The sequence below is a fragment of the Salinicoccus sp. RF5 genome (assembly GCF_020786625.1).
GTDB lineage: Bacteria > Bacillota > Bacilli > Staphylococcales > Salinicoccaceae > Salinicoccus.
Map to the genome: position 1 here is coordinate 1 of NZ_JAJGRC010000002.1, position 55,665 is coordinate 55,665.

Here is a 55,665-nt window from a genome sequence, read left to right on the forward strand (position 1 = left end):
GAATATTGTCCGGTGGCAATGGCGGAGAGGCCCCACCTGTTCCCATGCCGAACACAGCAGTTAAGCTCTCCAGCGCCGATGGTAGTTGGACTGACGTCCCGTGAGAGTAGGACGCCGCCGGGCAATTACATAAAAGGATTCCTTTATAGGAATCCTTTTTTTGTGTTTCTGGACACCTTTTGCTTATAATTGAAGGAAAACATATGGACCAGTGGTGAATATATGGAACTTTATGAAAGAATAACTGAAAAAATTGATGCCGAAAGCATATCAATGCATGTACCTGGACATAAAAATAACACCATCGGTCAGTTGTCGAAACTGGACTGGAGTTATGATATGACAGAAATAGAAGGACTTGATGATCTTCATGATCCTGTGGAGGTGCTTTCTCGACTGAATGTAAATATTGCAGAGAAATATAAAGGCTACAAAGCGCAACTGATGGTGAATGGAACTACAAATGGCATCATATCTGCCATCTATGCACTTTCCCGAACTCATCACCATTTCATTGTTGTGAGGGGCGCTCATAAATCCGTCTACCATGCTTTGGATCTTGCAGGAAGCACTTTTCAAGAGATTGATCGCAGTGTGGTCTGCATGACTGAATTTCATCCAGGAGAGGTAGTGATAATCACTTATCCTACATACAATGGAGAATGCTTTGACATCGAAGGTATGATTGATCATATTCATTCCTATGGCAGTCTGGTATTGACCGATGAAGCCCACGGAGCGCACCTCGATATAGCAGAAAGCTTTCCCTCATCCTCGATGAAATTCGCTTCAGACATTGCGATCCAGTCATATCATAAAATGCTGCCTGCTCTGACAATGTCTTCAGTCATCTTTGTAAGGGATGAAACCCTGTATGAAAGGATCATGAAATACATCAATTATTTCGAGACATCGAGCCCTTCCTACCTGCTCCTGCTTTCGATGGAGCAGGCGCATGAATTCTATCTGAACTATACATCAGGGGAATTCTTCCGAAAAAGAAAGATACTCATTGAAGCAATGGAAAGTAAGGGGATCGAAGTTAAGGAACAGGATGACCCGGCGAAGCTTCTATTGAATTACAATGGCATGAGTCCTTTCATGCTGCATGCGAGCTTCATTGACCTTCATATCTATCCGGAGATGGTGACTGATGAAGGAGTCCTGTTCTGCCTTCCTCTCTTCCACCAAGGGGACAGCTATCCATTTTCATTGCTCATCGAACGTATCCAAAAGATGGAGTTCAAGGGAAGGGAACTCGAGCCGGTTGATGGGCAGGTGGATATATTGAAGGGTCGAATATGTGTAAAAAGCATCGTACCCTACCCTCCGGGTGTTCCTCTTGTCCATGAAAATGAAGTGATCACAGGAAGCCACCTCAAATCGATTAAGCACTATCTTCATAATCATGTTAGAATAGAAGGTATAAAATATAATTTACAATACTATAATAATGAGGGTGACCAATGAGCCATTTCATAACATTTGAAGGGCCGGAAGGGTCGGGAAAGACGACGCTCATCGCCCGGATTTTCGAACATCTTTCCAAATCGCATGAAGTGATCATGACGCGTGAACCTGGTGGCATAGGGATCAGCGAAATGATCAGGGAAATCCTTTTGGCCAAAGGGAATGATATGGATGAAAGGACTGAGGCATTGCTTTTTGCTGCGTCCAGACGCCAACATCTGATGGAGAAGGTCCTTCCTGCACTGGAAGCAGGCAAGATCGTCCTGTGTGACCGCTTTATAGACAGCTCCATTGCCTATCAAGGTTATGCACGGCATATTGGCGCCGAGGCAGTAATGTCCATCAATCGTTTTGCGATAGAAGACCATATGCCGGATTTGACCATTTATCTGAAGCTGGATCCTGAAATCGGTCTTGAGCGCATCAGCAGCAATAACCGGGAGCATAACCGGCTGGATGCCGAAGAAATAGACTTTCATAAAAATGTTGTTATGGGTTATAATGAATTATCAGAAAACTTCCCGGAACGCATTAAGACAGTAGATGCAAGCCAATCACCGGATAAGGTGATGGAAGATGCAATAGAAGTAATCAACCAATACTTGAATCAAGAGGTGAATCAGTCATGAAAATGATAATTGCTATTGTACAGGATCATGACAGTCAGAGGCTGGCTGATCGGTTGGCTAAAAAAGACTTCAGGAGTACAAAGCTTGCTACAACAGGTGGATTTCTGAGGGCGGGAAACACAACCTTCCTTTGTGGTGTCAGAGATGAGCGTGTGGACGAATTGCTCACACTGATTGATGATACATGTGGCAACAGGGAGCAGACAGTGGCTCCAGTCACACCAATGGGAGGAAACGCTGACTCCTATATCCCTTATCCTGTAGAGGTTGAAGTGGGCGGCGCAACAGTATTTGTACTGCCTATAGAACAATTTGAAAGATTTTAAGAGTGAAGTGCTATGAAGGCAGAAAACAGCGTCGTCGAAAATCAATTGAATCGAATTATAGAAAACGGCAGATTGAGTCATACGTATATGTTCGAAGGGGATGCAATAGAGACCTTAAAACGTTATGGTGAATACTTTGCACTGAACATCCTTGGAGATACTCCAAGGCATGCACGGCTTATATCAGAAGGCAACCATCCGGACTATTTCTATCTTGAAACCTCGGAAACGACAATCAAGAAAGAAGCGATAGAGGATCTTGTACGGAGGATGAACCGCAAGCCCACAGAATCCGACTATAAGGTTTATGTGATCGAAGCCTTCGAAAAGCTCACACCTCAGGCAGAAAACAGCGTTTTGAAGTTTCTTGAAGATCCCCCGGACAAGACGATTGCAATACTGCTTACCATAGATAAAAGCAGCATACTTCCGACCATCCACTCGAGGGCACAGCACATCCATATAAAAGGTGAACGCAATGATCGGATCAAGATGCTGGATTCATTGAGTCAGGCAGAACTTACCACCGTAGATGTACTGGCTCTGAACGCCCAGCATGTGAAAGATCTCGAGGCATCATTTTCGGATCTGAGGCAGGCTGCTATGGCGTTCTCAGCAAAGTGGCTCGGGAACCACCCCCTCGTACTGATAGAAATCAAGCCAATGATCGATCTATGCCAGAACAGGAGGGATTACGGCCTCCTCCTGCAGATGATCGACGGCTACGTCAGGCAGTGTCTGCATGAACTCCTGGATCTTGAGGATTTCAGACCCTTTGGGGATGAAGTGAAGAATATGAAGTCAGGACAGCGTATAGAAAAGCTGTCGCACATGCTGGAGGAAATTCAGACCGCAAACCGCCTGCTGCAGTCCAATGTGCATCCAATGCTCGTATTTGAAAGTATGGTTATCTGCTCGAAAGGTTGAATGATTATGATAGAACTCATCACTGCTACCCAATTGGACTATTTCGATAATATTTATATAGAAGCTAAAGAAGACAAGGTGGAACGCGATGATTTCATCATCACGGAGACAAAACGCGGTATTGAAATGCTGCGCGTTGTAAAGCCGAACTACCATGTCCCAAAAGATAACATTGTAGAACCGGACGGCCGGTTCGTCCGCAGGGCGACAGAAGAAGATGTGGAGACTTTCCATAACAACCAGTCATTGGCCCAGGAAGCACTCGGCTTCTGCAAAGAGGCGGTTGTAAAGGAAGGGCTCGACATGCAGCTTGTCAATGCCAAGTACACATTGGATCGCAAGAAGCTCATCTTCAACTTCACGGCTGATGAAAGGGTGGACTTCAGAAATCTGGTGCGTGTATTGGCGACGCGCTTCAAGACGCGCATCGAGCTGCGTCAGATCGGGGTACGGGACGAAGCAAAATATCTCGGCGGCATCGGACCATGTGGACGCGCACACTGCTGCTCGACATTCCTTGGGGATTTCGTTCCGGTGAGTATCCAGATGGCCAAAAACCAGGATCTTTCGTTGAGTCCCACAAAGATATCAGGGGCCTGCGGTCGTCTCATGTGCTGTCTGAATTATGAAGATGAGTATTATGAAGATGCACGCGAGCAGATGCCTGATGTCGGTCAGACGATCGAGACGCCTGATGGTCGTGCTGTTGTGATCGGCATGAACATATTGGATCTGGTCGTCAAAGTGAAGTACAAGGATGACTATATCCGCGAATATCACTGTGACGAACTGAACGCAGCCGGCGGGGTGCAGTAATGGATCGCGAACGACTGTTTACACACATCAGCAAGCTTGAAGCGGATATGAACCATATGTATGAGGAACTTCAGACGCTGAAGGAGCTCTCGGTGCGCCTCGTCGAGGAGAATGTAAGCCTGCAGATGGAGAAGGACAACTACGAACAGCTTCTGGCAAAAGAAGAATCCGAGAAGGCGAAGTCATTCAAGCAGAATACTTTAAATAACCTTTATGATGAAGGGTTCCATGTGTGCAGTATCCATTTCGGCACACACCGGCATGGCGAAGATTGTCTCTTCTGCCAGGGCTTCCTTCAGCATAGGAACAACTAGGCGGCTTCGGCCGCTTTATTTATTGAGGGTGAAGACATGTTAAAAGATGGAGAACGTGTGGATGAACTGTTCAGGGAGTCGATGAAGATCATCCAGAGCAAGGCGGTGTTTTCATTTTCAGTGGATGCGCTGCTGCTGGCAAACTTCACACGATTTTTGAAGAGGGACCGCAGCATTATAGACCTGTGTTCTGGAAATGGCATCATCCCCCTGCTGCTGTCACACCGGACTGCGCTTCCCATTGAAGGGGTGGAACTCCAGCCTGAACTCGTCGATATGGCAGAGCGCAGTATCGTAATGAATGGCAAGGAATCACAGGTACGGGTGAGCCAGGGAGACATCAGAAACGTCAGGGAAATGTATGAGCATTCCAGCTTTGATGTCATTACAGTGAATCCACCCTACTTCACAAACAATCAGCCGCTGAAGAACAAAGGACCGCACAGTATAGCGCGCCATGAAATCCACATCGACCTCAAAGGGGTCATCGGTGCGGCACGTTTTCTGGTGAAGAACAAGGGCAGGTTGTATATGGTCCATCGTGCTGAACGGAGCATGGAAGTGGTGAATGAACTCTTCAATGCAGGATTCCGCGTCAGGCGCCTGCAGTACGTCTATAACGACATGACATCCGGGACAGCGCTGTTCGTGCTGATAGAGGCCATATTCAACAGTCAGGCCTATGCAGACGTTCTGCCTCCACTCTATATTTATGACTTACAGGGAAACTATACGGAAGAGATGCTGGCGGTCTATTATGGGTGAGCATTTTGTATATATCGTGAAATGTGCTGATGATACCCTCTATACAGGTTATGCAAAAGATGTATCGAAGCGGCTGGAGAAGCATAACAGTGGAAGGGGCGCCAAGTATACACGCAGCCGGGGGCCGGTGGAACTCCTTTATCATGAGGGCCATGATACGAAAGGTGAAGCATTGAAGCGGGAGCATGCAATAAAAAAATTGACCAGGCAGGAAAAGCTGGCATTGATCAGGAGGGATGGATGTGCAACTCTATATCACGGGGACGCCGCTCGGCAACCTGGAAGACATGACGTACAGGGCGGTTGAAACACTCAAGACTGTAGATGTGATACTGTGTGAGGACACACGTACAACAAGAAAGTTGGCCAATCATTTTGGAATCGACACGCCCCTCAGGGCCTATCATGACTTCAATAAGGAGGAATCCGAAGGCCGCATCATCAAAGAGATGCAGGAAGGACGGACATTTGCACTGGTGAGCGATGCAGGAATGCCGGTCGTCTCCGATCCCGGTTTTGAACTGGTCGCCCGGATGCAGGAGGAAGGGCTTGAATACGTGGTCATCCCATCCGGCTCGGCTTTTACATTGGCACTTGTCGCAAGCGGCATCCCGTCATATGAATTCACATACTTCGGTTTTCTGCCGAAAACGGGGTCAAAGCGGAAGAAGAAGCTGAAGGAGATCATGACACATGAGCTGACATCTGTACTGTATGAATCGCCGCATAAGGTAAAGGATACCGTGGGGGTGATTGCAGATATTGATGGAGAAAGGATGATCAGCATATCGAGGGAGATCACGAAAAAATTCGAACAGCATGTAAGAAGACCGGCCTCTGAAATGCTGGGTCTGCTGGACGGAGAAATCCCATTGAAAGGGGAATTCGTCATCGTCATCGAAGGAGCAGAACCAGAATCGGTGCACTTCGACATTCCAGCAGCCGAGCATGTGGAGGCACTCATAAAAGAGGGGCTGACACCAAAACGGGCAATCAAGAAAGTGGCGGAAGTCCGCGGGCTGAAGAAGCAGGATGTCTATGACGAGTTTCATGAAACAAAAAAATAAGCGGTGGTCGCCGCTTATTTTTTATGCATTACTTATTCATTTTTGACTGAATCTCTTCGATGAGCTTCTCTGCGCCTTCCTGGCTCAGAATGATTCGGCCGTCCGCAAGACGCATGTTCTGTTCCGAAACATCTCCAGTGACGGCGCAGGTCATCTGCGGCTTATATTTCTTGAGAATGATCGTATCGTCATCCGTATATATTTCAAGCGCATCCTTGACTTCGATATCAAGGACACGTCTCAGTTCTATAGGAATGACCACCCGTCCAAGTTCATCCACTTTACGTACTATCCCGGTTGATTTCATAAGAATCCCTCCATAATTTCATTCATCCACTTGACCTATTCCACCTTCCTGTCCATGTCCAGAAGACATCATGAAAAGGGAGGATCAGTATCTAGATTGAATACCCAAGAATTATTTAATGAAACGTGATTTATCATATTTAAGGATGAATGTCAATAAACACATTGCATCCGATTGTTGAGTTCTTGCTGATTATAGCATATTGCTTCCTCGAGTGCCAATATAAACCACTGATAAACCTGATAATATTGAAAAAAATATTAAATTGGTTATATTTAATAGATGAACAAATAGGAGGAAGAGCATGGAGAAACCAACTTACTATATCACCACACCGATATATTACCCAAGTGGAAAGTTGCATATCGGCAACGCCTATACAACGATTGCATGTGATGTCATGGCAAGATATAAACGCATGCGCGGATATGATGTCTATTATCTGACCGGTGCAGACGAACACGGCCAGAAAATAGAGAAAAAAGCAGAAAAAATGGGCATCTCGCCCCAAAAGTATGTGGATGATATGGCTGCATATATGCAGGAACTATGGTCACTTCTCGAAATCACCAACGACCAGTTCATCCGTACCACGAGTCCAGGCCATAAGGTTGCTATCCAGAAGATATTCGAAAAGCTCTATGAGCAGGGCGATATTTATCTTGGTGAGTATGAAGGCTGGTATTCCGTGGAGGATGAAGAGTTCTTTACAGAAACCCAGCTCGAGGAAGTCTACCGGGATGATGCCGGCAACATGATCGGCGGCATGGCACCAAGCGGACATGAAGTGGAACTCGTCAAAGAGGAGAGCTACTTCTTCAAAATGAGTAAATATGCAGAGCGCCTCGAGAAGTTCTATGAGGAGAATCCGGGCTTCATCCAGCCGGAATCCCGCAGGAATGAAATGCTGAACAACTTCATCCGGCCGGGCCTCGAAGATCTCGCGGTTTCCCGTACGACATTCGACTGGGGCGTGCCCGTCAAATCGAATCCGGAACACGTGGTGTATGTATGGATAGATGCCCTGTGCAACTACATTACGGCACTCGGCTACGAGTCGGATGATGACGGCCTCTTCCAGAAGTACTGGCCTGCTGATGTCCATATGATCGGGAAGGAAATCGTCCGTTTCCATGCCATCTACTGGCCGATCATGCTTATGGCGCTCGATCTGCCGCTGCCGAAGAAGATACTCGGCCACGGCTGGCTGGTGATGAAAGATGGCAAGATGTCGAAATCCAAAGGCAATGTCGTCTATCCGGAGACGGTTGTGGATCGCTATGGTCTTGATGCGCTCCGCTATTATCTGATGCGTGAGGTACCATTCGGTTCTGATGGCGTCTTCACACCGGAAGCCTTTGTCGACCGTACGAACTATGACTTGGCAAACGACCTCGGGAATCTGGTCAACCGTACAATCTCCATGATCAACAAGTACTTCGACGGCAATCTGCCTGACTACACGGGACACAATAATGCATTTGATGAAAGCCTGGAGAGTACTGTATATGAGAACGTCAAACTCTATGAAGCAAACATGGAGGAGATGGAATTCAACAAGGCACTCAGGGCGGTATGGACGATCATCAGCCGTACGAACAAATACATTGATGAGACGCAGCCATGGGTTCTGGCGAAAGATGAGGCGGAGCGCGAAGCATTGGGCAGTGTCATGGTCCATCTGGCAGAAAACATCCGCATCATCGCAATACTCCTGAAACCATATCTGACACATGGGCCTAAAGAGGTCTTCAGACAGATGAACGTGACGGATGAATCGCTTCAGACGTTCGACTCCATCCTGTCGTACGGAAGTATCCGTACAGCTGGGAAGATGATCAATAAGCCGGAACCGATCTATCCGCGTCTGGACGTGGAGGCGGAAGTCTCCCATATCAAGGATCTGATGACTCCGGACACGCCAGAGTCAGAAGACGAAGAAGCAGATGATGCGGAGAAGATCACAATCAAGGATTTCGACAAGGTGGAAATCAAAGTTGCGACGGTCATCCATGCAGAAGGCATCAAGAAAGCGGACAAGCTCCTCAAGATCGAGGTGGACCTAGGAAGTGAGAAACGTCAGATTGTAAGCGGAATCCGTGAGGCGTATGAACCTGAGGATATCGTCGGCAAGAAAGTGCTTGTCGTGACGAATCTCGAACCGGTTAAGCTTCGTGGGGAGTTGTCCCAGGGCATGATCCTTACAGCCGAGAAGGGCAATCACCTGACGCTGATATCAGTACCGAGCGGAATCGAGAATGGCAGTACAGTCAAATAAGGAGGCATATCATGCTTATTGATACGCATGTACATCTGAATGCAGACCAATATGAAGAGGATCTGGAGGCCGTCATCGAACGCGCTGAAGAAGCGGGTGTCGGCAAGATGGTGGTCGTCGGCTTCGACAGGAAGACGATTGAACGTACGATGGACCTGATTGATCGATATGACAATATATATGGTGTCATCGGATGGCACCCTGTCGATGCCATCGACTGCACAGACGCGGATCTTGCATGGATAGAGGAGCTATCCAGCCATGAGAAGATTGTCGGCATCGGAGAAACCGGATTGGACTATCATTGGGAAAAGTCTCCACATGATGTCCAGAAGGAAATCTTCAAAAAGCAGATCGCCTTAGCCAAGCGTGTCAATCTTCCAATCATCATCCATAACCGTGAAGCGACAATGGACTGTGTTGAAATCCTGAAGTCGGAAGGTGCCCATGAAGTCGGGGGCATCATGCATGCGTTCAGTGGTACCCCTGAAGTTGCAGATGAAGTCATCGGCATGAACTTCCATGTTTCGCTTGGTGGTCCTGTAACATTCAAGAACGCCCAGGACCCGAAAGAAATTGCCAAGCATGTGCCGATAGACAAGCTGCTTGTGGAGACGGATGCGCCATATCTGGCACCTCATCCGTATCGGGGGAAAAGGAATGAACCTGCCCATGTGAAGCTCGTTGCAGAAAAGATCGCCGAGCTCAGGGAGATGCCCTATGAGGAATTGGCAAAACAGACAACAGATAACGCCGAAAGGCTTTTTGGGATATAGAAATAAAATCACCGCATCGACGGTGGTTTTATTTTTTGCATGAAAAATGTGATATTATGAAAATGAGGTGCATATATGGACAGACCGGCAATAAAAGAAGTCATCATCGTTGAAGGCAGGGATGATACAAGGCGTCTGAACGAAGCTGTTTCCTGTGAAACAATAGAGACGAAGGGTTCTGCAATCGATGAAACGGTGATGCGCGAAATAGAAGTGGCGCTGGCCACGAGAGGTGCAATCATATTTACAGATCCGGATTACCCCGGCCAGAAGATCCGCAATACGATACTCGAAAGGTTCCCCGACATCAAAGAGGCATTCATGCCGCGGGCGAAAGCAAAGGGACGGAACGGGGGCATCGGCATAGAACACGCCTCCGTGGAGGACATCATAGAAAGCCTCTCCAAGGTTTATACGAGCGTGTCGGAGCCGGAAGAGACCATCACCATCCAGGATATGGTCCGGTGGGGCCTCTCCGGCAACAGGGAAGCTGCAAATCGTCGGACCTACTTGTGCAATCAGCTGAATATCGGCTATGCCAATGCGGGACAGCTCAGGAGGAAGCTGAACCGCTACAGTATTGGACATGCACAGGTGGAACGCATATTAAATGAATTAAAAGGTGAATAGAATGAAGGATATTGCGACAGTAGGAAGAACAAAACAAATATTGGAAGACCACGGCTTCACCTTCAAGAAGAGCCTGGGGCAGAACTTTCTTATCGACCTGAATGTCATCAGGGAGGTGCTGAACAAGGCCGGCATCACAGAGCGTACCGGCGTCATCGAAGTGGGCCCGGGCATCGGTTCATTGACTGAGCAGCTTGCGAAGCGTGCGGGTAAAGTGGTCGCCTTCGAGATCGATCAGCGCCTGATTCCTGTACTCCGGGACACACTCTCCCCATACGACAATATTGAAGTGATCAACGAGGATATATTGGAGGCGGATATCAGAAAAACGATTGCCGAAGAATTTTCGGCGTGTGATGAGGTCATTGTCGTAGCGAATCTGCCCTACTACATTACAACGCCGATACTGATGAATTTCCTGGAGCAGAACCTTCCGATTGCACGCTTCTATGTCATGATGCAGAAGGAAGTGGGGGAGCGGATCAGCGCCACTCCAGGCAGTAAGGCGTATGGGTCGTTGTCCATCGCAATCGACTATTTCACCGAGGCGCGCGTGGTCCAGAATGTCCCGAAATCGGTATTCATGCCACCGCCGAATGTTGACTCCATCATCGTGGAGATGGTGCGCCGTGAGGCACCGAAGGTGAACGTGGAGGATGAAGGGCTTTTCTTCAAATTGACACGAGGAGCATTCGGCCAGAGGCGGAAGACGATCCTGAACAACTATTCAAGCATCTTCGAAGATGGCAAGAAGAAAAAGGATGTAATCCATCAGATGCTGGAGCAGGCCGGCATCGATCCAAGACGGCGCGGCGAAAGCCTTTCTACAGAAGATTTTGCTAAAATATATGATGCAGTCAAAGCTTTTCCTGAACTCACGGTGAGTGGGAAAGTCTGAAAATTGACTGAATTTATACGAAATTTTGACAGAATTATGTAAACTTGCTATAATGGGTGTAGTGAGGTGGGCCAAATGCCAAAAACTTTAGTCGACATCAAAAATATTCTTGATTGTCAATTGGGTAATCCAGTTTTACTCCGTGCAAATGGAGGACGCAAGAAATTGATTGAACGACGGGGTATTCTTAGAGAGACGTATCCTTCTGTCTTCGTCGTAGAACTCGATCAGGAGGAACATAGCTTTGAAAGAGTGTCATATACATATACGGATGTATTGACATCGAACGTTGAAGTGACATTCTATAATGAAGAGAGAGAAGCATTTGTAATCCAATAAGCGAACGGCGGCTGCCATCCCAGGATGGCGGCTATTTTTTTGCAGCAAATAAAAAGGACAAGCTTTGGCTTGTCCTTTTCTGCTATCTGATTGTCTTGAGTCCCTTGGACCAGTTGACTGTTGTGGTGATGACATTTTCCATCGTTGCATTGTGGATCTCCGCCGGTTTGAAAGTCGTCATGTTCTCAAAATCAGTGAAGAGGCTGAATGCACCGAATGGTGTGACTGTTGCGATGTTCAGGTTGCCGAGGATCTGGCGCAGGGATAATGTTGCTGCGACTGCAAGAGTGGAACCGTAGCCGACGATGCCCGCTGCCTTATTTCCCCACTCAGGTCCGATATAGTCGATGGCGTTCTTCAGGGAAGAAGTGATGCTCTTATTGTATTCAGGAGTGATGAAGATGAAACCGTCGAGTTCATCAATCTTCTGTGACCATGCATTCACCGTATCCTGGGAATATTCCTTGTTCGCCATGGCAGGGGGTACATCTTCATTGAACATGGGGAAGTCATACTCTTTTATGTCGACGATTTCGAATTGTGCCTCGAGATCCATCTTTTCCGCGAAATCCTTAACCCATTCTGCAACCTGCAGATTGACCCGGGCTGGACGCGTGCTGCCTGTAATGATTCCAATTTTGACCATAAATGATTCCTCCATCAAGATATATTCTAGTTATAAAAAGTAACTTACTTTTTATATATTACATTAAACAGATCAAATTTCAAGCCTTTTGGCCTTTTCTTATCATTTGAAGGTCATTTCCATTTTAACCCTTTTCAGTTAATGTATGGGTGATGAGGCCAAATAGATATCCCAAAGTCATATTGTAGCCGGTGGATTTATGATAAACTGATACAAAAATGACCGTATAATGGAAGTGAAAGCATGCATTTTGAAACTGCACCAGCCAAGATCAACCTTACTCTGGATACACTATACAAAAGGGACGATGGATATCATGAAGTGAATATGGTCATGACGACCGTCGATCTGAACGATCAGCTCTCCTTTGAGAAAAGAACAGATGGAAAGATAGTCATTGAGACCGAACACCAGTATGTGCCGTCAGATCGCCGGAACCTCGCCTATCAGGCAGCGGAGCTCATGATGGACACATATGGCATCACGAGCGGCGTGACCATTTCAATCGAAAAGAACATACCGATTGCTGCAGGACTCGCCGGTGGATCTGCTGATGCTGCTGCAGCATTCAGGGGCATCAACGCCCTCTACAACCTTGAACTCGATATCGATACACTCGCCGAGCTCTCAGGAAAGCTTGGGTCGGATATCCCTTTTTGTGTGCATGGGGGCACGGCGCTGGCAACAGGAAGAGGGGAACAGATAGAGCACCTGCCCAAACCCCCGAATGCCTGGGTGGTACTGGCAAAGCCCAAAGTGAACGTCTCCACAAGGACAATCTACCAGGCGCTCGAGCCTGGAAAAAATGAACCGGCTTCCCCGGAGATGGTCGAAGCGATAAGGAGCAGAGACTATGCCCTGATGGTGCAGGGCCTGAAGAATGATCTTCAGGAAGTGACGATGAAGAAGTACCCGGATGTCAGAAAGCTGATTGATACGATGCTCAGCAATGGTGCGGATGGTGCCATGATGAGTGGAAGCGGGCCGACAATCTTCGGGTTCGCACACAAAGAGAGACAGGCAACGCATCTCTACAATGCAATGAAGGGATGCTGCAACGAAGTTTATAAAGTAAGATTGCTTGGATGATTGCTGAAAGCCGAACTTTTATGGTAATATCACTATATTAAATACGGTATTAGGAGTTATCTTATGAAATTTAAACGTAGTGAACGTCTAGTCTTCATGACTCAGCACCTCACCACGCACCCGAACCAGCTGATTCCGCTCACTTATTTCGTCGATAAGTTCACACAGGCGAAATCTTCCATCAGCGAGGATATCAGAATCCTTAAAGATGTCTTTGAAAATGAAGGGATCGGCACAGTGCAGACGACGGCTGGTGCAGGCGGCGGTGTGACATTCCAGCCCAGGATCAGTGATGACCGTGCCCGGGAAGTCGTCAGCCGTTTCATGGAAGTGTTGAAAATGAAGGACCGGCTGCTCCCGGGGGGATATCTGTACATGTCCGACATCATGGGCAACCCTCATCTGATGAGCGACATCGGTGAGCTGATTGCAACAATGTATGGTGATGAGACGATTGATGCCGTCGTGACGGTGGCAACAAAGGGGATATCACTCGCGAATGCGGTTGCCAGAAAATTGAATGTGCCTGTGGCAGTCATCAGGAAGGACAATAAGGTGACGGAAGGGTCCACGGTTTCCGTCAACTATGTATCAGGATCCACGCGTAAGATAGAAACGATGGTCCTTTCGAAGCGGACATTGAAGGAAGGTTCCAAAGTGCTGGTGGTGGATGATTTCCTCCGTGCAGGCGGCTCGATCACCGGGGTCATCAATCTGATGGAGGAATTCTCTGCAGAAGTGGTCGGCGTGAGTGTGCTTGTAGAAGCGAAACAGGTGGAGAACAGGCGCTTCACCGACTATACTTCGCTGCTTAAGGTATCGGAAATCGATGAGTTCAACCAGTCCTTCCTGGTAGAAGAAGGCAACTGTTTGGAGTATATTGAAGAAAGAAACGGAAAGACCAATCCATAGTCAAAGGAGTTTTATAATGCAACCCATCAATTCATCAAAAGCACCAGAAGCACTCGGCCCATACAGTCATGGCATGAAAGTCGGACAGATGTTCTATTCTTCAGGTCAGATCCCACTGAACCTTGAAGGTGAGATTGTTTCACAGGATGTCCAGGAACAGACGAAGCAGGTGATGACGAATGTCGGACATGTGCTTGAGGCGGCAGGCCTTGGGTATGACGACGTGGTCAAGACGATGATTTTCATCAGCGACATGAACGACTTCCCCCTCATCAATGAAGTTTATGGCAGCTACTTTACGGGTAAACTACCAGCAAGATCATGTGTAGAGGTCAGTCGTTTGCCCAAAGATGTGAAAGTAGAGATAGAGGTCATTGCATCTGAAGCGAACGAATAATCTGGGTGGCTCAAGCAGTACACATTCGATCCAACAATAATTATTATTGGGGGAACAAACGATGAAGATAACAGATGTAAGACTGCGAAAAGTTAACAACCAAGACACCAGAATGAAAGCGCTCGTATCCATTACTTTTGAAGATGCATTCGTAATCCATGACCTCCGGGTCATTGAAGGTAATAACGGACTATTCGTCGCCATGCCAAGCAAGCGGACGCCCGACGGGGAATTCCGTGATATCGCCCACCCGATCCATTCCGACATGCGCCAGCATGTGCAGGAAGAGGTCATGCGGGTCTATGACGAAACGGAGGATCCTGAACCTCAGGAGCCGGAAGAGCAGCAGACATCTCCGGATGATGCACCCGAGACGGCAGGGACGATTGAAGATCCATCGCAGGATGCTGCGGCACAAGACGAAGAGCATCACAGGGACGCACCGAAGCAGGGCGACCTTGAAATCGGAGATGACAAGTAGCACTCACCCGTGAAGCGTATGCTTTGCGGGTTTTTTATGGGAACAGGTATGTGATTATATTCTCTTATACCTTGAAACTCGTTCTCCACTAAAATATAATTAGGATAGTTATAAAATGGAGGGACACTATGCAAACGAGAGCAATTATCTTGGCGGCTGGAAAAGGCACACGGATGCGTTCCGAAAAGTACAAGGTTCTGCATGAAGTATGCGGCACACCGATGATTCAGCATGTCATTGGCAATTTAAGGCAAGCGGGCATTTCAGAAATCTATGCTGTCCTCGGGCATGGGTCCGAGACAGTGAGCAACTACCTTGGGGAGCAGATCCATAAGACGATCCAGGAGGAACAGCTCGGCACTGCCCATGCGGTGCGCCAGTGGAGGGAAGAGCTCCAGCATGAGGATGGCCACACTATGGTCGTGTGCGGCGACACACCGCTGATAAGCGAGACGACCATGCAGGCATTCATGGACTATCACCTCAAGACCGGATCCAAGGCAACCATCCTGTCTTCCCGTACCCAGACACCATTCGGCTACGGGCGGATCATCAGGAAGGAAAATGGCTCCGTCAAGCGCATTGTGGAAGAGAAGGATGCAGCGGATGCTGAACGGGAGATAAAGGAAGTGAGCTCCGGGACTTTCATCTTCGACAACCGCATGCTGTTCGAAGCGCTTGATAAAGTGGACAATGACAACGCCCAGAATGAATACTACCTTCCCGACGTCATCTCCATCATGCGTGACAGGGGCGCGCGTATAGAAGCTTATGTGACGCCTGATTTTGAAGAGACGCTCGGCATCAATGACAAAGTCGCTCTCGCGAATGCAGAAGCCATCCTCAGAAAACGGATCAATACGCTACATATGCAGAACGGTGTAACGCTGATTCACCCTGAGGCGACGTATATCGATGCAGAAGTTGAAATAGGCGCAGATACCGTCATCCATCCAGGAGCCATCATCCGTGGCAGCACGAAGATCGGAAAGGATGCTTTAATTTCCTCCGGTTCCGAAATCAAGGATTCGATCATCGAGGACGAAGTGGAGATCAGACAGTCAGTCGTGACTGAATCGAGGGTCGGAAGAGGAACGAAGGTCGGGCCATTCGCCCAGCTGAGGCCACAGTCTGAACTTGGAGAGGAAGTGAAGATCGGCAACTTCGTCGAAGTGAAGAAATCCCAGCTTGAGAACGGCTCCAAAGTATCGCATCTGAGCTACATCGGAGACGCCTCCATCGGTGCACGTGCCAATATCGGCTGCGGCACGATCACCGTGAACTATGATGGCAAGAACAAGTACAGGACGGAGATTGGTCAGGATGCGTTCATCGGGTGCAATTCAAACCTTGTTGCCCCGGTCAGCATCGGCGACCGCTCCTTCATAGCTGCCGGATCCACAATTACGGATCAGGTGCCTGAAGACAGCCTTGCCATTGCTAGAAACAGGCAGACGACAAAAGATGGATACTATAAAAAAGATAATTAATGGAGGATGAACATGTTAGCTTCTAGCAATCAGTACAAGAACTCAAACCTACGTCTCTTTTCCCTGAAGGCGAATGAACCGCTTGCACAAGAAATCGCAGACCATATCGGAATTCCCCTGGGTAAATGCCAGGTCAACCGCTTTTCCGACGAAGAGGTCCAGATCAATATAGAAGAAAGCGTTCGTGGGTGTGATGTGTTTGTCGTCCAATCCACAAGCCAGCCTGTCAACGAACACCTGATGGAACTGCTCATCATGATCGATGCGCTGAAACGGGCTTCTGCAGCAACAATCAACATTGTAATGCCCTACTACGGGTATGCACGCCAGGACAGGAAGAGCCGTTCCCGTGAACCGATCACTGCAAAGCTCGTCGCCAACCTGATCGAGACTGCAGGGGCCGACCGTGTCATCTCCCTGGACCTCCACGCACCGCAGCTCCAGGGCTTCTTCGACATCCCGATCGACCACCTCATGGGTGTGCCGATCCTGAGTGACTACTTCATGGAGAACAAGGATCTCGATTTCGACGAAGTCGTCGTCGTCTCTCCAGACCATGGCGGGGTGACCCGTGCACGCAAGATGGCGGACCGTCTGAAGACGCCGATCGCAATCATCGATAAAAGGCGTCCGAAGCCGAATGTGGCAGAGGTCATGAACATCGTCGGAGAAATCGAAGGGCGTACTGCAATCATCATCGATGACATCATCGATACCGGCGGTACAATGAAGCTTGCCGCCCAGGCCCTGATGGATAAAGGCGCCAAGGAAGTCTATGCATGCTGTACACACCCTGTACTGTCAGGTCCGGCGATTTCCAGGATTGAAGAATCGGTCATCAAGGAGCTGGTCGTCACGAACTCCATACAGCTGCCTGAGGATAAGAAAAGTGAGAAGATCACCGAACTTTCCGTCGGTGAACTGATGGCCCAGGCAATCGTCCGCGTCTATGAGGAAGAGTCCGTAAGCATCCTCTTTGATAATTAATGTAAAAATAATATGTTTTTTTTACAAAAGCCTGGGTAATATGCTATTATTATGCATGGCTATGTGTTAAAAGACGTATTGAAAACTGTCTGTAAATGAAAGGTGGAAATATACCATGGCAAATTTGGCCACAACGAATAGAGAAGGCAAGGCAAAACGTTCAGAAGTAACTGAACTGCGCGCGACAGGGAAGATCCCTGCAATCCTATACGGTTATCAGGTGGAGAACACTCCTGTAGCCGTAGATGAGAATGAGTTCATCAAAGTGATCCGCGAAGTCGGACGTAACGGTGTCATCGACCTCGATGTCAACGGCAAACCGGTTAAGGTGATGGTGACTGAATACCAGTTCGACTCCATCAAGAACCAGATCACACACATCGACTTCGTAGCAATCAACATGAAGTCTGAAGTTACAGTGGATGTAGCGATTGAGGTCGTTGGAGAGGCTGCAGGCGTCAAAGAAGGCGGCGTGCTCGAGCACCCGATCTTCGAAGTTTCCGTTACAGCGACACCGGATAACATCCCTGAATCCCTCGAAGTCAATGTGGAAGACATGGAAATTGGAGATACACTCTACGTTTCCGATCTTCGCTCAAAAGGCAACTTCACAATCGAGAACGAAGATGACGAAGCGGTCATTACAGTCGTTCCACCTCAGCAGGAAGAGCCTGAAGAAGACGAAGAAGGCGAAGAGGTTGAAGGCGAAGGATCCGAAGAAGCAGCAGAAGATGCTGAAGAATCTTCCGAGGAAGAGAATAAAGACGAAGAGTAATATCATGTTTGATTACGGCGGTGGACTTCCCATCGCCTTTTTTAACGTTGTATGAGGTGATGGAAATGAAATGCGTGATTGGACTTGGAAATCCAGGGAAGAAGTATGATAATACGAGGCATAATATCGGCTTCATGGCTGTGGACCATATGGCTGATATGCTCGGCATCGAAATGGCGAACAAGAAATTCAAGTGCCTCATCGGTGTCGGCTATCATAAGGGTGAGAAGGTGATGCTCGTCAAACCCCAGACATTCATGAACCTGAGTGGTGAAGGTGTACGTCCACTGCTTGATTATTACAAGGTGGCAGTGGAGGATATCCTGGTGCTGTATGATGATCTTGACCTGCCTGTCGGCAGGCTGCGTCTCAGAAAGAAAGGCAGCGGTGGCGGACACAATGGCATCAAATCACTCAATCAGCATCTGGGGACCGAAAAGTATAAGCGTATCAGGATAGGCATCGACCGCCCGGCACCCGGCGCCTCGATTCCCGACTATGTGCTTGCCAGGTTCCCAAAAAGTGAACAGCCCCTGATAGAAAAGGTTGTCACACGTACCTCCGAAGCATCGGCTGCATTTTTAACTGAGCCGTTCGAAGAAGTGATGACGGAATATAATGGTGATGTAGATGAATGACAAAGTATCCCAGAGGATCCAGAACGATGAACGCTTCCTTGAGGTCGCCGGACACAAGGATGGATTGAATATGATGGTGACAGGCATCAACGACGACTTCAAGCCTGCCTTGCTGTACGAATTGGTCCAGGCTGAAGACCGGCCGGTGGTCCTCTTCGTCCAGAATAACCATCAGATGGAGAAGTTGGCGAATCCATTGATGGATATGATGGATAATGTCCATACCTTCCCGGTCGGCGACATCATGATAGAAAATCATGCCAAGCAGAGCCCCGAATTCATGAAATCGCGGATGAGCAGCCTGTTTGCTCTGGCCCACAAGGAGCCAGGGCTATTTGTCGTACCTGTGCACGCACTGCTCAAGCCGGTGATGCCGAAAGAGAAGCTGCTCAGCTATGAAAGGACGATTGAGGTGGGCAGCATACTCGATTATGACCAGTTCATCGAGGATCTGGTGAGCCTCGGCTACAGAAGGATGAACCAGGCTGTCCATTTTGGTGAATTTGCAGTACGCGGGGACATCATCGACATATACATGCCGGAACAGCTCGTCCGGCTTGAACTGTTTGATGATGAGGTCGATTCACTCAGGTCCATCGATGCGGAAACACAGCGTTCAATCGAAAACATCAGCTCCATCACGATGGAGCCGTATGCGGAATATATCATTGAACGTGATGAACGCACGCAGCTGCTTGAGAAGATAGAGACGCTCTATCAGGAGACGCGCGAAAAGCTCGATCAGACAGGCAAGGAAACACTGGATGAATACTATGATACGGTTACGCATCCGGACCAGACCTTCAATCATCTCGTCCACTACAGCCGGCTGCTTACAGACCGTGACATCTCCATACTCGACTATATCAGTGATGACCATCGGGTCATCATCGATGAAGTGAAGAACATGGCGGCGGCCTATGAGTCGGAGTTCAACTCGGTCAGCAGCTACTATGAGTCGATGGTGGAGGCGGGACGCATGTTCAAGGGGGGAGGGAACTTCCTGGAAGGCCAGTATGAACGTCTGCTCTCCCTCCCAGGCAGCACCTACTTCACCCTCTTCACCAAAAGCATGCCTGTCGAAATGGGGCATATCGTCAAGATTTCTGTGCGTCCAACTGAAATCTATTACGGACAGTACGATATACTCGCCTCAAACCTCAACAGGATGCTGAATGATGGCTACATGATCAATATCGTCCTCCGTGACGAGGATGAAATCGACAAGACGCGCCAGTTGCTGGAAGACTTGAAGATACCGAGCTACATCGAAGAGATTCCAGTTGATTCGGGCATCGTCCTGACCCAGGGAACGTTATCGAAAGGTTTCATACTGCCATTCATGCAAGTGGCTGTACTCGGTTCGAAGGAGCTGTACAACAAGACAGCCCGCAAGAAGAAGCGTGCAAAGAAGATTTCCAACGCCGAAAAGATCAAGTCATATCAGGAACTGAATGTCGGTGACTATGTGGTGCATGTCCACCACGGGGTGGGACGCTACCTCGGAATCGAGACGCTTGAGGTAGGCGGCATCCACAACGATTATATGAAGCTCCAATACAAGGGGACCGATCAGCTCTATATCCCGGTCGATCAGATGGACCTCGTGCAGAAATACATTGCGAGTGATGACGGTCAGCCGAAGATGCATAAGCTCGGCGGTACGGAATGGAAGAAGACGAAGGCGAAGGTTGAGGCAAATGTAAATGAAATTGCCGAAGAGCTGATCAAGCTGTATCAGGAAAGAAGCCAGGCCGAAGGATTTTCATTTTCGGATGATACGGATATGCAGTCTTCCTTCGAAGAACGGTTCCCCTATGAACCGACGCCCGACCAGGCAGCCTCCATCAATGAAATCAAAAAGGATATGGAATCCTTGCGGCCGATGGACCGTCTGCTTTGTGGGGATGTAGGTTATGGCAAGACGGAAGTCGCGATACGTGCAGCCTTCAAGGCGGTGCAGGATGGCAAACAGGTGGCTTTCCTTGTGCCGACCACAATTCTTGCAGCCCAGCACTACGAAAATATGATTGAGCGGATAGAAGATTTCCCAATTAACGTGGATATGATGAGCCGCTTCCGGACTTCAGGTCAGCTGAAGAAGACGAAGGAAGGCCTTAAGAAGGGGACCGTCGATATCGTAGTGGGGACACACAAGATCCTTGGGAAGGATGTCGAATTCAAGGATCTTGGCCTGCTCATCGTCGATGAGGAGCAGCGCTTCGGTGTCCGCCATAAGGAGAAGATCAAACAGCTCAGGACCAATGTGGATGTACTGACGCTGACTGCAACCCCAATCCCAAGAACGCTGCACATGAGCCTCTCTGGTGTAAGGGACCTCTCCGTCATCGAGACGCCACCTGAAAACCGTTTCCCGGTCCAGACATATGTGCTCGAATACCAGGCCGATTTCGTGCGCGAAGCGATCGAACGGGAGCTCGCACGTGACGGTCAGGTATTCTATCTGCATAACCGTGTGGACACGATCTATCAGAAAAAGGCACATGTCGAAGCGATGGTGCCTGATGCGGAAGTGGGCGTCATGCATGCCAAGATGAATGAGAAGGAAGTGGAGGAGACGATGATGGCGTTCGTCAACGGCGAATACGATGTCCTCGTCACAACAACAATCATCGAAACGGGTGTCGATGTCCCGAATGCGAACACCCTGATCATCGAGGATGCCGACCGCTTCGGCCTGAGCCAGCTCTATCAGCTGCGCGGCCGTGTGGGACGGAGCAACCGCATCAGCTATGCCTACCTCTTCCATCAGCCGGACAAGGTGCTGACTGAAGTGGCTGAGAAAAGGCTTGAAGCGATCAAAGAATATACGGAACTCGGCAGCGGCTTCAAAATCGCGATGCGGGACCTGAATATCCGTGGTGCCGGCAACCTGCTCGGCAAGCACCAATCCGGATTCATCGATTCGGTGGGCTATGAACTCTATTCCGAGATGCTGGAGACGGCGGTCAAGGAGAAGCAGGGTGAGGCACCTGAACCGGAGCCGGTGAATATACCGATTGATGTGACACTGGATGCCTATATCCCGGCTACCTATATTTCGCATGAACAATCCAAGATCGATCTCTATAAAAGATTGAGGAAAGCCGAGTCCATAGAAGTCATAAGGGACATTGAAGATGAGCTGCTGGACCGGTTCGGCGACTATCCTGTGGAAGTGGAACGTCTTCTGCAGCTCGTGCGGATCAAGGTATATGCATTGATGTTCGGCATCTATCATGTCAAAGAGGATAAGCGCAATTTCTATCTGCATGTCTCAAAGCAGGCGACCAGCCAGATTGATGGAGAGAAACTGTTTATGGATACGCAGGAATTTGGGCGCATCATGAACATATCCGTGCAGGATGGTGAGATGCGCATCACGATTCGAAGCAGGGATGTTTCCCAGCTTGTAGAAATATTGAAGGCAGTGCAGGACAGCAGAATGGAGGAAGCAGTATGAAACGTATTGAAATAATCGGCCTTGGAAGTTCGGATTTTGACCAGATGCCCCTCGGCATCTGGCGCCGACTGGAAAGTGCCGGACGCATACATCTGCGGACGAAGGATCATCCGGCAGTCCAGGCCTTGGCCGCCGGTGGAGTGGACCTCGTGGATTACGACCATCTCTATGAGCAGCATCAAACGTTTGAGGAGACCTATGAAGCCATAGTATCGGCACTTATGGAAGAAGCGGAGCAGGGGGACGTGCTCTACGCTGTGCCGGGCCATCCGCTCTTCTATGAAACGACGACGGAACTTCTGATCGAACGGGAGAGGCAGGGGGAAGTGGTGCTGGCAATATCCGGCGGCCAGAGCTTCCTGGACCCGGTCATCACCACCCTCAGGATCCCCGTGAATGAAGGGTTCCAGGTGCTTGACGGGACGAGCTTCAAGCCAGGTGAACTGGATTACCGTAAGCACACGCTCGTTACACAAGTCTATGACCAGTACAGCCTCGGGGAGGCGAAGATATCCCTTCTGGACTATTACCCGGCAGAGACCGAAGCGAAGATTGTGGAGGCTGCGGGCAGTGCAGGGGAACAGGTCTACAGCATGGCGCTTCATGAAATCGACCATTTGGACATACAGAGCAATCTGCTCTGCCTCTACATCCCCCGTGTCGAGGACAGCAGCATGGCACAGCGCGACATTCATCATATGACGGAAATATTTGATACACTTGTGAGTGAAGAGGGGTGTCCGTGGGATAAGGTCCAGACACATGAATCGATTGAGCGCCATCTGATCGAGGAGGCGTATGAGGTGATAGAAGCGATCGAACGGCAGGACGATGAGGGGATCGTTGAAGAACTTGGCGATATACTTCTGCAGGTCGCCCTCCACAGCGCCATCGGCAAGAAGAACGGCTATTTCGACTTCTATGATGTGCTGGACAGCCTGAATGCCAAAGTCGTCAGGCGCCATCCGCACGTGTTCGGAGAAGCATCGGTGGAATCACTTGATGACCTGAGCCGTGTGTGGTCCGAGGCGAAGGCAAAAGAAGGCAAGAAGGAAAAGGTGAAATACGAGAAAGCGTATGGTGAAATCGTCCTGGAATGGATGAAGGAGACGATCCATCATGAGCGTCCACTGGAAGATATTATAAAAGAAAGAAGGGATAGGGATGAGACTTGATAAATTCCTGAAAGTGTCGAGAGTGATCAAAAGGCGTACACTTGCCAAGGAAATCAGCGATGAAGGCCGGGTTAAAGTCAATGACAGGGCGGCAAAGGCAGGCACGGACCTCTCTGTCGGGGACATCGTCGAGATAGAATTCGGCAGGAAGATCGTCACACTCGAAGTGGTGCAGCTCGAAGCGCATGCGAAGAAGGAAGACGCCGACCGGATGTACAGGATCATAAAAGAACAGAAAATTGAGAAGGATTCCAGTTTTCTCTAGTAAACAGCATGTTTATAGTGTATTTTAAAGATAGACAACGGACAAATTGAGGGTGTGTTGCCGTGAGCAAAGTTGTTAAGATCATCAATAATTACACTAGAAAACGTGAAAATGAACAGAAAACGAAACAGGACGAAAATCGTGTAGCAAAAAGGCGTACCCTGCTGTTCGGCAGCATACTGCTGGTGGCGGCGGGGATCCTGCTCCTCGTAGCCTTTAATCAGAAGAACCAGAACCAGCTGATCCATGAAGAACTGGTCCAGGCACAGGTCGTGCTCGACGAACGTAAAAATGAAGCGGAGGACCTGGAACAGCAGATCAGGCAATTGAATGATGAGGATTATATTACACGTATAGCGCGCAGTGAATTCTTCCTGTCGGAAGAAGGGGAGATTGTCTTCAACCTCTCCGATCTGGAGACGCCTGAAGAGAAAGCAGAAAAAGATGAAAACGGGAAATAGTCATTACAATAATGTAATGATTATTTTTCTTTTTAGTGATATGATAGAAGAAGATTAAATGATAATTGGGAGGATAATATATTAACATGTCAGTTGAAGTGGGCAGTAAAGTAAAAGGGAAAGTCACGGGTATAAAGAATTTCGGGGCATTTGTCCAATTGCCGGGCGGCAAGACAGGGCTCGTTCACATCAGTGAGGTTGCAGATCAGTATGTAGAGGATATCAATGAGCACCTTAGTGTAGGCGAAGAAGTTGAAGTGAAGGTCCTATCCGTTGGTGATGATGGCAAGATCAGTCTGTCCATCAAAAAAGCGAAAGAACCAAAACCTAAGCCGAAACCACGCAAGGATCCGTCTCCGGAAGACTTTGAGAAGAAACTTTCAAGCTTCCTTAAGGACAGCGAAGACCGCATGTCTACCATCAAAAGACAAACCGAATCACGCCGCGGTGGAAGAGGCAAAAAATAAATAGATATAGAGACGATTCCAGTAATCGTCTTATTTTATTTTGAGAAGGGTGAGAGTATGGAACTCTTCCGACCATGGGGGGAGCATGAAACGGTCGCCCTTGCCATATCAGGCGGGGTCGATTCCATGGTGCTGTATCATCTGCTCAGCACAACACATGCACCGGGACGGCTGATCCTCCTCCACGTGAATCATGGACAGCGGGCTGCTTCAGTTGAAGAAGCGGCATATATAGAAAAGATGGCGCAGCAGGCTGGTCACTTATGCGAGGTTGAGACTTTGAGCATACCACCTGATGCATTCAGCCAGGAGCGTGCGAGGCAAGCCCGCTACCATTTTTTCGATGTGATGATGAGAAGGCACGGCGCTGATGTGCTGATCACCGCCCATCATCTGGATGACCAGTATGAAACGATCCTCCACTCCCTGCTTTCCGGCCGTCATCTGCCTGGAGCGATGGGGATTCCTGCTGAACGGTGCAGGAAAGGATACAGGATTGTGCGTCCGCTGATCAGCGTATCCCGTGAGGAAATTGAAGCATATGCACAGAGGCATGGCGTCGTCCATTTCGAAGATGAAACGAACAGCCGGACCGATTACACGAGGAACTACATCCGTCATCGACTCATGAAGCCGATCAAAGAAAGCGCCAATCTGCAGGAAGCCCACCTGATCCGTCTGCGTGATGATATGGCGGAGATCGATGATATTCTTCAGGCGGAAGCAGAGGCGTTTCTGGAAGGTCGGGGGAAGACTCTCCCGCGGGATGACTTCAACGCGCAGAAGCACATCATCAGACTCTATATCATGCAGGCCTGGCTGAAGGCGGAAGGTGTGGAGCCGAGGCGCCGGTACCTCGAAGAGATCATGTCGGTCATCGCATCGGATACCGCAAATGCCTCCTTTGAAGCCGGAGAGATGAGCATTGTCATCTCATATGATCATATCACCAGAAGACAGGGTGAGGGTGAAAATGAAAGCATGCTGATGATCGAAGGCGATGGTAGCCATGTCTTCAATGGGTACAGGATCACCTCGAGGCTCGAGCCGCATCAATATCCACTCATGGTGCGGACGAAGGAGTCGGGGGACCGCATGCAGATACCCGGCCTCGGCACAAAAAAGCTTTCGCGTATTTTCATAGATGGAAAAGTGCCGAAGGATGAGCGGGAAAAAATGCCGGTCATCCTGGATTCGGACCGCCAAATCATTGCACTGGGTGAAATTTATAATATAATGGGTAGCAAGGAAATGAACAGTCGATTACTTATTGAAAAGGAGTTTACGGATGAGCCTTAGAAATGATATAAGCGAAGTTGTACTATCTGAAGAGGAAATTCAAAACATAGCAGAAAGGCTCGGCAGGCGGATTACTGAAGACTACGAAGGCAAGACGCCGATACTGGTCGGTCTGCTCAAGGGATCCATCATGTTCATGGGAGATCTGATCAAGTACATAGATACGCATCTGGAAATAGATTTCATGGATGTTTCAAGCTATGTGGGGACGAAATCCTCCGGTGAGGTCAAAATCCTCAAGGACCTGTCCACTTCTGTCGACGGGCGCCATGTCATCGTGGTCGAGGATATCATAGAAACAGGCACGACACTGAATTCCATCATGGACCTGATCGAATACAGGAATGCAGCATCATTGGAGATAGTGACACTGCTGGACAAGCCGATCAACAGGAAGCTTGAAGTTGATGTAAAATACGTAGGAACGGAAATACCTGATGGATTCGTCGTCGGTTATGGTCTGGATTTTGATGAAAAATACAGGAACCTGCCATATATCGGATTATTGAAACCGGAGCTCTACCAGTAAGTCAAAACAGTGGAATAATAGTGTGAAAACATGGTATTATTTCTTTTAGTCGTACTAGAAATGGAGGTTTACGGATGCCTAAGAATGTAGGCCGTAACATAGTGCTGATATTGATACTATCAGTAATAATGTTTGGTATATTTCAAAGTTTCAATGGCGATTCAGCACTTGAGGAGGAACTCCAATACGGGGAATTCCTTGAAGAACTGGATGCCGGTAATATAGAAGAACTCACAATTCAGCCAGAGCAGAACGTATATCTCATTGAAGGCCGTCTATCCGGCCAGAATGAGCAGGAATCCTTCACCTCTGTGATTCCATATAACAGCACTCAGGACCTGGATCAGATTCTTGAAACAGCAAGAGCCCAGGATGACCTGAACTTCACAATCGAACCTGCTGAAGAGCAGAGTCCTTGGACAAGCATGCTGTTTACGTTCATTCCGCTGCTACTCATCCTCTTCCTCTTCCTGTTCCTGATGAGCCAGGCACAGGGCGGCGGTGGCGGTGGCGGCCGCGTAATGAACTTCGGCAAGAGCAAGGCGAAACTCTATGATCAGAGCAAGAAAAAGGTCCGCTTTGAAGATGTAGCGGGCGCGGATGAAGAAAAGCAGGAACTCATCGAAGTGGTGGACTTCCTGAAAGATCCACGCCGTTTCGACCGCATCGGGGCGAAGATCCCGAAAGGCGTGCTGCTCGTCGGCCCGCCGGGTACAGGTAAGACACTGATCGCAAAAGCCGTGGCCGGAGAAGCGGGCGTACCTTTCTTCTCCATCAGTGGTTCCGACTTCGTCGAAATGTTCGTCGGTGTCGGTGCATCCCGTGTGCGTGACCTGTTCGAGAATGCCAAGAAGAACGCGCCATGCATCATCTTCATCGATGAGATCGATGCAGTGGGACGCCAACGTGGTGCAGGCGTCGGCGGTGGTCACGACGAACGTGAACAGACATTGAACCAGCTGCTTGTTGAGATGGATGGCTTCGGTGAGAACGAAGGCATCATCATGATCGCAGCGACGAACAGACCTGATATCCTTGACCCGGCATTGCTCCGTCCAGGCCGTTTCGACAGGCAGATTCCTGTTGGCCGTCCGGATGTCAAAGGCCGTGAGGCGGTACTTAAAGTACATGCCAAAGGCAAGCCGTTTGATGATACGGTGGATCTTGCAGCCCTCGCTGCAAGAACGCCAGGTTTCTCAGGGGCCGACCTTGAGAACCTGCTGAATGAAGCGGCACTCGTTGCTGCAAGGCAGAATAAAACCAAGATCGATATGCGTGACGTTGATGAAGCGACAGACAGGGTCATCGCCGGACCGGCCAAGAAGAGCCGTGTCATATCCGAGAAGGAACGCAATATCGTCGCATTCCACGAAGCCGGCCATACGGTCATCGGCATGGTGCTTGATGATGCTGATATGGTCCACAAGGTCACGATCGTCCCTCGTGGACAGGCAGGCGGCTACGCAGTGATGCTTCCGAAGGAAGACCGCTACTTCATGACGAAACCTGAGCTCGAAGACAAGATTGTCGGATTACTCGGGGGCCGTGTCTCCGAAGAGATCAACTTCGGTGAAGTATCCACTGGTGCCCATAACGACTTCCAGAGGTCTACAGGCATTGCACGCAGCATGGTGACTGAATACGGCATGAGTGACAAACTTGGACCGCTCCAATTCGGTGAGTCCAACGGCCAGGTCTTCCTCGGCAAGGATATGCAGTCGGATGCAAACTACTCCGACCGGATCGCCTACGAGATAGACCAGGAGATGCAGCACATCATCAAAACGCAGTATGAACGCTGCCGCGAGATATTGACGGAACACCAGGAACAGCTCACCCTCATCGCGGAAACACTGCTTGTTGAAGAAACATTGGATCGTGAACAGATCGAAGGCCTCTTCTACCATGGCAAATTGCCGGAACGCAACTACGACGACAGCCATGCAGAAGATGACAAGATCGGACCATCCTATGAAGATGTCAAAGAAGGTCTGAGCGACCGTGCAGACGAAGCGGAATCACGTGATGCGGTTGAAGAGGAAGAAACTTCCCGCTACGACGAACAACGCAGAGAGCAGCCGATTGAACAGAGGGAATCCCCACAGGAACGCAACACTGAGGAAAATCCTTTTGCAGACAGGCAGAGACAGAAGGAACAGCGGTGGGAAGAAGATAACAGAAGAAACTAATGCCAAGTCGCCTCCGGGCGACTTTTGGTGATTTATAAGGAGGAATTCCAATGGACCACCTGATTAGAGGGATTGGAATGAATGATGAAATTCGTATTTTCTCTGTAGATACTACAGACACAGTAAATGAAGCAGTGGAAAGACATGGTGCCTATCCGACTGCAGCAGCTGCACTCGGCCGTACGATGACTGCAGGACTCATGATGGGCGCCATGCTCAAGAATGAGGAGAAGGTGACGGTGACCGTCCAGGGCGGCGGACCAATCGGCGCAATCGTCGTCGACAGCAATGCGAAAGGCAAAGTCCGCGGCTACCTTGGAAATCCGCAGGTGCATTTCCCCCTCAATAATGCCGGGAAACTCGATGTACGCCGTGCGGTAGGAACCGATGGATTCGTCAATGTTGCCAAGGATATAGGATTGAAAGAGCATTTTACAGGCTCCACGGAAATCGTCTCCGGTGAAATCGGAGAGGACTTCTCCTACTACTTCTATGCAAGTGAACAGGTGCCATCCATTGTGGCGCTCGGGGTGCTCGTCAATCCCGACAACACAATCAAATCTGCCGGCGGATTCATCATCCAGGTGATGCCCGGGGCAAGTGATGAGACGATGACCTTCCTTGATGAGCGGGCAAAGGAAATGACGCCTGTGTCCAAACTGATCGACCATGGGCTGTCGCCTCAAGAAATCATTGATGAGGCAATCGGAGAAGAGAATTGGAGAGAGCTGGATGAAATGCCGGTGGAATTCGAGTGCAGCTGTTCGAAGGAGCGGTTCATCAATGCGATCGCTTCCCTCGATCCATCCGAAATCGTCGCCATGATCAAGGAAGATGGCGGTGCTGAAGCGGACTGCCACTTCTGCCGGAATAAGGTGTGGATTGAAAAGGAAGAACTGCAGGAGCTCATTACGCATTAAAATTGATTTGGGAAGCCAAAAATGGTATGTTATCCATAGTTACTAAGTAGGGATAAAAGGGAGATTGTTATGAGTAAACTTTATAATAGCATTACAGAAGTCATCGGCAACACGCCACTTGTGAAGCTTAACAACCTGACAGACGACAGCATGGCCGACATCTACGTGAAGCTGGAATTCATGAACCCTGGAAGCTCAGTCAAGGACCGCATCGCCCTTTCCATGATCGAACGCGCTGAAGAAGAAGGCGTATTGACCGAAGGGACGACGATCATCGAACCGACAAGCGGGAATACCGGCATCGGTCTGGCGATGGTGGCAGCAAGCAAGGGATACAAGACCATCCTTGTCATGCCGGACACGATGAGCAAGGAGCGCCGGAACCTGCTCAAGGCATATGGCGCAGAACTCATCCTTACCCCTGGTGCTGAAGGCATGAAGGGCGCAATCAAGAAGGCTGGCGAACTTGTTGAAAAGCATGGCTACTTCATGCCGCAGCAGTTCGAGAACATGGCGAACCCTGAAATCCACGAGCGTACGACAGGCCGCGAATTGGTCGAGCAGACGGAAGGCCTCGATGTTGCCGGATTCGTTTCAGGCATCGGTACAGGCGGCACGATTTCAGGTGCCGGCAAAGTATTGAAAGAGGCGTATCCCGAGCTTGCCATCTATGCTGTGGAACCGAAGGACTCCCCAGTACTGAGCGGGGGCGAACCTGGTCCGCACAAGTTGCAGGGACTGGGCGCCGGCTTTGTGCCGAAGACGCTGGATACTGAAATCTACGATGAAGTCATTCAGATCGGCAACGATGAAGCGATGGAATGGGCGCGTGAACTCGCGGCCAAAGAAGGCATACTTGGTGGCATCTCCTCCGGTGCGGCAGTGCTGGCAAGTATTGAAGTCGCCAAGAAGCTTGGCAAAGGAAAGAGCGTCATTACAGTATTGCCATCCAACGGTGAGAGGTACCTCTCAACACCGCTGTTCAATTTCGAAGGCTGATGCCAGTCATCTTGAATACCATATCCCTTTGGGGTATGGTATTTTATTTTACCTGGAAGCCATTATATTTCATCACTTATACATGTTATAATATGTCTATTATTGTGGAATAGAGGATGATAGTATGAAACGACTGCAGATAATGGGAATCCTGAATGTCACTCCGGATTCATTCAGCGACGGCGGCAAATATCAGGCTGTGGATGATGCTGTCGAGCGGGCACGGGAGATGGTCGGGGAAGGTGCAGACATCATTGATGTCGGTGGATATTCCACGCGGCCGGGGCATGAGGAAATCAGTGCCGAAGAGGAGATTCGACGGATCGTTCCCGTCATCGAAGCGATCAGGGATATCGGTGTGGATATAGCCATCGATACCTTCCGCGGGGATGTGGCCCGGGCGGCACTCGAAGCGGGTGCTACGATGATCAATGACCAGTGGCGGGGCACGTATGATGAAACGATCCTCGATGTCGCCAGCGAATATGAAGTGCCGATCTTCCTGATGCACAATAACACCCACGCCAGCTACAGTGATGTCGTCGAAGACATGATCGAAGAGCTGCTGGCCTCCGCGGCCCTGGCAAAAGCGCACGGTGTGAAGGAAGATAAGATCTGGCTCGATCCGGGCATCGGATTCGTCAAAACACGCAGTGAGGAACTCACCGTGATGCGCCGCCTGGAAGAACTTGTGGCGACAGGCTACCCCATCCTTCTTGCGACAAGCCGGAAGCGTATGATCAGGGAGCTCGCCGGTGAGGACACCCAGGCATCCGAACGGGATGAAGCCACTGCTGCAACGACGATATACGGCATCGATAAGGGTGTCAGGGCGGTGCGCGTGCACAATGTGGCCCTGAACAGGAAACTTGCAGATGCCTATATGAAGCTCAAGGAGGATATGGATGGATAACATCAGAATCAATGGCATAAAGACATATGCATACCATGGGGTATTCGATGCTGAACGCACACTTGGACAGTTCTTCATTACGGATGTCGTGATGCATCTGGACCTCACCCCTGCTTCCACAACAGACGACCTGAACGGGACCGTCCACTACGGGGAGGCCTACCAGATGATTGAGGAGATCATCAAGGGGGAACCTGTAAACCTGATAGAACATCTTGCCGAAAAAGTGTCGAAAGCACTATTTGACCAATATGATAAAATAGTAGGGACAGAAGTGACCATCACTAAAGTGAACCCTCCGATAGAGGGAAATTATGATAACGTCAGCATTACTTTGAATAGAAAGCGGGAAGATTAATGGCGGTTGTATATTTGGGACTTGGAAGCAATATGGGGGATCGAAGGGACAACCTGGAATCCGCCATCCAAAGACTTGATGACCATGAAGCGATAGAAGTTGTCAAACGTTCCTCCATCCTTGAAACAGAACCCTATGGAAAGACAGACCAGCCGAACTTCATGAACATGTGCCTGATGATAGAAACACGTATATCCCCTTTGGATCTGTTGGAAGTCGTCCTGTCGATCGAGCACGATCTGGGCCGTGTCCGGAAGGAAGTCTGGGGACCGCGGACAATCGATATCGATATACTGCTTTATGAGGATCTGGAACTTTCATTGGATGAATTGAATATTCCACATGCGGAAATGCATAAGCGCAGTTTCGTCCTTGAGCCCCTGTCGGAAATCGCCGGTGACGTGGTCCACCCGGGAACGGGACGGACGATAGAAGCAATGAGGAGAGCACTTGAAGCGGGTGAGACGAATGTTTAGGATCGGCGATGTGGAGATGGCCAACAGGGTGGTACTTGCCCCGATGGCAGGCGTGTGCAACGCTGCGTTCAGATTGACGGTCAAGGAATTTGGTGCAGGGCTCGTCTGTGCCGAGATGATCAGCGACAAGGCACTCCTGTTCGGCAATGAAAAGACGATGAAGATGCTTTATATAGATGAGAATGAACGGCCGATGTCGCTTCAGATATCCGGCGGGGAAAAGGATACGCTTGTGGAAGCGGCCAAATATGTGGATCAGAATACGACAGCTGATATCATAGACATCAACATGGGATGTCCGGTCTCCAAGATCATCCGATGTGAAGCCGGCGCCCGTTGGCTGCTCGATCCGGATAAGATCTACGATATGGTCAGTGCAGTCGTCGAGAATGTATCAAAGCCCGTGACGGTGAAGATGCGCATCGGTTGGGACAGCGATCATATATATGCAGTGGAGAATGCTAAAATGGCGGAGAAGGCCGGGGCCGCCGCCATCAGCATGCATGGCCGCACACGTGAGCAGATGTATGAAGGTGAAGCGGATTGGGACATCATCCGTCAGGTCAAGGAGGCCGTCAGCATTCCGGTCATCGGCAATGGCGACGTCACATCCCCGGAACGCGCCCAGAAGATGCTGGATGAGACCGGTGTAGATGCGGTGATGATCGGAAGGGAAGCGCTCGGCAATCCGTGGATGATCTATAGGACGGTGCACTACCTTGAAACAGGCGAACTGATCGGGGAGCCTGGGCTTGAAGAGAAGATGGAAGTGCTCAAACTCCATATGGACCGCCTGATCACCCTTAAGGGTGAAAAGGTCGCTGTCATGGAGATGCGTAAGCATGCTTCATGGTACCTGAAAAATATAAAGGGCAACGGCAATGTACGCAGGGCAATCAACCAAGCGGAAACAAGAGAGGCTGTTGTCTCTGCAATAGACAAATTCGTTGAGGAACAAATGGAACAACAAAATGAAATGATAGTATAGGAGAGAAAATCAGTGAGTGAAGAAATAAATGATCAGATAACCGTCAGAAGAGAGAAAATGCAGCAGCTCATCGATCTTGGCATCGATCCTTTCGGTGAAAAGTTCGAACGCACAGCCTACACGGATGTACTTAAAGAGGAGTGGGATGCGTTTTCCAAGGAAGGACTTGCAGAGAAGGAAGAAGAATCCGGGACTGTCATTGCAGGCCGTCTGATGACGAAGCGTGGCAAGGGTAAAGCCGGTTTTGCCCATATCCAGGACATCAAAGGGCAGATCCAGATCTACGTGCGTAAGGATCAGGTGGGTGAAGCGGCATTTGAAATCTGGAAGCAGGCAGACCTCGGAGATATCGTCGGAGTCAAAGGTGTCATGTTCAAGACCAACACCGGAGAACTTTCGGTCAAGGCGCAGGAATTCACTCTGCTGACGAAAGCATTGCGCCCGCTGCCGGACAAATACCATGGCCTGAAGGACGTAGAGGAGCGCTACCGCAAACGCTATCTTGACCTGATTACGAGTGAAGACTCCAAGGATACATTCATCAAGCGCAGCAGGATCATTCAGGAAATGCGAAACTACCTGAACCAGCGTGGATTCCTGGAAGTGGAGACGCCGATGATGCATACCATCGCAGGCGGTGCACAGGCACGCCCATTCGTCACGCACCATAATGCGCTCGATATGGAACTCTTCATGCGTATTGCGATTGAACTGCATCTGAAGCGCCTCATCGTCGGCGGCCTTGAAAAGGTTTATGAAATCGGCCGCGTGTTCAGGAACGAGGGGGTATCCACCCGCCATAACCCTGAATTCACGATGATAGAATTATATGAGGCGTATGCAGATTTCCATGACATCATGGATCTGACGGAAGAGATGATCGCCCATATTGCCGAGCATGTCAACGGAACGACGGTCGTCGAATATGGTGGGGAGCAGATCGATCTGACACCAAGGTGGAAACGCGTGCACATCGTGGATGCCATCAAGGAGCAGACGGGTGTGGACTTCTACGAAGTGAAATCCGATGAAGAGGCGCATCAGCTGGCGAAGGAGCACGGCATCGAGGTGCAGGATACGATGAAGTATGGTCATATCCTGAATGAATTCTTCGAACAGAAAGTTGAAGAGACGCTTGTTCAGCCGACATTCGTGTACGGCCACCCAATCGAGATCTCACCACTAGCGAAGCAGAATCCGGATGATCCCCGTTTCACGGACCGTTTTGAACTGTTCATCGTCGGCCGGGAGCACGCGAATGCATTTACGGAGCTCAATGATCCGGTCGACCAGAGACAGCGATTTGAATCACAGGTTGCCGAAAAGGAAGCGGGCAACGATGAAGCACATGAAATGGATGAGGACTTCCTCGAGTCGCTTGAATACGGTATGCCGCCGACCGGCGGACTCGGCATCGGCATCGACCGCCTCGTGATGCTGCTGACCGATTCAGCTTCCATCCGCGACGTGCTGCTGTTCCCTTATATGAGACAAAAATAGTGTAAGTATATAATAATACGCCCAAAATTTCATTTGGGTGTATTATTTCCCTAATAAAATGATTAAATGTGTTGACGCGGACGGCTGATATAGGATATTATGAAACAGTCGTGATTGAGCAACACATCTTTCAGGAGAATTAGCTCAGCTGGGAGAGCATCTGCCTTACAAGCAGAGGGTCGGCGGTTCGAACCCGTCATTCTCCACCATTTAAAACTTAATGATTCAGCCGGTCTAGCTCAATTGGCAGAGCAACTGACTTGTAATCAGTAGGTTGGGGGTTCGATTCCTCTGGCCGGCACCATCTGATTTGCAACAAGTCATACTCCATTTGACGGATGACGGAAATCAAACGGGGATATCTTCCTCTGTATCATATATGCGGGTGTGGCGGAATTGGCAGACGCGCTAGAATCAGGATCTAGTGCCTTTAACGGCGTGGGGGTTCGAGTCCCTTCACCCGCATCATATATTCAATTTCATATTATCAAGCGGAAGTAGTTCAGTGGTAGAACACCACCTTGCCAAGGTGGGGGTCGCGGGTTCGAATCCCGTCTTCCGCTCCATTATTTTTTAAGCGGTCATGCCGTTTTATTTTTTTGTTTCATGCGCCCGTAGCTCAATTGGATAGAGCGTTTGACTACGGATCAAGAGGTTAGGGGTTCGACTCCTCTCGGGCGCGCTCAATAACTTACGGGAAGTAGCTCAGCTTGGTAGAGCACTTGGTTTGGGACCAAGGGGTCGCAGGTTCGAATCCTGTCTTCCCGACTCTTAATAATATATATTTACATGATGGGGGCTTAGCTCAGCTGGGAGAGCGCCTGCTTTGCACGCAGGAGGTCAGCGGTTCGATCCCGCTAGTCTCCACTTTTATTTTCAATTACATAACAGGGGCCTATAGCTCAGCTGGTTAGAGCGCACGCCTGATAAGCGTGAGGTCGGTGGTTCGAGTCCACTTAGGCCCACTCAAAAGACATGGAAATATCCATGTCTTTTTATTTTGTGTTGATATGGGCGCATCCTTCCTGATGCTTAGAAAAACAGAGGGGGACGGGAAACCGGCCCCATATCCTCATACACCAACCTCCTCAAGAAAACGATCCAGAATTTCCATGATCTCCTCTGTTTCCTTTTCCCCGATGCCCACAACGACGGTATCCTCAAGGTTCTTCTCATAGGAGTAGGCACTGCCGTGGACGAGTCCATGGTTTGCGGCAGCTTCTTCAAGATTCATGCCAGGCACCCTGATGATGAAGTGCATGCCTGTATGCTCCCCGTGAATCTCGACGGCGTGATGTGCTGCAATCCGCCCGACGATGGTCTCCATCTTCTTCCGGTAGACCTTGCGCATCCTGTTGATGTGTCGGGTCAGATAGCCCTGTTCCATGAAACGGGCGACGATGTGCTGCATCTGCCTGGGTACGTTGCATGAGAGCGCCTTCTGGTAATAAAGTTCAGCAAGTGAGGCGGGCAGCACCATGCAGGACAGCCGCAAAGAGGGATAGAGGGATTTTGAGAATGTGCTCATATAGATGGTGCAATCGTTCTGGTCGAGCCCCTGCAATGAGGGCAGGGGGCGCCCGGTATATCTGAATTCGCTGTCGTAGTCATCCTCGATGATATAGTGGCCATTACGGCTTACATGGTTCAGCAGCTGGATGCGCTTCTGGAGGGACATGACCGCTCCGCTCGGGAACTGATGGGAGGGGGTGACGTGGACCACCGGATGGGCGAGGTCCGCCACCTGATCGACATCTATGCCGTCTTCAAGCACCCGGGCCGTGTCCATGCCGCTGTCTAGCCGATCGAGCACTTTACGGATGACCGGGTAGCCGGGATCTTCAATCGTCATCTTGGGATACTTCAGCAGGTACAGCACCTGTTCAAGCAGGAATTCCGTCGACGGGCCGATGAATATCTGATCGGTGGAGCATGTGACGCCCCGGTTGATGTTCAGATAGTGTCTGATCTGTTCCTTCAGTACCGTTTCTCCGCTGTCGTCCCCTTTATTCAGGAGTTCGGGGTCCGAATAGACGTCTCTGGCAATCTGCTTCAGCACATCACTCTGGACGAGCGTCGTATCGATGGTGCCGAGCGGCAGCGCATATTCCTTCCTTTCGGGGCGCCTGATTTTGGGGATGGTCTCCGGTTTGCCTTGATTGAGCTGTTCGATGGCGGATACATAGAACCCGCTTTTCTCCCTGCTGTAGATGAGGTCTTCATCCAGCAGCAGGTTATAGGCATGTTCGATGGTCGTCTGGCTGATGGCAAGGTCCGTCTTCAGCTGTCTTTTGCTCGGCAGCTTCTGGTCGCTTGCAAGCTCACCATTCAGTATCTGTTCCCTGAGTGCCGCATATAATTGTTCGAAAAGCGGTGTATCCGCCTGCCTGTCCAGATTAATCAGCATAATCTGACCCCCTAAAATTATTCCAAACTGACACTTCTAAGTGTTCAGATTTAATTCTATACTATTTTAATATAATATCAATAGATAGAAGGAGTCGATATAGATGCAGCAGACAGGTACTGAGAGAGTCAAAAGAGGCATGGCGGAAATGCAGAAGGGCGGGGTCATCATGGACGTCGTCAACGCGGAGCAGGCGAAGGTGGCCGAGGCGGCAGGTGCCGTGGCAGTCATGGCCCTGGAGCGTGTGCCATCCGATATCCGTGCAGCCGGCGGTGTGGCAAGAGCGTGTGACCCGAGGATCGTCGAGGAAGTGATGAATGCCGTGTCCATCCCGGTCATGGCGAAATGCAGAATCGGCCATATCACGGAAGCACGTGTGCTGGAGGCAATGGGCGTCGACTACATCGATGAATCCGAAGTGCTGACACCGGCAGATGAAGTGTTCCACCTGAAGAAGGATGACTACACAGCACCGTTTGTCTGCGGCTGCCGGAACATCGGTGAAGCGGCAAGGCGTATCGGAGAAGGTGCAGCCATGCTCAGAACGAAAGGGGAGCCGGGTACAGGCAACATCGTGGAAGCGGTGAGGCATATGCGCATGGTCAACCAGCAGGTCCGTCAGATCGCTGTAATGAGCGATGACGAGCTTATGACCGAGGCGAAGAACCACGGTGCACCATATGACATCCTGAAGGAGATAAAGGAACTGGGCAAACTACCGGTCGTCAATTTTGCAGCCGGAGGCGTGGCGACACCGCAGGATGCGGCACTGATGATGGAACTGGGTGCAGATGGCGTATTCGTCGGCTCGGGTGTATTCAAGTCCGACAACCCTGAGAAGTTCGCCAAAGCGATTGTGGAGGCGACAACGCACTATCAGGACTATGAACTGATCGGCAAGCTTGCGAAGGAGCTTGGTACAGCAATGAAAGGCCTCGACATCAATCAGCTTTCCCTTGAAGACAGGATGCAGGAGCGCGGCTGGTAATGAGGATCGGCATACTTGCCCTGCAGGGTGCTGTAAGGGAACACAAGAGGATGGTCGAGGCATGTGGGCAGGAAGCGGTCGCCATCAAGCGTGTGGATGAGCTGGCAGATATTGATGGCCTCATTCTTCCCGGCGGTGAATCCACTGCAATGCGGCGGCTGATGGACCGCTACGGCTTCACAGAAGCATTGAGGGAAAGCGACTTGCCGATGTTCGGGACCTGTGCCGGTGTCATCCTGCTCGCTGAGAGGATCATCGGACAGGATGAAGGACATCTCGGCAAGCTCGACATTACCGTCGAACGCAATTCATTCGGCCGGCAGGTGGACAGCTTCGAGGCCGAACTTGATATTGAAGGCATCGGGGAAAAGGCGCTTGCCGTCTTCATCCGGGCGCCCCATATCGATGCTGCAGGCAAAGGGGTACAGGTGCTGTCAAAGGTGGGGGAGAAGATCGTCGCAGTGCGTTCCGACCGCCATCTCGGCATCTCGTTCCACCCTGAACTGACGGATTCGCTCGTCTTTCATCGCTACTTCATCGAAATGGTGCAGGAAAATATGGCAAAAGAAGTATTGGCATAAAATTAAGGTGCAGATCAATTTGATCTGCACCTTTTTCGCTTCTATTGATGCCCACTCTACTCATCCATCTTCAGCCGTGTCTTCCATCCTGCAGAGACCTCGGTGCCATCCTCCATCGGTTCGTGCAGACTGCCTGGAGTATTGGAGGATGCCGGTGCCTCCTCGATGACATTTTTGACATGGTTTGCATTGAACTTTTCGGTAAGTCCTGGCAGCAGGCTTTCAGAGATGGCGGACCCCTTGGTTTTGACGCCGACTTCCACGCTTTCCTGTGGAGTGTCTATAAGACCGATGGTCGCCTCGATAACGCTTTTTGGCTCATCCATCGGCTTCATCTGTGCACGATGCCCGGAATAGTTCCCGGAATGGTCGAACCATGGCGTATCCGTCGCCCATGGATGGACAGTGCATACGTGGATATCCTCATATCCCTCCACCTCCATTTCCCTTTGCAGACCATAGCTCAGGCCGGAGACTGCAAATTTGCTTGCGCTGTAGGTTGTGTAATATGGGAATGGCACTTTGGCGGCAACCGATCCGGCATTGATCAAGATGCCGGATTTCTGCGTCTTGAACTGTTTGAGCGCGTACTGGCTGCCGACCATTGTACCGAATACATTGATATCGAGGAGGCGCTTCATATCCTCAACAGGGAGTTCGGTGTAGGATCCGATGAGGCCCACACCCGCCATGTTGATCCATACATCAATCTTCCCGAATTTCTCAAGAGCGGCATCATGGATCCTTTTGACATCCGCTTCCTTGCTGATGTCCGTCGTCACTGCCACAGCCGACGGACCTATTTCTTCGGCGAGCTCCTCGATCAGATGAGTGCGGCGGGCCCCGATTACGACATTTGCCCCTTCTTCAGCAAGCTGCTGTGCGACGCCTTTACCGAGTCCGCTTGAAGCACCGATGATGACTGCCGTCAGTCCTTCCCGTTTCCTATCTGCCATTTCATATTCCCCCAATTCAGAGTAAGATTCAGTCCTCCATTTCCCGATATGGCGGGAGATACTCCTGTAAGCGGAAAAGACCGCCTCCTATGCTCTTATGGGACAACTATCTTTTAAAGTAAGATAGTTGACAGCTATAAAGCATTGAACTATAGTATATTATAAGATAGTTGATTGGAGGGTGCCTATGTCAGTTTCAGATCAGATGATGAAAGGACTGCTTGACGGGGCGATTCTTGGCCTCATTGCACAAGGCGAGACATACGGCTATGAGATTCTGGAAAAGCTGAAGGGAAAGGACTTCCCGGAAATCAGCGATGGGAGCATCTATCCCGTATTGCTGCGCCTAAGTAAAAAAGGATACGTGAGTACACAGACCAGAAAGTCCGATACTGGCGGGCCCAAAAGGAAGTACTACTCTGTCACTGAACGTGGCCTGGAAGAATTGGAAGTATTTCGTCATAAATGGACATATCTCAATAGAGGTATGAACAATCTGATGGGGAGTGTTGAAAATGCTGAGTAAGAAAGCGGAGAAATTCCTGCTGGACTTGAGGCTGGAGCTGATGGCCCGGGGAAAAAGCAGTGAAGACATCGAAGAGATGGAGGAAGAATTACGGGATCATCTGACTGAAGCGGAAGCACGCGGTAAAAGTGTCGAGAGTGTTACTGGGGGTTCGGTAAAGGAATATATCAGATCAATATCAGAAGAGCTGTCCTTGGAAGCCGGTCTGAAGAAAAAAGGTGCTTTGCTGCTTGTCTACCTGTTTGGCCTCTTCACGATTCCAAGCCTGCTCAGCGGCCAGTTTGAACTTTCCACCTCACTGATCATCTATTATCTGCTTGTTCTCCTGTTTTTAGGATACGGCTCATTCTATGTAATCAAGGAAATGATCTTGAAGTATGGGGACGATAAGAGAACGTACATCTTTTCCATCGCCTATGAAATATTCGTATTCGCCGGAATGATAGGCGGGCAATTTATTATCCGTTCCCATCCAGGCATCATTATATACGAAGGCAGCCCGGAAATGAATTTCATCATCGGCCTATCTTTACTTGGTGTCTTCCTAATAACGACACTGTTCATGAAGCGGTGGTTCTTCACAGCACTCCTGCTCCTTCTGGCTATGCCTGAGCTGGTAGCCAGGTTTGCTACAGGCGGAGCATCCCCAATGAGTGAGAGGTACCTCATCATTTCCATGGTGGCCCTGTTCATCTCAAATATCATCGTAGTTTTGATTCTGATGTACATGTCAAAAAAGGAAAAGAGTCCAAGCGGATCATAGGGAAAAGATCTCCTTCCATAAAAAATGGGAGGGGATTTTTTATAGGCAGTTGAGCTGCAGGTGAATGTTCCTTTCAGGAAGTATGCAATCAAGTATCCTGCATAATGGAAGTGACGAAATTTTTGAAAGTGACAGGAGGAACTGAAGGATTTCTCTTTTGTGGTCTATACAAAAATGATGATATGCTTTTGTCTATCATATTGACAATATTTATAAAAGTCATATAATTGGTGAGGTGTTTTTATTTATCATTTTTAATGGAAGGTCCCGAAGGGGGCCTGTCATATTATCCATATTGAACGGATTTCTTAAACTGATGGGGATCAGGGGGAGTATCCAAAGGGGTGCCACGGCTTGACCGCCGTCCTTAAAATGGTACTTTTTTTTATTATAGGAGTGTTCTGATGAATCGTTTAGTATTGATTTCCGGCCTGATGCTTTTTTCGTTGTTCTTTGGTGCAGGAAACCTGATATTCCCTCCGATGCTCGGGCATGAGGCAGGTGTGGACATGTGGCCGGCGATGGCCGGTTTCATCATCACTGGTGTATTGCTGCCGCTTCTGGCTGTCATTGTCGTGGCTTATTTCGATGAAGGGGTGGAGCGGATGGGCCGGCCCGTCCACCCGGTATTCGGCATGGTGTTTGCCGTGCTGGTTTATCTCTCGATCGGTGCATTATACGGCATACCGAGAGCGGCGAATGTGGCGTATGAGGTGGGAACTGCAAATCTTCTGCCTGTCCATAATACATCTACACTCATCGGCTTTTCCGTTGTTTTCTTCATGATCGTCTTCCTGGTGGCATTGAATCCGGCGAAGATTGTCGACAGCATCGGCAAATACTTGACGCCCATTCTGCTGGCAGCAATCGGATTGCTTTCAATCTTTGCGGTCTTCCGTCCGGAAACCGGCCTGCAGCCGGCCCAGGAAGGTTATGGCAGTGCCCCGATGGTCTCTGGCATATTGGAAGGCTATTTCACGATGGATCTCATCGGTGCATTGGCATTTTCGATGGTGATCATCAGTGGACTCAAGTATTCAGGGGTCACCGATAGGAGGGGCATCATTTCCCACGTCCTGAAGGCTGGATTGATTTCCTCCGTGCTGCTCACTGTGATCTACGTGGCGTTGGCCTACATCGGCGGGACGACAGCACGAGGCGGCTATGAGAATGGGACTGACATCCTCACATACAGCTCGATGCGTCTTTTCGGCAGTTCCGGTGACCTGATCTTCTCTGCCATCGTCGTCGTGGCCTGCCTGACGACATGCATCGGACTGGTCAATGCTTGTGCTGCTTTCGGGTTCAGACATTACAGCAGGATTCCGTACAAGGTATATGTCTTCATCTTCACTGGTTGCGGATTCCTGTTTACGACGCTTGGCCTTAACACGATCCTTTCCCTGGCGGCGCCTCTGCTTACGTTTCTTTACCCGGTATCGATCGTATTGGTCGTGGTGTCTTTCATGAACATGTTCATCCATTTCGAAATGAAGCATGCTTATATTCTTCCTGTCGTAACCACGATTCCGATTTCCATAATGGATATCATCCATACTAGCGGCCTGTTGAAAATGGAAGCCATTTCGACCATGTACATGGCGCTGCCGTTGTCTGAAGTGTCGCTCGGATGGCTGCTTCCCTTTGCAGTAATGACGGTAGCCGGGATTGCTTCGGATTGGAGAAGGGCAGATCATATCAAATCGACGGAGCACCAGACGATCTATTGAACAAGTAAAAGGAGGGGGAGCGCTATGCTCCCCCTCCTTTTTTGATTTCTATTCTTCTTCCAGGACTGCATCCAGGAATTCCTTGTTTACGAGACCTTCGACATCATCAGATGGAATGTAGCCGGCTTCCATGCTGATGGTCGCCATCTCCTGTATTACATCTTCGTTGATTTCATACGCCGGATTCAGTCGGTTGCTGGCTTCGAGCGTTTCATCGAAATCGAGTGCATTGCCTGTTATTTCTTCGATATGGTCGACAAAGATCTGTACCGCCTCTTCATTGTTGTTTTCAATAAAGTCGATGGCTTCGAGGTGGGCCCTTAGATAATCCTGTGTAAGTTCAGGATTGGCGTCCGTAAATGTATTGTTCGCCGTAACCACCGTCGTCGTCAGATCGGTGCCCCATGCAAACTCTTCCTCATCAAGCAGGATGGATGCATCGGCCTGGTTCTCAAGGAATACACCCCAAGGCTCCTGTGTGGCTGCTGCATCAACGTCCTCCTGGAGGAAGAGCGTGGAAGTGTCGGCAGGTGCCTGTGGTACGAGGCTTACTGTACCGCCGGCATCCTCAATATTCAATCCGACTTCCTGAAGCTCCTTGCGGAGCATGATGTCCTGTGTGGAACCGATGGTCGGTACTGCTACTCGCTTGCCGTCGAGGTCTTCAACACTTTCGATTCCGGATCCTTGTGCTGTTGCAAGTACCGCGCCGCCGTTGACCGCACCTGATATGATTTCATGTCCTGCGTTGCGTTGATATGTCGTCGTGGCAGGTGTCGGACCGACGGTTCCAATGTCGAATTCTTCGGTCGACAGAGCCTCCATGAAGGCACTGCCATTCGGGAATGTCATCGTATCGATGGTGATGTCCTCCCCGAAGGCTTCTTCAAAATAGCCGTTTTCCAATGCGACGATGGTTGCGATATGCGTAAAGTTCGGGAAGTACGCAATGCGGACTTCCTCTGCAGTCTCTTCGGCACTGCTGTTTTCTTCGCCGCTGCATCCTGCAATGACGAGAAGCAGCAGGGCAGTAAGTACAGGTAGAAATTTTTTCATATTGGAATTCCCCTCCATGCTGATTTTTAGGTTCCGAGTCCCCAGCGTCTTGAGACGGAACGTTCCATCCTCAAGAAGACCTGGTTGTCGATGATGGTGCCGATGATGCCGATGACGATCATGATGGACAGCACAAGGTCCATTGCCTGGATCGATCGTCCAAGATCGAGAAGGTGACCGAGTCCGCCGGCTGCACCGAGCAGTTCACCGGCCATGATGGCCCGCCATGCGAATGCCCATGCAACACGCAGTCCCGATATGATGTGCGGGACGGAGGCGGGTATGATGACGGTCCGCACCAGATGGGTGCCTGAGGCCCCGAGTGTACGGGCGGCATCGATATAGATGCTCGGGACGTTCTTGAATCCGGCACTTGAGTTGACGGTCATCGTCCACGTCGCTCCAATGGCGACGATGAACAGGATGGCCACATTCCCTAGGCCGAACCATACGATGGCGAGCGGGAACCATACGATGCTCGGGATGGACTGGAGTGCCGTTACGAAGAATCCGAGTGTATCATCGACCCATTTGTAGCGGGCGATGAGGAATCCGAATGTAAGTCCGAGTATGACGGCAATGAAGAATCCGATCAGGAGCCTTCCAAGGGTGATGCCGGTCGCTTCGAGAATCTGACCGGAAAGTATACCTGTGATGAGTGTCTTTATTACAGTCACCCCGCCCGGATCATTTGGGATGATCAGGGGAGGAAACATGAATGTCGGGAAGAACTGCAGTTTAGATATGACTTCCCATATCGCTATGATCACGATCACGAACGTTATCCGTCTTAAAACGGTAGTCATCGCCGAATTCCTCCTTCAATACCTTATTCATCTCTTCTTCCAGTTCGGCCATGACACGCTTCTCCAGATCGACGATGACGCTGTCTGAAGGGTTGCGTGGTCGGGAGGCCTGTACTGTAAATGATTTCTTGATGGTACCCGGCCGTGTACTCATCAGCAGGACGCGGTCGGATAATGTCAGGGCTTCCCTGATATTGTGGGTGATGAAAAGTATCGTCTTGCCCGTCTTCTCCCAAATGTCCTGGAGTTCCTGATGCAGGACGAGGCGTGTCTGTTCATCCAGTGCTGCGAATGGTTCATCCATCAGCAGGACGTCCGGATCCATGACGAGCGCCCGTGCAATCGCCACACGCTGCTTCATGCCTCCGGACAGTTCATGAGGATAGGCGCCGGTGAAATTGCCGAGGTGGACCATGCGCAGGCCATCCATCGCCTTCTCCTCAGCCTCTGCCTTGCTCATCTTCTTGATCTTCAATCCATATGTAACGTTCTCAAGCACTGTCATCCATGGAAAGAGGCCGCCTTCCTGGAAGACTACGACCCGATCGGTGCCCGGGCCGGTTATGGGTGTATCATTGACCTTCAGTTCCCCTGAAGAAGGATGGCTCAACCCGGCGATCAGCTTCAGTATCGTCGATTTGCCGCACCCTGAGGGGCCGAGGAGGGAGACGAATTCTCCTGCTTCAATACTGAAATCGATGTCCTGAAGCACAGGGAGAATTTCATTCTTTCCTTTGGTGAAGGACTTGTTCACGTTCTTCAAATCCACTTTCATTGCATATCAACCCTCCGTATAATTCTGACTTTCATTATATGAATTATATATGAAGAACATTTTAATTACAAGTGATTTAATAGGAATTGAAGATGAGTTTTTAGAAAAGGGTGAGGATTTCGATTATATATTTGGTTTTTCAACTAAACTATTATATAATTATTTACTTCAAGGGATGGAAATACTCTAAAATATGTATCCGTTTACATAAGGTAGCTGAATTTATTTAGTTAGTTTAGTTAGTAAAGAAATTTTATTAAGGGGAAATTAACTGATAGGAGAGATAGGATGTTGAGTTTAGTTGGTTTACTGGTAATACTGACGATTGTAGTATTGTTGATAAGACAAAAGATCAATCCGATTGTGGCATTGGTCATCGTACCTTTCATCGGCGCCCTCATCGCCGGGTTCGGCTTCGAACAGATTACCGAATTCTTCAATGACGGCATCAGTTCTGTTCTTTCTGTTGTGATCATGTTCATTTTCGCGATCCTGTTCTTTGGAGTCATGCAGGATGCAGGGCTGTTCAACCCACTCATCGGCAGGATGGTGAAACTCTCGAGAGGCAATGTCATTCTTGTGGCAATCGCTACAGTCATCATCGGGGCGGTGGCCCATCTCGATGGATCGGGAGCCTCCACTTTCCTGATTACCATACCGCCTCTGCTGCCACTGTACCGCAAGCTGAACATGAGTCCCTATCTCCTTGTCATGCTGATCGGCCTCAGTGCGAGCATCATGAACATGGTGCCATGGGGCGGCCCATTGGGGCGTACGGCGGCTGTGACGGGTGCAGACCCTTCAGAATTATGGCAGCCGCTCATTCCGCTGCAGGTGGTATTGATTATACTGCTCATCCTTGTTGCAGCACTGCTCGGCTACCTTGAGAAGATGCGGTTGAAACGGGGCGGACAACTTGTGGATGCATTGAGTGCATCAGAGCTCGAGATGGGGGATGATCAGGGCGAAGATAAGCAATCTCTCAGACGTCCAAAGCTGCTCTGGCTCAACCTGCTACTTACGCTTTTGGTCGTCGGCTTCTTGATGTGGGGTGCACTGCCTGCAGGAATGGTCTTCATGCTTGCATTGAGTATTGCACTGCCACTTAATTACAGGAGTACAGAGCTTCAGATGGAGCGTATAAAGGAACACGCCCCGAATGCACTTATGATGGCGGCCATCATCCTGGCTGCAGGTTCATTCCTCGGCATCCTCAGCAACACGGGTATGCTCGATGCATTGGCGGAGGATATCGTCTACATCCTTCCTGCCTTCATGGTACCGTATCTTCACTATATTCTCGGATTTTTCGGAGCGCCATTCGAACTGATCCTCAACACGGACGCATACTACTTTGCGTTGCTGCCGCTGGTGGAGGAAATTGTTACGGGCTATGGGGTAGACAGCATAAAGGCTGCCTATACGATGATGATCGGTAATATCATAGGAACGTTCATCAGTCCATTCTCCCCCGCGCTCTGGCTTGCAGTAGGTCTTGCAGGTATTGAAATGGGACGTTATATCAAATATGCCTTCTTCTGGGTCTGGGGCTTCAGCTTGCTCGCCCTGGCCGCAGCCTTTTTGATGGGCATCATCTAAGTGAAAACCCAGACATCGTCGATGTCTGGGTTTTTGCTACCACTCTTCGATTTCTCCACGGACCTTGTAGGAAAGGTTCTCTCCGTGGCGGGCTTCGAGCCGGTCTTCCACATCTCCAAGGGAGACGCCCTGATGCTTGAGGAGCACGAGGGTGTGATAGAGGAGGTCGCTTGTTTCATCGATGAGTTCCTCCCGATCACCATTCTTTGATGCGATGACGACTTCCGTCATTTCCTCGCCGCATTTCTTCAGTATCTTGTCGATGCCTTCTTCGGTAAGGTATTTCGTATATGAGCCTTCTTCCGGATTTTCCACCTTGCGGTCGACGATCTTTTCGAGCGTCTGCAGGTTGAAATGGTCGTCGCCGAAGCAGCTCTGTGTACCAAGATGGCAAGTCGGGCCCTTCGGTTCGACCTGGATGAGAAGGGCATCCGAATCGCAGTCCAGTGCCATGCTTTTGACGACCTGGATATTGCCGCTCGATTCCCCCTTTTTCCAGAGGCGTCCCTTCGAACGGGAGTAGAACCATACGACTTCCTCTTCCGTAGTCTTCTGATAGGCTTCCTCGTTCATGAAGCCGTTCATCAGGACCTGCCCAGTCCTGTCGTCCTGGAGAATGACGGACAGGAGTCCGCCGCCTTTTTCGAAATCCGGTTTCATGTTGTCCTCACCTCTATTTCTGCATTCTGCAACGTTTCTTTCAGGTCTTTGATCTCCACTTCCCTGTTATGGAAGATGGAGGCGGCCAGTCCGGCAGAGACGTCCGTCTGATGGAACAGTTCGGTGAAATGCTCTGGGCTGCCTGCGCCGCCGCTTGCGATGATGGGGATATTCACCATTTCGTTGGCCTGCTTCAGGAATCGAATGTCGAATCCCTGTTTGACACCGTCATGGTCCATGCTCGTGATGAGCAGTTCCCCGGCGCCCAGTGCCTCGCACTGCACGATCCAGTCGAAGGCGCGTACATCAGTCTTCTTGGAGCCGCCGTGCGTATGGATGAAGTAGTCCTGTTCATCCGCGTCGTACTTCACATCGACCGCGACACAGATGCACTGGCTGCCGAAGACTTCGCTCGCTTCCCTGATCAGTTCCGGATTCCTGATGGCTGCAGAGTTGATGCTGACCTTATCCGCACCGGCATTGAGCAGCTGGCGGATGTCCTCTACGGAGGAGATGCCGCCGCCAATGGTCAATGGTATGAACAGGGTCTTGGCGGTCTCGCGGATGACGTCGATCATCAGGTCATGGCCATCCTGCGTCTTTGAAATGTCCAGGAAGACGAGTTCGTCGGCCCCTTCCTGATTGTAGCGTGCAGCGAGCTCGACCGGATCTCCGACATCACGGAGTCCGACGAAATTGACGCCTTTGACCACGCGGCCCTCCTTGACATCAAGACATGGAATGATGCGTTTTTTGATCATCTTATATCCCTCCAGAATTCATCACTGTGGCTCGCCTTGCCGACGATGGCCTGTGTGATGCCCATCGTTTCGAGTCTGTCCAGGTCATCTTTGCTCCTGACACCGCCGCTTGCGATGACCGCATGGCGGGTCAGTCCATTGATGCGCTGGGTGTTTTCGAAGTTCGGCCCCTGGTTCATGCCATCCTTGTTGATGTCGGTATAGATGATGCCGGCGATATCAAGGAGTTCGATCTTCTTCAGGTAGTCATCGATCGTGATGCCGCTGTTCTCCGTCCAGCCGTTGACGTAGATGTCGTTTTCTCTCGCGTCCACACCGACGAAGATGCGGCCGGGGAATCGGCTGACGACGGTTTCAAGCCAGTCGAGATCCATGATCGCCCGTGTACCCAGGATGAAATAGTCGATGCCGATGGCGTCATACTGTTCAATCGTTTCAGTTTCCCTGAGCCCACCGCCGATCTGGAGGGGCAGGTCGGTCTTTTCCTTCAGTTTCTGGATGACCGTCGTCTCCTGGGCGCCCTGTTTGAGCGCACCCATCAAGTCGACGATATGGATGCGTGCGACCTGTTCGAAGCTGCTGTAGAAGGCGATGGCTTCTTCAGGTGTGCGCTTCATGGCCGTCTTCTTGCCATAGTCCCCCTGTGTCAGACGGACGTTCTGGCCTTCTATGATGTCTATTGCTGGAATGATGTTCATCTATATGCCTCCTTCTATGGCCTGCTTCAGCATTTCCACTCCGATGTCACCGGATTTTTCCGGATGGAACTGGATGCCGATGATATTGCCTTTTCCTACGACGGCGGGCACCGTCACGCCGTATTCTGCCGTAGCGATCGTACTGTCCGTTTCGGTCGCCATGAAACTGTGTACGAAATACACATCCTTACCGTCAAGTGCCGGGGAGGTGCTCTCAAGCGTGTTCCAGCCGAGGTGCGGCACGGGGTGGGGCGTCTCCATCCTGGCGATTCTGCCTGCAAGCAGTCCAAGCCCTTGTGCATTGCCTTCCTCGCTCTCTTCGAACAGCAGCTGCATGCCGAGGCAGATTCCGATGAACCGCTTCGTCTCCGCCAGCTTCAGCAGATCCTCCCTGATGCCGAGGCGGGTGATGGTCTCCATTGCATTGCCGAAGTGTCCGACGCCCGGCAGCAGGATGGCTTCACATTCCGCCAGGTCTTCGTACTTGCTTGAAAGGATATACTCATATCCAAGCTTCTCGAGCGCATTCTTTATGTTCTGTATATTGCCGAGCGAATAGTCGATGATGCCGATCATTCGATGACACCCTTTGAAGAGGGGATGCCGGCGTCACTCGGAGCGAGGGCCGCCTTCAGGCTCCGGGCGAACGCCTTGAAGACCGCTTCGATTTCATGATGAGTGTTGCCGCCCTTCAGCAGGTCGATATGGAGCGTCATGCGGCTGTTCATGCTGACCGCATTGAAGAACTCCATGACGAGTTCAGTGTCGAACGTGCCGACGGTCTCCTTCGAGAATGCCGCCTGGAAGTTCAGGTGAGGCCGGCCGGAGAGGTCGAGCACTACACGCGCAAGGGATTCGTCCATCGGGATGTATGTCGTGCCGTAGCGCTGGTAGGATTCTTTTTGCACGTAGAGTTCACGCAGCATCTGACCCAGTATGATGCCGACATCCTCTACAGTATGGTGGGCATCGACCTCAAGGTCGCCATCCGCTTCCACTTCGAGATAGAGGCCCGAGTGGAAGCTGAACAGTGTGAGCATATGGTCGAAGAAGCCCACTCCCGTCGAAATGGAGGAGTCCCTGAATGATTTTTCGTCATCGAGTGATATGGAAATCTTCGTCTCCTTTGTTGCTCTTTCCTTCTTGATCATATTGATTGCTCCATTCTTTGATTAATTGGTTGAGCTCGTCGTAGTCCTCCGGCCGGATCACCGAGTATCTGACGACATCCCCGAGCGGTGCGGCATCATACATCCTTGGCTGATAGCCATTCTGTAGAAGGTATGTACCGAGTGAACGTGCATGCCTGCCGTATGTGAAGATGAAGTTCGTATGTGATTCGATGATGTTTATTTTACCAGATACCTGGCTGAATGCCTCGACAAGACGCGCTTTCGAGTCAAGCTGGTAGCGCACGAATGCATCGAGGGCCGCCCCATCCCCGAATATCCTGCTCGCCAGATTCAACGACAATGAATTGACGGGGTAGGGGTGGTTGAGCCGGGTGATCTTCCGGAATGTCTCGCCTTCTGCGATGGAGATGCCGACCCTGAGTCCGGCGATGCCGAACATCTTGCTCAGCGTCCGGATGATGAGCACGTGGCTTCCTTCCGGCCGCTTGTAGGCGTGTGCGAATTCAAAGTATGCCTCATCAAGGACGAGGTAGCCGCCGACGCCCTTCATGGCATCGGCGAGCGCCTTCAGTTCGCTGTCGGCGAACATCTGGCCTGTCGGGTTATGGGGCACCGATATGAGGAAGAGGGACGGTTTCTTCTCTTCGACAGACCGGATGACCTGATTAAAGTCGAACTGGAAATCTTCGTTGCAGGGGACGGTATATACAGGTACATCCACCTGCTGGGCATATTCATGGTACATCACGAAATCCGGGGCGAGTGTCATGACGCCGTTCTGTCCGAGCGTCATGATGGCCTTCTGGATCCATTCATCCGAGCCGTTGGCGACTTCGACTGTACTGCTGTCTATGCCGTAGTAGTCGGCATAGAGCTGTTTGAAGCGTGTGATTTCATTGCTCGGGTACTCATGGATGTGCGTTTCTTTGACGACTTCTGCGATCGCCGCATCACTGAGCGGGGAGATTGGGCTTGTATTGCGGTCCATGTGGATCATTTCATCACTCCGTTCGGATCCGTAGGGATTGGTAGTGGGCGTCCAGCTGTTCGCGTTTCGCGACGGTCTTCGCCGGTCCGGCGATTTCGGTATAGGTCTCCTGCCCGAGGGAGATGACCGCATGGCTCGTCATGAAGTCGTTCACGTTGAGCCCATGGCTGAATCTGCCCGTCCGGTCGGTCGGCAGTACATGGGAAGGGCCTGCAGCGTAGTCCCCGATGGCTTCCGGGGAGTAGTAGCCGTTGAATACGGCACCGGCATACCTGATGTTGCGGATGATCATGTCGGCATCGCGGTGCTGGATGGATACGTGCTCTGGAGCAATATGATTCACCATATCGAGCAGTGCCTCTCGGGAATCCACGACTGCATAATGGTTGTCCCTGATGGATGCACGGATGATTTCGCTGCGCGGCTGTGCATCGATCAGCTCCTCGAGGCGGTCTTCGATTTCCGATATGACTGCTTCGTCCTCACTGAGCAGGAATGTCCGTGCATTCCGGTCATGCTCGGCCTGGGCGAACAGGTCATAGACGATCGCATCGACATGGACGTCCTGGTCCACATAGATGAGTATTTCACTCGGTCCTGCAATCATGTCGATGCCGACTTCGCCGAAGAGGAGGCGCTTGGCCAAGGCGACATAGTAGTTGCCGGGGCCGACGATCTTGTCGACCTTCGGAATGGACTCCGTGCCGTAGGCAAGCGCGGCGATGGCCTGGGCGCCGCCGACGGTGTAGACATCCTCCACGCCGCATATGTAGAGGGCGGCGAATGTGATGTTGTTCTCATCGAATGTCGGGGTGGTGACATGGATTTCCCTAACGCCTGCAGCGAGTGCAGGCACGACGGTCATCAGTACGCTTGACGGATAGAGCGCCGTACCGCCCGGTACATAGACGCCAATCTTCTCGATCGGGTGGTAGACGTACTGGAATTCCCCATCATCCCTGTCTTCATACTTGATGCTCTCCTGATATCGCTCGATGCGTGTGCGGATCGTCTCAAGCGCCGTCTTCTCCTCATCGGATATGGCATCATAGCTCGCCTTGAGCGCCGATTTAGGCACTTTGAAGGATGCCGGCTTCCTGCCGTCGAACTGCTCCGTATAGTCACGGAGGGCGGCGTCCCCTTCCGTGCGGACGCATTCGATGATGTCCATCACATCCTTATAGCCGTCGAACCCCGCGCCGGCACGCTTCTGGTCGAATATTTCCGTGAATTCCTGGACATTCATTCGATCACCCCGATTTCCTTGATGAAGTCATAGATTTCGTCCTCTTTTGTATAGAAGGTCCGCTTGTTCGCAATGAGCCGTGCATGGATGTCCATGATCTTCTCGTGCTCGACGAGTCCATTGTCCCTGAGCGTGCCGCCCGTCTGGACGATATCGACGATGCCGTCCGAGAGTCCGAGCAGCGGTGCAAGCTCCACCGAACCGTTCAGGTGGATCAATGAGACATCCTGCCGTTTATTCTTGAAATACTCATGGGCGATGTTGGTGTACTTCGTCGCGATGACCCTGAATTCCTCCTGGTCGGGCAGGGCGGCCACGGAGAAGTGACAGTCGCCGAACGGCAGTTGGGAGACATTCAGTATGTTGAATGCGTCTTCGGTGATGATGTCGGAGCCGACGATGCCGAGGTCCGCTACGCCGCTTTCGACATAGGTCGGCACATCCGGCCCTTTGGCGAAGATGAATTTGACATTGTCGACGACGGTGTAGAGCGAGCGTGTTTCGCCATCCAGGGCACGGATGTAGTTGTTCAGGTCGTTTTCGTTCATATATTTGAGAAAGTCCTTGAAAAGCCGGCCTTTCGTAAGTGCGACTGTAATCATAGCAATCCTCCGTTAGATAGGTTTACCGCAATGCCAAAAGCGCTGCTGTTGTATTCCCCGCCGCTCAGGAGCGGATAGTCGTGGTCCAGGAAGGCCTGGAAATAGAAGCCGTTGTAGTACGACTGGGGAGATCGGAATGACAGGTCGAGTATGAATTTCATGCCGTAGCCTTCAAGCGCCTGTTTCAGCCTGTCGATGAAGCGCATGATGTCACTGTCGCCGAACTCGGCATTCACAAGATCCATCTGATCGCTCACCTTCGCCGAAAGCAGGATATAGAGCGGGTGGGTCTGGCCGAGCTGTTTTCTGAGTTCGGACAGGTTCTTTTCATGGACCAGGTTGCGTATGCCCGAATCGAGGTCATACTTGTCGATGTAGAGGTCGAGCAGCGTATCATCGTTGACCACGATCGAATGGAACTTCTCGCCATACCCTTCTGTGACGAACGACAGGTGCATGTCGATGCTCCCGAGTATCTCCTCATCAGTGGGACGGTAGAGTTCGACGCCTGCCTGATGGAAAGTCTTGTAGTTCCTCACCACGGGGCCGAAGTACCCGAAGAAGCGCTGGCTGAGGTGATAGTCCTCACTGTAGTTGAGCAGGGAGCGCGTCCAGTCGCTGCGGATGGAGAAGAGCTGTTCGTTGCGCTCGAAGATGATGGTCGAGGAATGGTGGCGCTTGTCGTCGATATTGAAGGGCTCCACCATATTCATGTCGACCAGCTGATAGTTTTCATCGGCAAGCAGTTGTGTATAATCCTGTGCAAATTTCAGGCGTCGGATGATCAAATCGTTTTTCATACCATATCTCCTTTAATACTTTAGCGTGATAAAGAATAATCAATAAATCTGATAATAACAAAATAAATCGGCGATGACAAGAGATTTCCGACAATTTTGTTTAACACTTTAAAACGCTAAAGTGATTTGATATGATAACCGTATTAATGGGGGGAAACATATGCAAATAGATAGGTTGAGAGGCAAGGAGCTTGATGATCTGTTCGAAGGTATATTGAAGCTTGAAACAGTTGAGGAATGCCATCACTTTTTCGATGACCTCTGCACCACAAATGAACTGGTGTCGCTGAAGCAGCGTTTCCAGGTGGCGAAGATGATAAAGGAGGGGCACACGTACTCGAAGGTACAGAACGAAACAGGGGCCTCGAGCGCCACGGTGTCCCGGGTGAAGCGCTGCCTGGACTACGGCAGTGAGGGCTACCATATGATCATCGACAGGATGGAATGAATGACCTTAACTTGGTTAAGGTCATTTTTATTTTAAGTAGGCATAATTATTAATTTTACATATACCACTACTGCTGCAAGCCATATCATATCTAATAGGAATGATAGTTTCCTCGAAGTAACCTTGTGACAATCAGTACTATTCATATCTGCAAAAAATATGACAATTTCCTTTAAGGTGTTGGATTTCATAATATGAATTTGTAATCTTTTAGATGTATTATCCGTACTGCCTAAACAGAGAAAAATCTATGCGATAATTTAGTTTTATTGTTGGCTTTCGTATTAAGGGAGGAGAAAGTGTGCATGAAAAAGAATCTGCTTTCCAAAGGAGTAATCCATGCTTAAAGTGAATGGCCTTCATTATGCTTATGATAGTAGCTATCCTGTTTTCATCTGATATTGCTTCTTATATTCTATTTTTTGTTGTTTATTTCAGTATCCAAGGGTTAGTAAATCTAAAGAAGGAGTTAGATATGAAAATCGTAGTACGGATTATTAATAGTGCAGCTGCTTCGATTGTGACGACTTTGATTATTTTAACAGTCAGCTTCTTGATATTGCTGTTTTCAAGTGCAGAACTTGGGTATCGGACAGCATATTTTGGCGCTGTATTCTTCAATAGCGCACCCACGTCCTCAGATACTATAGGTATGACTTTTGGAATCAATAATGTAATACCCATTATCGTTACAGTTGCCATTTTCACAGTAGTATATTATTTCGTTCTTCAATTGATTGCCAAAAATAGATGAATTGAATAGCAAAGAATATACCCCCGATTTTGAATAGCCGTTCAAAATCGGGGGTTTAGTTATCCTATACTACTCAAATGATTAAACATTATGATACTAAACGTCAATTATTTGAAGCGTATTCTTTATTTCCACAGCAAGGTCATCCGTGCGCCACTCGCGCGAGTAGCCGAGGCAGGGACATATAAATTGGATGCCATTTTCTTCAAACTGGTGGCGGAAGTGGACATGCCCCATGATACTGTAGTGGATCGGGAACTCCTTGTAGAAGGTGTCGAAATCGGATGTGCCGATGAAGGCATTGTAGAAATCGAACAGCCGATGCGGTGTCGGCACGGCGAAACTGCGGTGCGTCACCACGTGGGTCATCATGATGATGTTGCGGTCCCCGACCTCTTCAAGATCCTGCCGAACAGCATCAGCAAAGGT

The 55,665-nt window shown here is 50.1% G+C and carries 62 protein-coding genes, 8 tRNA genes and 1 rRNA gene (1 of these 71 only partly in view); 54 read left to right on the forward strand and 17 right to left on the reverse strand.

From position 1 onward, the window contains the following. Positions 1-8: 8 nt before the first annotated feature. The 10 genes from rrf (at position 9) to rsmI (ending at position 6,314) form a co-directional block, all read left to right on the forward strand. Positions 9-123, forward strand: a 5S ribosomal RNA gene (gene rrf / locus LLU09_RS06930). A gap of 99 nt (positions 124-222) precedes the next feature. Continuing rightward, positions 223-1,470, forward strand: a complete 1,248-nt coding sequence (locus LLU09_RS06935; RefSeq protein WP_228311133.1) for an Orn/Lys/Arg family decarboxylase — start codon at positions 223-225, stop codon at positions 1,468-1,470. Next, positions 1,467-2,099, forward strand: coding sequence for a dTMP kinase (gene tmk / locus LLU09_RS06940; protein WP_228311134.1), 633 nt, complete (start codon positions 1,467-1,469; stop codon positions 2,097-2,099). Before LLU09_RS06935 ends, tmk begins: the two co-directional genes overlap by 4 nt. Continuing rightward, positions 2,096-2,425 carry a cyclic-di-AMP receptor gene (locus LLU09_RS06945; protein WP_040106344.1) on the forward strand — a complete coding sequence of 110 codons (330 nt, stop codon included), beginning with the start codon at positions 2,096-2,098 and terminating at the stop codon, positions 2,423-2,425. Before tmk ends, LLU09_RS06945 begins: the two co-directional genes overlap by 4 nt. A gap of 12 nt (positions 2,426-2,437) precedes the next feature. Then, positions 2,438-3,352 (forward strand): hypothetical protein, encoded by a 915-nt coding sequence (locus LLU09_RS06950; protein ID WP_228311135.1) that lies wholly within the window; start codon positions 2,438-2,440, stop codon positions 3,350-3,352. 6 nt (positions 3,353-3,358) lie between these two features. After that, positions 3,359-4,168 carry a PSP1 domain-containing protein gene (locus LLU09_RS06955; protein WP_084217768.1) on the forward strand — a complete coding sequence of 270 codons (810 nt, stop codon included), beginning with the start codon at positions 3,359-3,361 and terminating at the stop codon, positions 4,166-4,168. Continuing rightward, positions 4,168-4,482 (forward strand): initiation-control protein YabA, encoded by a 315-nt coding sequence (locus LLU09_RS06960; protein ID WP_031547735.1) that lies wholly within the window; start codon positions 4,168-4,170, stop codon positions 4,480-4,482. Before LLU09_RS06955 ends, LLU09_RS06960 begins: the two co-directional genes overlap by 1 nt. A 36-nt stretch (positions 4,483-4,518) precedes the next feature. Further along, on the forward strand, positions 4,519-5,247 hold the full coding sequence (locus LLU09_RS06965) for a tRNA1(Val) (adenine(37)-N6)-methyltransferase (protein WP_228311136.1): 729 nt from the start codon (positions 4,519-4,521) through the stop codon (positions 5,245-5,247). Beyond that, complete coding sequence (locus tag LLU09_RS06970) at positions 5,240-5,554, forward strand: GIY-YIG nuclease family protein (RefSeq protein ID WP_228311137.1); 315 nt, start codon at positions 5,240-5,242, stop codon at positions 5,552-5,554. Before LLU09_RS06965 ends, LLU09_RS06970 begins: the two co-directional genes overlap by 8 nt. After that, a complete protein-coding gene (gene rsmI, locus LLU09_RS06975; RefSeq protein WP_370632476.1) occupies positions 5,490-6,314 on the forward strand; it encodes a 16S rRNA (cytidine(1402)-2'-O)-methyltransferase in 825 nt (274 codons plus the stop codon). Before LLU09_RS06970 ends, rsmI begins: the two co-directional genes overlap by 65 nt. Positions 6,315-6,342: 28 nt before the next feature. Here rsmI and LLU09_RS06980 read toward each other — a convergent pair whose 3' ends face one another. Beyond that, complete coding sequence (locus LLU09_RS06980) at positions 6,343-6,621, reverse strand: transition state genes transcriptional regulator AbrB (RefSeq protein WP_031547729.1); 279 nt, start codon at positions 6,619-6,621, stop codon at positions 6,343-6,345. Positions 6,622-6,925: 304 nt separating this feature from the next. Here LLU09_RS06980 and metG point away from each other — a divergent pair, with 304 nt between their 5' ends. The 5 genes from metG to LLU09_RS07005 all read left to right on the forward strand — a co-directional run bounded on the left by metG (position 6,926) and on the right by LLU09_RS07005 (position 11,542). Continuing rightward, positions 6,926-8,899: a methionine--tRNA ligase gene (gene metG / locus LLU09_RS06985; protein ID WP_228311139.1), complete on the forward strand. Its 1,974-nt coding sequence runs from the start codon at positions 6,926-6,928 to the stop codon at positions 8,897-8,899. An 11-nt stretch (positions 8,900-8,910) separates the two neighbouring features. Next, on the forward strand, positions 8,911-9,675 hold the full coding sequence (locus LLU09_RS06990) for a TatD family hydrolase (protein WP_228311140.1): 765 nt from the start codon (positions 8,911-8,913) through the stop codon (positions 9,673-9,675). A 75-nt stretch (positions 9,676-9,750) separates the two neighbouring features. Next, a complete protein-coding gene (gene rnmV, locus LLU09_RS06995) occupies positions 9,751-10,305 on the forward strand; it encodes a ribonuclease M5 (RefSeq protein WP_228311141.1) in 555 nt (184 codons plus the stop codon). Between the two features lies 1 nt (position 10,306). Further along, positions 10,307-11,203, forward strand: a complete 897-nt coding sequence (rsmA, locus tag LLU09_RS07000) for a 16S rRNA (adenine(1518)-N(6)/adenine(1519)-N(6))-dimethyltransferase RsmA (protein ID WP_228311476.1) — start codon at positions 10,307-10,309, stop codon at positions 11,201-11,203. Positions 11,204-11,278: 75 nt separating this feature from the next. Then, positions 11,279-11,542 carry a Veg family protein gene (locus LLU09_RS07005; protein WP_031547719.1) on the forward strand — a complete coding sequence of 88 codons (264 nt, stop codon included), beginning with the start codon at positions 11,279-11,281 and terminating at the stop codon, positions 11,540-11,542. An 82-nt stretch (positions 11,543-11,624) separates the two neighbouring features. On the opposite strand, the gene LLU09_RS07010 is transcribed toward LLU09_RS07005, so the two are convergent. After that, the gene (locus LLU09_RS07010) at positions 11,625-12,188 is read right to left on the reverse strand and encodes an NADPH-dependent FMN reductase (protein WP_228311142.1); all 564 of its coding nucleotides are present in this window, start codon (positions 12,186-12,188) and stop codon (positions 11,625-11,627) included. A 243-nt stretch (positions 12,189-12,431) separates the two neighbouring features. Between LLU09_RS07010 and ispE the strand changes: the two genes are divergently transcribed. The 31 genes from ispE (at position 12,432) to LLU09_RS07165 (ending at position 35,924) form a co-directional block, all read left to right on the forward strand. Continuing rightward, positions 12,432-13,277, forward strand: a complete 846-nt coding sequence (ispE, locus tag LLU09_RS07015) for a 4-(cytidine 5'-diphospho)-2-C-methyl-D-erythritol kinase (protein ID WP_228311143.1) — start codon at positions 12,432-12,434, stop codon at positions 13,275-13,277. A 63-nt stretch (positions 13,278-13,340) separates the two neighbouring features. After that, a complete protein-coding gene (purR, locus tag LLU09_RS07020; protein ID WP_040106333.1) occupies positions 13,341-14,189 on the forward strand; it encodes a pur operon repressor in 849 nt (282 codons plus the stop codon). Between the two features lie 16 nt (positions 14,190-14,205). Continuing rightward, a complete protein-coding gene (locus tag LLU09_RS07025) occupies positions 14,206-14,586 on the forward strand; it encodes a RidA family protein (RefSeq protein WP_228311144.1) in 381 nt (126 codons plus the stop codon). Between the two features lie 61 nt (positions 14,587-14,647). Then, positions 14,648-15,067: a septation regulator SpoVG gene (gene spoVG / locus LLU09_RS07030; protein WP_228311145.1), complete on the forward strand. Its 420-nt coding sequence runs from the start codon at positions 14,648-14,650 to the stop codon at positions 15,065-15,067. A 128-nt stretch (positions 15,068-15,195) separates the two neighbouring features. Continuing rightward, on the forward strand, positions 15,196-16,557 hold the full coding sequence (gene glmU, locus LLU09_RS07035) for a bifunctional UDP-N-acetylglucosamine diphosphorylase/glucosamine-1-phosphate N-acetyltransferase GlmU (RefSeq protein WP_228311146.1): 1,362 nt from the start codon (positions 15,196-15,198) through the stop codon (positions 16,555-16,557). 12 nt (positions 16,558-16,569) lie between these two features. Further along, positions 16,570-17,544 (forward strand): ribose-phosphate diphosphokinase, encoded by a 975-nt coding sequence (locus LLU09_RS07040; protein ID WP_228311147.1) that lies wholly within the window; start codon positions 16,570-16,572, stop codon positions 17,542-17,544. A 115-nt stretch (positions 17,545-17,659) separates the two neighbouring features. Further along, complete coding sequence (locus LLU09_RS07045) at positions 17,660-18,319, forward strand: 50S ribosomal protein L25/general stress protein Ctc (RefSeq protein WP_228311148.1); 660 nt, start codon at positions 17,660-17,662, stop codon at positions 18,317-18,319. Between the two features lie 65 nt (positions 18,320-18,384). After that, entirely contained in the window at positions 18,385-18,957 is a 573-nt protein-coding gene (gene pth, locus LLU09_RS07050; RefSeq protein ID WP_228311149.1) for an aminoacyl-tRNA hydrolase, read from the forward strand. Further along, complete coding sequence (gene mfd / locus LLU09_RS07055; protein WP_228311150.1) at positions 18,950-22,420, forward strand: transcription-repair coupling factor; 3,471 nt, start codon at positions 18,950-18,952, stop codon at positions 22,418-22,420. The genes pth and mfd overlap by 8 nt, the downstream gene beginning before the upstream one ends. Further along, complete coding sequence (locus tag LLU09_RS07060) at positions 22,417-23,595, forward strand: MazG nucleotide pyrophosphohydrolase domain-containing protein (RefSeq protein ID WP_228311151.1); 1,179 nt, start codon at positions 22,417-22,419, stop codon at positions 23,593-23,595. Before mfd ends, LLU09_RS07060 begins: the two co-directional genes overlap by 4 nt. Next, the gene (locus tag LLU09_RS07065) at positions 23,585-23,860 is read left to right on the forward strand and encodes an RNA-binding S4 domain-containing protein (RefSeq protein ID WP_040106324.1); all 276 of its coding nucleotides are present in this window, start codon (positions 23,585-23,587) and stop codon (positions 23,858-23,860) included. The genes LLU09_RS07060 and LLU09_RS07065 overlap by 11 nt, the downstream gene beginning before the upstream one ends. Positions 23,861-23,922: 62 nt before the next feature. Next, positions 23,923-24,321, forward strand: coding sequence for an FtsB family cell division protein (locus tag LLU09_RS07070; RefSeq protein WP_228311152.1), 399 nt, complete (start codon positions 23,923-23,925; stop codon positions 24,319-24,321). Between the two features lie 86 nt (positions 24,322-24,407). Further along, a complete protein-coding gene (locus LLU09_RS07075; RefSeq protein WP_175287837.1) occupies positions 24,408-24,788 on the forward strand; it encodes a S1 domain-containing RNA-binding protein in 381 nt (126 codons plus the stop codon). A 57-nt stretch (positions 24,789-24,845) separates the two neighbouring features. Then, on the forward strand, positions 24,846-26,087 hold the full coding sequence (tilS, locus tag LLU09_RS07080) for a tRNA lysidine(34) synthetase TilS (RefSeq protein ID WP_228311153.1): 1,242 nt from the start codon (positions 24,846-24,848) through the stop codon (positions 26,085-26,087). Next, positions 26,077-26,616 (forward strand): hypoxanthine phosphoribosyltransferase, encoded by a 540-nt coding sequence (gene hpt, locus LLU09_RS07085; RefSeq protein WP_228311154.1) that lies wholly within the window; start codon positions 26,077-26,079, stop codon positions 26,614-26,616. Before tilS ends, hpt begins: the two co-directional genes overlap by 11 nt. 74 nt (positions 26,617-26,690) lie before the next feature. Then, entirely contained in the window at positions 26,691-28,805 is a 2,115-nt protein-coding gene (gene ftsH, locus LLU09_RS07090) for an ATP-dependent zinc metalloprotease FtsH (protein WP_228311155.1), read from the forward strand. Between the two features lie 50 nt (positions 28,806-28,855). Beyond that, positions 28,856-29,725, forward strand: coding sequence for an Hsp33 family molecular chaperone HslO (gene hslO, locus LLU09_RS07095; protein WP_228311156.1), 870 nt, complete (start codon positions 28,856-28,858; stop codon positions 29,723-29,725). A gap of 69 nt (positions 29,726-29,794) precedes the next feature. Next, positions 29,795-30,724 (forward strand): cysteine synthase A, encoded by a 930-nt coding sequence (gene cysK / locus LLU09_RS07100; RefSeq protein WP_228311157.1) that lies wholly within the window; start codon positions 29,795-29,797, stop codon positions 30,722-30,724. A 124-nt stretch (positions 30,725-30,848) separates the two neighbouring features. Beyond that, entirely contained in the window at positions 30,849-31,637 is a 789-nt protein-coding gene (folP, locus tag LLU09_RS07105) for a dihydropteroate synthase (protein ID WP_228311158.1), read from the forward strand. After that, the gene (gene folB / locus LLU09_RS07110; RefSeq protein WP_094906094.1) at positions 31,630-31,995 is read left to right on the forward strand and encodes a dihydroneopterin aldolase; all 366 of its coding nucleotides are present in this window, start codon (positions 31,630-31,632) and stop codon (positions 31,993-31,995) included. Before folP ends, folB begins: the two co-directional genes overlap by 8 nt. Then, positions 31,995-32,471, forward strand: a complete 477-nt coding sequence (gene folK / locus LLU09_RS07115) for a 2-amino-4-hydroxy-6-hydroxymethyldihydropteridine diphosphokinase (protein WP_228311159.1) — start codon at positions 31,995-31,997, stop codon at positions 32,469-32,471. The genes folB and folK overlap by 1 nt, the downstream gene beginning before the upstream one ends. Continuing rightward, complete coding sequence (gene dusB, locus LLU09_RS07120; protein ID WP_228311160.1) at positions 32,464-33,459, forward strand: tRNA dihydrouridine synthase DusB; 996 nt, start codon at positions 32,464-32,466, stop codon at positions 33,457-33,459. The genes folK and dusB overlap by 8 nt, the downstream gene beginning before the upstream one ends. 12 nt (positions 33,460-33,471) lie before the next feature. Then, a complete protein-coding gene (lysS, locus tag LLU09_RS07125; protein ID WP_228311161.1) occupies positions 33,472-34,959 on the forward strand; it encodes a lysine--tRNA ligase in 1,488 nt (495 codons plus the stop codon). A gap of 133 nt (positions 34,960-35,092) precedes the next feature. Beyond that, positions 35,093-35,168: transfer RNA gene (locus tag LLU09_RS07130), tRNA-Val, on the forward strand. Between the two features lie 19 nt (positions 35,169-35,187). After that, a tRNA-Thr gene (locus LLU09_RS07135) sits at positions 35,188-35,263 on the forward strand. Positions 35,264-35,340: 77 nt separating this feature from the next. Continuing rightward, a tRNA-Leu gene (locus tag LLU09_RS07140) sits at positions 35,341-35,424 on the forward strand. A 26-nt stretch (positions 35,425-35,450) separates the two neighbouring features. Beyond that, positions 35,451-35,525, forward strand: a tRNA-Gly gene (locus tag LLU09_RS07145). Between the two features lie 42 nt (positions 35,526-35,567). After that, positions 35,568-35,641 (forward strand) — tRNA-Arg (locus LLU09_RS07150). 12 nt (positions 35,642-35,653) lie between these two features. Beyond that, positions 35,654-35,727, forward strand: a tRNA-Pro gene (locus tag LLU09_RS07155). Between the two features lie 26 nt (positions 35,728-35,753). After that, positions 35,754-35,826: transfer RNA gene (locus LLU09_RS07160), tRNA-Ala, on the forward strand. A gap of 24 nt (positions 35,827-35,850) precedes the next feature. Beyond that, positions 35,851-35,924 (forward strand) — tRNA-Ile (locus LLU09_RS07165). Between the two features lie 107 nt (positions 35,925-36,031). Here the strand turns inward: LLU09_RS07165 and pdxR are convergent. After that, a complete protein-coding gene (gene pdxR / locus LLU09_RS07170; protein ID WP_228311162.1) occupies positions 36,032-37,366 on the reverse strand; it encodes a MocR-like pyridoxine biosynthesis transcription factor PdxR in 1,335 nt (444 codons plus the stop codon). Between the two features lie 103 nt (positions 37,367-37,469). Here pdxR and pdxS point away from each other — a divergent pair, with 103 nt between their 5' ends. Both pdxS and pdxT read left to right on the forward strand, forming a co-directional pair. Continuing rightward, positions 37,470-38,354 carry a pyridoxal 5'-phosphate synthase lyase subunit PdxS gene (gene pdxS, locus LLU09_RS07175; RefSeq protein WP_228311163.1) on the forward strand — a complete coding sequence of 295 codons (885 nt, stop codon included), beginning with the start codon at positions 37,470-37,472 and terminating at the stop codon, positions 38,352-38,354. Continuing rightward, positions 38,354-38,935, forward strand: coding sequence for a pyridoxal 5'-phosphate synthase glutaminase subunit PdxT (pdxT, locus tag LLU09_RS07180; RefSeq protein ID WP_031546016.1), 582 nt, complete (start codon positions 38,354-38,356; stop codon positions 38,933-38,935). The genes pdxS and pdxT overlap by 1 nt, the downstream gene beginning before the upstream one ends. Before the next feature lie 56 nt (positions 38,936-38,991). Here pdxT and LLU09_RS07185 read toward each other — a convergent pair whose 3' ends face one another. After that, positions 38,992-39,891 carry an SDR family NAD(P)-dependent oxidoreductase gene (locus LLU09_RS07185; RefSeq protein ID WP_228311164.1) on the reverse strand — a complete coding sequence of 300 codons (900 nt, stop codon included), beginning with the start codon at positions 39,889-39,891 and terminating at the stop codon, positions 38,992-38,994. Positions 39,892-40,078: 187 nt separating this feature from the next. Between LLU09_RS07185 and LLU09_RS07190 the strand changes: the two genes are divergently transcribed. The 3 genes from LLU09_RS07190 to brnQ all read left to right on the forward strand — a co-directional run bounded on the left by LLU09_RS07190 (position 40,079) and on the right by brnQ (position 42,910). Further along, complete coding sequence (locus LLU09_RS07190; RefSeq protein ID WP_031546012.1) at positions 40,079-40,417, forward strand: PadR family transcriptional regulator; 339 nt, start codon at positions 40,079-40,081, stop codon at positions 40,415-40,417. Continuing rightward, complete coding sequence (locus LLU09_RS07195; RefSeq protein ID WP_031546010.1) at positions 40,407-41,180, forward strand: DUF1129 family protein; 774 nt, start codon at positions 40,407-40,409, stop codon at positions 41,178-41,180. The genes LLU09_RS07190 and LLU09_RS07195 overlap by 11 nt, the downstream gene beginning before the upstream one ends. Before the next feature lie 404 nt (positions 41,181-41,584). Continuing rightward, positions 41,585-42,910 (forward strand): branched-chain amino acid transport system II carrier protein, encoded by a 1,326-nt coding sequence (gene brnQ / locus LLU09_RS07200; RefSeq protein ID WP_228311165.1) that lies wholly within the window; start codon positions 41,585-41,587, stop codon positions 42,908-42,910. A 48-nt stretch (positions 42,911-42,958) separates the two neighbouring features. Here brnQ and LLU09_RS07205 read toward each other — a convergent pair whose 3' ends face one another. The 3 genes from LLU09_RS07205 to LLU09_RS07215 are packed head-to-tail and all read right to left on the reverse strand — an operon-like array spanning position 42,959 to position 45,547. Beyond that, complete coding sequence (locus LLU09_RS07205; RefSeq protein ID WP_228311166.1) at positions 42,959-43,966, reverse strand: ABC transporter substrate-binding protein; 1,008 nt, start codon at positions 43,964-43,966, stop codon at positions 42,959-42,961. A 26-nt stretch (positions 43,967-43,992) separates the two neighbouring features. Then, positions 43,993-44,772 carry an ABC transporter permease gene (locus tag LLU09_RS07210; RefSeq protein WP_040106307.1) on the reverse strand — a complete coding sequence of 260 codons (780 nt, stop codon included), beginning with the start codon at positions 44,770-44,772 and terminating at the stop codon, positions 43,993-43,995. After that, the gene (locus LLU09_RS07215) at positions 44,705-45,547 is read right to left on the reverse strand and encodes an ABC transporter ATP-binding protein (RefSeq protein WP_228311167.1); all 843 of its coding nucleotides are present in this window, start codon (positions 45,545-45,547) and stop codon (positions 44,705-44,707) included. The genes LLU09_RS07210 and LLU09_RS07215 overlap by 68 nt, the downstream gene beginning before the upstream one ends. Positions 45,548-45,835: 288 nt before the next feature. Here LLU09_RS07215 and LLU09_RS07220 point away from each other — a divergent pair, with 288 nt between their 5' ends. Next, positions 45,836-47,146, forward strand: a complete 1,311-nt coding sequence (locus LLU09_RS07220; RefSeq protein ID WP_228311168.1) for a CitMHS family transporter — start codon at positions 45,836-45,838, stop codon at positions 47,144-47,146. A gap of 36 nt (positions 47,147-47,182) precedes the next feature. Here the strand turns inward: LLU09_RS07220 and hisIE are convergent, their stop codons facing one another. Genes hisIE through LLU09_RS07265 form a run of 9 tightly spaced genes read right to left on the reverse strand, consistent with a single transcriptional unit; the run spans position 47,183 to position 54,034 of the window. Beyond that, positions 47,183-47,806, reverse strand: coding sequence for a bifunctional phosphoribosyl-AMP cyclohydrolase/phosphoribosyl-ATP diphosphatase HisIE (gene hisIE / locus LLU09_RS07225; protein ID WP_228311169.1), 624 nt, complete (start codon positions 47,804-47,806; stop codon positions 47,183-47,185). Next, a complete protein-coding gene (hisF, locus tag LLU09_RS07230) occupies positions 47,803-48,567 on the reverse strand; it encodes an imidazole glycerol phosphate synthase subunit HisF (RefSeq protein ID WP_228311170.1) in 765 nt (254 codons plus the stop codon). The genes hisIE and hisF overlap by 4 nt, the downstream gene beginning before the upstream one ends. Further along, positions 48,564-49,265 (reverse strand): 1-(5-phosphoribosyl)-5-[(5-phosphoribosylamino)methylideneamino]imidazole-4-carboxamide isomerase, encoded by a 702-nt coding sequence (gene hisA / locus LLU09_RS07235; RefSeq protein ID WP_040106303.1) that lies wholly within the window; start codon positions 49,263-49,265, stop codon positions 48,564-48,566. Before hisA ends, hisF begins: the two co-directional genes overlap by 4 nt. Next, the gene (hisH, locus tag LLU09_RS07240; RefSeq protein WP_040106302.1) at positions 49,266-49,841 is read right to left on the reverse strand and encodes an imidazole glycerol phosphate synthase subunit HisH; all 576 of its coding nucleotides are present in this window, start codon (positions 49,839-49,841) and stop codon (positions 49,266-49,268) included. It lies immediately after the preceding gene. Further along, on the reverse strand, positions 49,838-50,416 hold the full coding sequence (gene hisB, locus LLU09_RS07245) for an imidazoleglycerol-phosphate dehydratase HisB (protein WP_031545988.1): 579 nt from the start codon (positions 50,414-50,416) through the stop codon (positions 49,838-49,840). The genes hisH and hisB overlap by 4 nt, the downstream gene beginning before the upstream one ends. Next, entirely contained in the window at positions 50,361-51,395 is a 1,035-nt protein-coding gene (locus tag LLU09_RS07250) for a pyridoxal phosphate-dependent aminotransferase (RefSeq protein WP_228311171.1), read from the reverse strand. The genes hisB and LLU09_RS07250 overlap by 56 nt, the downstream gene beginning before the upstream one ends. A gap of 4 nt (positions 51,396-51,399) precedes the next feature. Then, positions 51,400-52,632 carry a histidinol dehydrogenase gene (gene hisD / locus LLU09_RS07255; protein WP_228311172.1) on the reverse strand — a complete coding sequence of 411 codons (1,233 nt, stop codon included), beginning with the start codon at positions 52,630-52,632 and terminating at the stop codon, positions 51,400-51,402. After that, positions 52,629-53,234, reverse strand: coding sequence for an ATP phosphoribosyltransferase (gene hisG, locus LLU09_RS07260; RefSeq protein WP_228311173.1), 606 nt, complete (start codon positions 53,232-53,234; stop codon positions 52,629-52,631). Before hisG ends, hisD begins: the two co-directional genes overlap by 4 nt. Then, entirely contained in the window at positions 53,231-54,034 is an 804-nt protein-coding gene (locus tag LLU09_RS07265; protein ID WP_228311174.1) for an ATP phosphoribosyltransferase regulatory subunit, read from the reverse strand. Before LLU09_RS07265 ends, hisG begins: the two co-directional genes overlap by 4 nt. A 160-nt stretch (positions 54,035-54,194) precedes the next feature. On the opposite strand from LLU09_RS07265, the gene LLU09_RS07270 reads away from it, so the two are divergent. Both LLU09_RS07270 and LLU09_RS07275 read left to right on the forward strand, forming a co-directional pair. Further along, the gene (locus LLU09_RS07270; protein ID WP_031545977.1) at positions 54,195-54,482 is read left to right on the forward strand and encodes a YerC/YecD family TrpR-related protein; all 288 of its coding nucleotides are present in this window, start codon (positions 54,195-54,197) and stop codon (positions 54,480-54,482) included. Between the two features lie 370 nt (positions 54,483-54,852). Beyond that, positions 54,853-55,236, forward strand: coding sequence for a hypothetical protein (locus LLU09_RS07275; RefSeq protein WP_143543634.1), 384 nt, complete (start codon positions 54,853-54,855; stop codon positions 55,234-55,236). A gap of 96 nt (positions 55,237-55,332) precedes the next feature. Here the strand turns inward: LLU09_RS07275 and LLU09_RS07280 are convergent, their stop codons facing one another. Next, positions 55,333-55,665: the end of a metallophosphoesterase gene (locus tag LLU09_RS07280; RefSeq protein WP_228311175.1), read on the reverse strand. Its footprint extends 483 nt past the window's final position; only the last 333 of its 816 coding nucleotides appear in the window; its start codon lies off the right edge, out of view — the gene reads right to left on this strand; it ends in the stop codon at positions 55,333-55,335.

Excerpts from the sequence above, each read along its gene's own strand:
- hisG (WP_228311173.1), bottom strand. The coding sequence starts at position 53,234 with ATGATTACAGTCGCACTTACGAAAGGCCGGCTTTTCAAGGACTTTCTC.
- mfd (WP_228311150.1), top strand. The coding sequence starts at position 18,950 with ATGAATGACAAAGTATCCCAGAGGATCCAGAACGATGAACGCTTCCTT.
- dusB (WP_228311160.1), top strand. The coding sequence starts at position 32,464 with ATGTTTAGGATCGGCGATGTGGAGATGGCCAACAGGGTGGTACTTGCC.
- LLU09_RS06980 (WP_031547729.1), bottom strand. The coding sequence starts at position 6,621 with ATGAAATCAACCGGGATAGTACGTAAAGTGGATGAACTTGGACGGGTG.
- LLU09_RS07275 (WP_143543634.1), top strand. The coding sequence starts at position 54,853 with ATGATAGTAGCTATCCTGTTTTCATCTGATATTGCTTCTTATATTCTA.
- glmU (WP_228311146.1), top strand. The coding sequence starts at position 15,196 with ATGCAAACGAGAGCAATTATCTTGGCGGCTGGAAAAGGCACACGGATG.
- tmk (WP_228311134.1), top strand. The coding sequence starts at position 1,467 with ATGAGCCATTTCATAACATTTGAAGGGCCGGAAGGGTCGGGAAAGACG.
- LLU09_RS06935 (WP_228311133.1), top strand. The coding sequence starts at position 223 with ATGGAACTTTATGAAAGAATAACTGAAAAAATTGATGCCGAAAGCATA.
- metG (WP_228311139.1), top strand. The coding sequence starts at position 6,926 with ATGGAGAAACCAACTTACTATATCACCACACCGATATATTACCCAAGT.
- pdxT (WP_031546016.1), top strand. The coding sequence starts at position 38,354 with ATGAGGATCGGCATACTTGCCCTGCAGGGTGCTGTAAGGGAACACAAG.
- LLU09_RS07040 (WP_228311147.1), top strand. The coding sequence starts at position 16,570 with ATGTTAGCTTCTAGCAATCAGTACAAGAACTCAAACCTACGTCTCTTT.
- hisH (WP_040106302.1), bottom strand. The coding sequence starts at position 49,841 with ATGATCGGCATCATCGACTATTCGCTCGGCAATATACAGAACATAAAG.
- tilS (WP_228311153.1), top strand. The coding sequence starts at position 24,846 with ATGGAACTCTTCCGACCATGGGGGGAGCATGAAACGGTCGCCCTTGCC.
- ispE (WP_228311143.1), top strand. The coding sequence starts at position 12,432 with ATGCATTTTGAAACTGCACCAGCCAAGATCAACCTTACTCTGGATACA.
- pdxS (WP_228311163.1), top strand. The coding sequence starts at position 37,470 with ATGCAGCAGACAGGTACTGAGAGAGTCAAAAGAGGCATGGCGGAAATG.
- folB (WP_094906094.1), top strand. The coding sequence starts at position 31,630 with ATGGATAACATCAGAATCAATGGCATAAAGACATATGCATACCATGGG.
- LLU09_RS07195 (WP_031546010.1), top strand. The coding sequence starts at position 40,407 with ATGCTGAGTAAGAAAGCGGAGAAATTCCTGCTGGACTTGAGGCTGGAG.
- hpt (WP_228311154.1), top strand. The coding sequence starts at position 26,077 with ATGAGCCTTAGAAATGATATAAGCGAAGTTGTACTATCTGAAGAGGAA.
- LLU09_RS06990 (WP_228311140.1), top strand. The coding sequence starts at position 8,911 with ATGCTTATTGATACGCATGTACATCTGAATGCAGACCAATATGAAGAG.
- rsmA (WP_228311476.1), top strand. The coding sequence starts at position 10,307 with ATGAAGGATATTGCGACAGTAGGAAGAACAAAACAAATATTGGAAGAC.
- hisA (WP_040106303.1), bottom strand. The coding sequence starts at position 49,265 with ATGAACATCATTCCAGCAATAGACATCATAGAAGGCCAGAACGTCCGT.
- LLU09_RS06965 (WP_228311136.1), top strand. The coding sequence starts at position 4,519 with ATGTTAAAAGATGGAGAACGTGTGGATGAACTGTTCAGGGAGTCGATG.
- hisB (WP_031545988.1), bottom strand. The coding sequence starts at position 50,416 with ATGATCAAGAAGGAAAGAGCAACAAAGGAGACGAAGATTTCCATATCA.
- ftsH (WP_228311155.1), top strand. The coding sequence starts at position 26,691 with ATGCCTAAGAATGTAGGCCGTAACATAGTGCTGATATTGATACTATCA.
- pth (WP_228311149.1), top strand. The coding sequence starts at position 18,385 with ATGAAATGCGTGATTGGACTTGGAAATCCAGGGAAGAAGTATGATAAT.
- LLU09_RS07270 (WP_031545977.1), top strand. The coding sequence starts at position 54,195 with ATGCAAATAGATAGGTTGAGAGGCAAGGAGCTTGATGATCTGTTCGAA.
- LLU09_RS07045 (WP_228311148.1), top strand. The coding sequence starts at position 17,660 with ATGGCAAATTTGGCCACAACGAATAGAGAAGGCAAGGCAAAACGTTCA.
- LLU09_RS07215 (WP_228311167.1), bottom strand. The coding sequence starts at position 45,547 with ATGAAAGTGGATTTGAAGAACGTGAACAAGTCCTTCACCAAAGGAAAG.
- LLU09_RS07075 (WP_175287837.1), top strand. The coding sequence starts at position 24,408 with ATGTCAGTTGAAGTGGGCAGTAAAGTAAAAGGGAAAGTCACGGGTATA.
- pdxR (WP_228311162.1), bottom strand. The coding sequence starts at position 37,366 with ATGCTGATTAATCTGGACAGGCAGGCGGATACACCGCTTTTCGAACAA.
- folP (WP_228311158.1), top strand. The coding sequence starts at position 30,849 with ATGAAACGACTGCAGATAATGGGAATCCTGAATGTCACTCCGGATTCA.
- spoVG (WP_228311145.1), top strand. The coding sequence starts at position 14,648 with ATGAAGATAACAGATGTAAGACTGCGAAAAGTTAACAACCAAGACACC.
- LLU09_RS06955 (WP_084217768.1), top strand. The coding sequence starts at position 3,359 with ATGATAGAACTCATCACTGCTACCCAATTGGACTATTTCGATAATATT.
- hisD (WP_228311172.1), bottom strand. The coding sequence starts at position 52,632 with ATGAATGTCCAGGAATTCACGGAAATATTCGACCAGAAGCGTGCCGGC.
- LLU09_RS07210 (WP_040106307.1), bottom strand. The coding sequence starts at position 44,772 with ATGACTACCGTTTTAAGACGGATAACGTTCGTGATCGTGATCATAGCG.
- LLU09_RS07250 (WP_228311171.1), bottom strand. The coding sequence starts at position 51,395 with ATGATCCACATGGACCGCAATACAAGCCCAATCTCCCCGCTCAGTGAT.
- brnQ (WP_228311165.1), top strand. The coding sequence starts at position 41,585 with ATGAATCGTTTAGTATTGATTTCCGGCCTGATGCTTTTTTCGTTGTTC.
- LLU09_RS07265 (WP_228311174.1), bottom strand. The coding sequence starts at position 54,034 with ATGAAAAACGATTTGATCATCCGACGCCTGAAATTTGCACAGGATTAT.
- LLU09_RS07190 (WP_031546012.1), top strand. The coding sequence starts at position 40,079 with ATGTCAGTTTCAGATCAGATGATGAAAGGACTGCTTGACGGGGCGATT.
- LLU09_RS07065 (WP_040106324.1), top strand. The coding sequence starts at position 23,585 with ATGAGACTTGATAAATTCCTGAAAGTGTCGAGAGTGATCAAAAGGCGT.
- LLU09_RS07060 (WP_228311151.1), top strand. The coding sequence starts at position 22,417 with ATGAAACGTATTGAAATAATCGGCCTTGGAAGTTCGGATTTTGACCAG.
- purR (WP_040106333.1), top strand. The coding sequence starts at position 13,341 with ATGAAATTTAAACGTAGTGAACGTCTAGTCTTCATGACTCAGCACCTC.
- hisF (WP_228311170.1), bottom strand. The coding sequence starts at position 48,567 with ATGATCAAAAAACGCATCATTCCATGTCTTGATGTCAAGGAGGGCCGC.
- LLU09_RS06970 (WP_228311137.1), top strand. The coding sequence starts at position 5,240 with ATGGGTGAGCATTTTGTATATATCGTGAAATGTGCTGATGATACCCTC.
- LLU09_RS06950 (WP_228311135.1), top strand. The coding sequence starts at position 2,438 with ATGAAGGCAGAAAACAGCGTCGTCGAAAATCAATTGAATCGAATTATA.
- LLU09_RS07025 (WP_228311144.1), top strand. The coding sequence starts at position 14,206 with ATGCAACCCATCAATTCATCAAAAGCACCAGAAGCACTCGGCCCATAC.
- LLU09_RS07010 (WP_228311142.1), bottom strand. The coding sequence starts at position 12,188 with ATGGTCAAAATTGGAATCATTACAGGCAGCACGCGTCCAGCCCGGGTC.
- LLU09_RS07185 (WP_228311164.1), bottom strand. The coding sequence starts at position 39,891 with ATGGCAGATAGGAAACGGGAAGGACTGACGGCAGTCATCATCGGTGCT.
- LLU09_RS06945 (WP_040106344.1), top strand. The coding sequence starts at position 2,096 with ATGAAAATGATAATTGCTATTGTACAGGATCATGACAGTCAGAGGCTG.
- cysK (WP_228311157.1), top strand. The coding sequence starts at position 29,795 with ATGAGTAAACTTTATAATAGCATTACAGAAGTCATCGGCAACACGCCA.
- hslO (WP_228311156.1), top strand. The coding sequence starts at position 28,856 with ATGGACCACCTGATTAGAGGGATTGGAATGAATGATGAAATTCGTATT.
- LLU09_RS07205 (WP_228311166.1), bottom strand. The coding sequence starts at position 43,966 with ATGAAAAAATTTCTACCTGTACTTACTGCCCTGCTGCTTCTCGTCATT.
- folK (WP_228311159.1), top strand. The coding sequence starts at position 31,995 with ATGGCGGTTGTATATTTGGGACTTGGAAGCAATATGGGGGATCGAAGG.
- LLU09_RS07005 (WP_031547719.1), top strand. The coding sequence starts at position 11,279 with ATGCCAAAAACTTTAGTCGACATCAAAAATATTCTTGATTGTCAATTG.
- hisIE (WP_228311169.1), bottom strand. The coding sequence starts at position 47,806 with ATGAAACCGGATTTCGAAAAAGGCGGCGGACTCCTGTCCGTCATTCTC.
- rnmV (WP_228311141.1), top strand. The coding sequence starts at position 9,751 with ATGGACAGACCGGCAATAAAAGAAGTCATCATCGTTGAAGGCAGGGAT.
- LLU09_RS07220 (WP_228311168.1), top strand. The coding sequence starts at position 45,836 with ATGTTGAGTTTAGTTGGTTTACTGGTAATACTGACGATTGTAGTATTG.
- LLU09_RS06960 (WP_031547735.1), top strand. The coding sequence starts at position 4,168 with ATGGATCGCGAACGACTGTTTACACACATCAGCAAGCTTGAAGCGGAT.